53 protein-coding genes (1 of these 53 running past the window's edge) are annotated in these 55,637 nt (G+C 72.4%); 30 read left to right on the top strand and 23 right to left on the bottom strand.

Features of this window, described 5'->3' with window-relative positions; translation table 11 throughout:
• The 4 genes from Q0817_RS13820 to Q0817_RS13805 all read left to right on the top strand — a co-directional run.
• A protein-coding gene (locus Q0817_RS13820) for an MFS transporter (protein ID WP_298589229.1) crosses the window boundary here: on the top strand, positions 1-849 show its 3' portion. It extends 477 nt beyond the left edge of the window; 849 of the gene's 1,326 nt are visible here — the last part of the coding sequence; the start codon falls outside the window, past its left edge; its stop codon occupies positions 847-849.
• Between the two features lie 418 nt (positions 850-1,267).
• Positions 1,268-1,798, top strand: a complete 531-nt coding sequence (locus Q0817_RS13815) for an SRPBCC family protein (protein WP_298589227.1) — start codon at positions 1,268-1,270, stop codon at positions 1,796-1,798.
• A gap of 116 nt (positions 1,799-1,914) precedes the next feature.
• Positions 1,915-2,535: a superoxide dismutase gene (locus Q0817_RS13810; RefSeq protein WP_298589224.1), complete on the top strand. Its 621-nt coding sequence runs from the start codon at positions 1,915-1,917 to the stop codon at positions 2,533-2,535.
• Between the two features lie 204 nt (positions 2,536-2,739).
• Positions 2,740-3,921 carry an NADP-dependent malic enzyme gene (locus Q0817_RS13805; RefSeq protein ID WP_298589221.1) on the top strand — a complete coding sequence of 394 codons (1,182 nt, stop codon included), beginning with the start codon at positions 2,740-2,742 and terminating at the stop codon, positions 3,919-3,921.
• 100 nt (positions 3,922-4,021) lie between these two features.
• Here Q0817_RS13805 and Q0817_RS13800 read toward each other — a convergent pair whose 3' ends face one another.
• From Q0817_RS13800 to Q0817_RS13785, 4 genes are all read right to left on the bottom strand, one after another.
• Positions 4,022-4,498, bottom strand: a complete 477-nt coding sequence (locus Q0817_RS13800; RefSeq protein WP_298589218.1) for a MaoC family dehydratase — start codon at positions 4,496-4,498, stop codon at positions 4,022-4,024.
• 65 nt (positions 4,499-4,563) lie between these two features.
• The gene (locus Q0817_RS13795) at positions 4,564-5,760 is read right to left on the bottom strand and encodes an acyl-CoA dehydrogenase family protein (RefSeq protein WP_298589215.1); all 1,197 of its coding nucleotides are present in this window, start codon (positions 5,758-5,760) and stop codon (positions 4,564-4,566) included.
• A complete protein-coding gene (locus Q0817_RS13790; RefSeq protein ID WP_298589212.1) occupies positions 5,757-6,650 on the bottom strand; it encodes an amidohydrolase family protein in 894 nt (297 codons plus the stop codon). Before Q0817_RS13790 ends, Q0817_RS13795 begins: the two co-directional genes overlap by 4 nt.
• Before the next feature lie 11 nt (positions 6,651-6,661).
• A complete protein-coding gene (locus tag Q0817_RS13785; protein ID WP_298589209.1) occupies positions 6,662-7,633 on the bottom strand; it encodes an SDR family NAD(P)-dependent oxidoreductase in 972 nt (323 codons plus the stop codon).
• A 196-nt stretch (positions 7,634-7,829) separates the two neighbouring features.
• On the opposite strand from Q0817_RS13785, the gene Q0817_RS13780 reads away from it, so the two are divergent.
• Positions 7,830-8,288, top strand: a complete 459-nt coding sequence (locus Q0817_RS13780; protein ID WP_298589206.1) for a MarR family winged helix-turn-helix transcriptional regulator — start codon at positions 7,830-7,832, stop codon at positions 8,286-8,288.
• Positions 8,289-8,362: 74 nt separating this feature from the next.
• Here Q0817_RS13780 and Q0817_RS13775 read toward each other — a convergent pair whose 3' ends face one another.
• Positions 8,363-9,700: an MFS transporter gene (locus tag Q0817_RS13775; RefSeq protein ID WP_298589203.1), complete on the bottom strand. Its 1,338-nt coding sequence runs from the start codon at positions 9,698-9,700 to the stop codon at positions 8,363-8,365.
• Positions 9,701-10,007: 307 nt separating this feature from the next.
• On the opposite strand from Q0817_RS13775, the gene menE reads away from it, so the two are divergent.
• The 3 genes from menE (at position 10,008) to Q0817_RS13760 (ending at position 12,949) form a co-directional block, all read left to right on the top strand.
• Positions 10,008-11,525, top strand: coding sequence for an o-succinylbenzoate--CoA ligase (menE, locus tag Q0817_RS13770; protein WP_298589200.1), 1,518 nt, complete (start codon positions 10,008-10,010; stop codon positions 11,523-11,525).
• Positions 11,526-11,659: 134 nt separating this feature from the next.
• Complete coding sequence (locus Q0817_RS13765) at positions 11,660-12,262, top strand: hypothetical protein (RefSeq protein ID WP_298589197.1); 603 nt, start codon at positions 11,660-11,662, stop codon at positions 12,260-12,262.
• A 159-nt stretch (positions 12,263-12,421) separates the two neighbouring features.
• Positions 12,422-12,949: a hypothetical protein gene (locus Q0817_RS13760; protein ID WP_298589194.1), complete on the top strand. Its 528-nt coding sequence runs from the start codon at positions 12,422-12,424 to the stop codon at positions 12,947-12,949.
• A gap of 6 nt (positions 12,950-12,955) precedes the next feature.
• Here the strand turns inward: Q0817_RS13760 and Q0817_RS13755 are convergent, their stop codons facing one another.
• Genes Q0817_RS13755 through Q0817_RS13735 form a run of 5 tightly spaced genes read right to left on the bottom strand, consistent with a single transcriptional unit; the run spans position 12,956 to position 18,996 of the window.
• Positions 12,956-14,125, bottom strand: coding sequence for a cysteine desulfurase family protein (locus Q0817_RS13755; protein ID WP_298589275.1), 1,170 nt, complete (start codon positions 14,123-14,125; stop codon positions 12,956-12,958).
• Between the two features lie 2 nt (positions 14,126-14,127).
• The gene (nadC, locus tag Q0817_RS13750; protein ID WP_298589192.1) at positions 14,128-15,075 is read right to left on the bottom strand and encodes a carboxylating nicotinate-nucleotide diphosphorylase; all 948 of its coding nucleotides are present in this window, start codon (positions 15,073-15,075) and stop codon (positions 14,128-14,130) included.
• Positions 15,069-17,003 (bottom strand): L-aspartate oxidase, encoded by a 1,935-nt coding sequence (locus Q0817_RS13745; RefSeq protein WP_298589189.1) that lies wholly within the window; start codon positions 17,001-17,003, stop codon positions 15,069-15,071. The genes nadC and Q0817_RS13745 overlap by 7 nt, the downstream gene beginning before the upstream one ends.
• Positions 17,000-18,295, bottom strand: coding sequence for a quinolinate synthase NadA (gene nadA / locus Q0817_RS13740; protein WP_298589186.1), 1,296 nt, complete (start codon positions 18,293-18,295; stop codon positions 17,000-17,002). The genes Q0817_RS13745 and nadA overlap by 4 nt, the downstream gene beginning before the upstream one ends.
• Positions 18,292-18,996 carry an NrtR DNA-binding winged helix domain-containing protein gene (locus tag Q0817_RS13735; protein WP_298589183.1) on the bottom strand — a complete coding sequence of 235 codons (705 nt, stop codon included), beginning with the start codon at positions 18,994-18,996 and terminating at the stop codon, positions 18,292-18,294. The genes nadA and Q0817_RS13735 overlap by 4 nt, the downstream gene beginning before the upstream one ends.
• Before the next feature lie 224 nt (positions 18,997-19,220).
• On the opposite strand from Q0817_RS13735, the gene Q0817_RS13730 reads away from it, so the two are divergent.
• The 7 genes from Q0817_RS13730 to Q0817_RS13700 all read left to right on the top strand — a co-directional run bounded on the left by Q0817_RS13730 (position 19,221) and on the right by Q0817_RS13700 (position 25,971).
• Positions 19,221-19,874 carry a DUF6318 family protein gene (locus Q0817_RS13730; protein WP_298589180.1) on the top strand — a complete coding sequence of 218 codons (654 nt, stop codon included), beginning with the start codon at positions 19,221-19,223 and terminating at the stop codon, positions 19,872-19,874.
• A gap of 230 nt (positions 19,875-20,104) precedes the next feature.
• Positions 20,105-20,944, top strand: coding sequence for a PKD domain-containing protein (locus tag Q0817_RS13725; RefSeq protein ID WP_298589177.1), 840 nt, complete (start codon positions 20,105-20,107; stop codon positions 20,942-20,944).
• A gap of 129 nt (positions 20,945-21,073) precedes the next feature.
• On the top strand, positions 21,074-21,463 hold the full coding sequence (locus Q0817_RS13720) for a hypothetical protein (RefSeq protein ID WP_298589174.1): 390 nt from the start codon (positions 21,074-21,076) through the stop codon (positions 21,461-21,463).
• 20 nt (positions 21,464-21,483) lie between these two features.
• Positions 21,484-22,872 carry a M4 family metallopeptidase gene (locus Q0817_RS13715; RefSeq protein WP_298589172.1) on the top strand — a complete coding sequence of 463 codons (1,389 nt, stop codon included), beginning with the start codon at positions 21,484-21,486 and terminating at the stop codon, positions 22,870-22,872.
• Positions 22,873-22,948: 76 nt separating this feature from the next.
• On the top strand, positions 22,949-23,281 hold the full coding sequence (locus Q0817_RS13710) for a protealysin inhibitor emfourin (RefSeq protein WP_298589169.1): 333 nt from the start codon (positions 22,949-22,951) through the stop codon (positions 23,279-23,281).
• A gap of 165 nt (positions 23,282-23,446) precedes the next feature.
• Positions 23,447-25,171 carry an aryl-sulfate sulfotransferase gene (locus Q0817_RS13705; RefSeq protein WP_298589166.1) on the top strand — a complete coding sequence of 575 codons (1,725 nt, stop codon included), beginning with the start codon at positions 23,447-23,449 and terminating at the stop codon, positions 25,169-25,171.
• A gap of 341 nt (positions 25,172-25,512) precedes the next feature.
• Positions 25,513-25,971: a VOC family protein gene (locus Q0817_RS13700; protein WP_298589141.1), complete on the top strand. Its 459-nt coding sequence runs from the start codon at positions 25,513-25,515 to the stop codon at positions 25,969-25,971.
• 13 nt (positions 25,972-25,984) lie between these two features.
• Here the strand turns inward: Q0817_RS13700 and Q0817_RS13695 are convergent, their stop codons facing one another.
• Positions 25,985-26,509, bottom strand: coding sequence for a glyoxalase/bleomycin resistance/extradiol dioxygenase family protein (locus Q0817_RS13695; RefSeq protein WP_298589139.1), 525 nt, complete (start codon positions 26,507-26,509; stop codon positions 25,985-25,987).
• A 90-nt stretch (positions 26,510-26,599) separates the two neighbouring features.
• On the opposite strand from Q0817_RS13695, the gene Q0817_RS13690 reads away from it, so the two are divergent.
• Positions 26,600-27,520 (top strand): helix-turn-helix domain-containing protein, encoded by a 921-nt coding sequence (locus Q0817_RS13690; protein WP_298589137.1) that lies wholly within the window; start codon positions 26,600-26,602, stop codon positions 27,518-27,520.
• Positions 27,521-27,545: 25 nt separating this feature from the next.
• On the opposite strand, the gene Q0817_RS13685 is transcribed toward Q0817_RS13690, so the two are convergent.
• Entirely contained in the window at positions 27,546-27,908 is a 363-nt protein-coding gene (locus Q0817_RS13685; protein WP_298589135.1) for a rhodanese-like domain-containing protein, read from the bottom strand.
• A 243-nt stretch (positions 27,909-28,151) separates the two neighbouring features.
• Between Q0817_RS13685 and Q0817_RS13680 the strand changes: the two genes are divergently transcribed.
• From Q0817_RS13680 to Q0817_RS13655, 6 genes are all read left to right on the top strand, one after another.
• Complete coding sequence (locus Q0817_RS13680) at positions 28,152-29,270, top strand: alkene reductase (protein ID WP_298589133.1); 1,119 nt, start codon at positions 28,152-28,154, stop codon at positions 29,268-29,270.
• A 106-nt stretch (positions 29,271-29,376) separates the two neighbouring features.
• On the top strand, positions 29,377-31,323 hold the full coding sequence (locus tag Q0817_RS13675) for an HNH endonuclease signature motif containing protein (RefSeq protein ID WP_298589130.1): 1,947 nt from the start codon (positions 29,377-29,379) through the stop codon (positions 31,321-31,323).
• Between the two features lie 85 nt (positions 31,324-31,408).
• The gene (locus tag Q0817_RS13670) at positions 31,409-31,660 is read left to right on the top strand and encodes a DUF3253 domain-containing protein (protein WP_298589127.1); all 252 of its coding nucleotides are present in this window, start codon (positions 31,409-31,411) and stop codon (positions 31,658-31,660) included.
• A 33-nt stretch (positions 31,661-31,693) separates the two neighbouring features.
• Positions 31,694-32,422, top strand: a complete 729-nt coding sequence (locus tag Q0817_RS13665) for a hypothetical protein (protein ID WP_298589115.1) — start codon at positions 31,694-31,696, stop codon at positions 32,420-32,422.
• Positions 32,423-32,431: 9 nt separating this feature from the next.
• Complete coding sequence (locus Q0817_RS13660; protein ID WP_298589113.1) at positions 32,432-32,947, top strand: methylated-DNA--[protein]-cysteine S-methyltransferase; 516 nt, start codon at positions 32,432-32,434, stop codon at positions 32,945-32,947.
• A gap of 34 nt (positions 32,948-32,981) precedes the next feature.
• On the top strand, positions 32,982-33,332 hold the full coding sequence (locus Q0817_RS13655; RefSeq protein ID WP_298589112.1) for a cupin: 351 nt from the start codon (positions 32,982-32,984) through the stop codon (positions 33,330-33,332).
• Positions 33,333-33,371: 39 nt separating this feature from the next.
• Here the strand turns inward: Q0817_RS13655 and Q0817_RS13650 are convergent, their stop codons facing one another.
• Positions 33,372-34,439 (bottom strand): spore photoproduct lyase family protein, encoded by a 1,068-nt coding sequence (locus Q0817_RS13650; RefSeq protein WP_298589111.1) that lies wholly within the window; start codon positions 34,437-34,439, stop codon positions 33,372-33,374.
• Positions 34,440-34,602: 163 nt separating this feature from the next.
• Between Q0817_RS13650 and Q0817_RS13645 the strand changes: the two genes are divergently transcribed.
• On the top strand, positions 34,603-36,102 hold the full coding sequence (locus Q0817_RS13645; protein WP_298589109.1) for an FAD-dependent oxidoreductase: 1,500 nt from the start codon (positions 34,603-34,605) through the stop codon (positions 36,100-36,102).
• 75 nt (positions 36,103-36,177) lie between these two features.
• Here the strand turns inward: Q0817_RS13645 and Q0817_RS13640 are convergent, their stop codons facing one another.
• Entirely contained in the window at positions 36,178-36,405 is a 228-nt protein-coding gene (locus Q0817_RS13640; protein ID WP_298589108.1) for a hypothetical protein, read from the bottom strand.
• Between the two features lie 357 nt (positions 36,406-36,762).
• Between Q0817_RS13640 and Q0817_RS13635 the strand changes: the two genes are divergently transcribed.
• Positions 36,763-37,671: a PIG-L deacetylase family protein gene (locus tag Q0817_RS13635; RefSeq protein WP_298589106.1), complete on the top strand. Its 909-nt coding sequence runs from the start codon at positions 36,763-36,765 to the stop codon at positions 37,669-37,671.
• A gap of 259 nt (positions 37,672-37,930) precedes the next feature.
• On the opposite strand, the gene Q0817_RS13630 is transcribed toward Q0817_RS13635, so the two are convergent.
• The 6 genes from Q0817_RS13630 to Q0817_RS13605 form a co-directional block, all read right to left on the bottom strand.
• The gene (locus tag Q0817_RS13630) at positions 37,931-39,286 is read right to left on the bottom strand and encodes a glucose-6-phosphate dehydrogenase (protein WP_298589104.1); all 1,356 of its coding nucleotides are present in this window, start codon (positions 39,284-39,286) and stop codon (positions 37,931-37,933) included.
• Positions 39,287-39,314: 28 nt separating this feature from the next.
• Complete coding sequence (locus Q0817_RS13625; RefSeq protein WP_298589102.1) at positions 39,315-40,862, bottom strand: AMP-binding protein; 1,548 nt, start codon at positions 40,860-40,862, stop codon at positions 39,315-39,317.
• 64 nt (positions 40,863-40,926) lie between these two features.
• Entirely contained in the window at positions 40,927-41,379 is a 453-nt protein-coding gene (locus Q0817_RS13620; RefSeq protein ID WP_298589100.1) for a MaoC family dehydratase, read from the bottom strand.
• A 34-nt stretch (positions 41,380-41,413) separates the two neighbouring features.
• Positions 41,414-42,172 carry a 3-oxoacyl-ACP reductase FabG gene (gene fabG / locus Q0817_RS13615; RefSeq protein WP_298589099.1) on the bottom strand — a complete coding sequence of 253 codons (759 nt, stop codon included), beginning with the start codon at positions 42,170-42,172 and terminating at the stop codon, positions 41,414-41,416.
• A 173-nt stretch (positions 42,173-42,345) separates the two neighbouring features.
• Complete coding sequence (locus Q0817_RS13610; protein ID WP_298589098.1) at positions 42,346-43,560, bottom strand: acetyl-CoA C-acetyltransferase; 1,215 nt, start codon at positions 43,558-43,560, stop codon at positions 42,346-42,348.
• A gap of 62 nt (positions 43,561-43,622) precedes the next feature.
• Positions 43,623-44,837 (bottom strand): acyl-CoA dehydrogenase family protein, encoded by a 1,215-nt coding sequence (locus tag Q0817_RS13605; RefSeq protein ID WP_298589097.1) that lies wholly within the window; start codon positions 44,835-44,837, stop codon positions 43,623-43,625.
• Positions 44,838-44,989: 152 nt separating this feature from the next.
• Between Q0817_RS13605 and Q0817_RS13600 the strand changes: the two genes are divergently transcribed.
• The 3 genes from Q0817_RS13600 to Q0817_RS13590 all read left to right on the top strand — a co-directional run bounded on the left by Q0817_RS13600 (position 44,990) and on the right by Q0817_RS13590 (position 49,146).
• Positions 44,990-46,261, top strand: a complete 1,272-nt coding sequence (locus Q0817_RS13600; RefSeq protein WP_298589096.1) for a CdaR family transcriptional regulator — start codon at positions 44,990-44,992, stop codon at positions 46,259-46,261.
• The gene (locus tag Q0817_RS13595; protein WP_298589095.1) at positions 46,258-48,201 is read left to right on the top strand and encodes a glycoside hydrolase family 15 protein; all 1,944 of its coding nucleotides are present in this window, start codon (positions 46,258-46,260) and stop codon (positions 48,199-48,201) included. Before Q0817_RS13600 ends, Q0817_RS13595 begins: the two co-directional genes overlap by 4 nt.
• A 66-nt stretch (positions 48,202-48,267) precedes the next feature.
• Entirely contained in the window at positions 48,268-49,146 is an 879-nt protein-coding gene (locus Q0817_RS13590; protein WP_298589094.1) for a fructosamine kinase family protein, read from the top strand.
• On the opposite strand, the gene Q0817_RS13585 is transcribed toward Q0817_RS13590, so the two are convergent.
• Complete coding sequence (locus Q0817_RS13585) at positions 49,101-49,988, bottom strand: tryptophan-rich sensory protein (RefSeq protein ID WP_298589089.1); 888 nt, start codon at positions 49,986-49,988, stop codon at positions 49,101-49,103. The genes Q0817_RS13590 and Q0817_RS13585 overlap by 46 nt on opposite strands.
• A 191-nt stretch (positions 49,989-50,179) precedes the next feature.
• On the opposite strand from Q0817_RS13585, the gene Q0817_RS13580 reads away from it, so the two are divergent.
• The gene (locus Q0817_RS13580) at positions 50,180-51,463 is read left to right on the top strand and encodes a saccharopine dehydrogenase NADP-binding domain-containing protein (protein WP_298589086.1); all 1,284 of its coding nucleotides are present in this window, start codon (positions 50,180-50,182) and stop codon (positions 51,461-51,463) included.
• Between the two features lie 78 nt (positions 51,464-51,541).
• On the opposite strand, the gene Q0817_RS13575 is transcribed toward Q0817_RS13580, so the two are convergent.
• Entirely contained in the window at positions 51,542-52,717 is a 1,176-nt protein-coding gene (locus Q0817_RS13575) for a zinc-dependent alcohol dehydrogenase (protein WP_298589083.1), read from the bottom strand.
• A gap of 73 nt (positions 52,718-52,790) precedes the next feature.
• On the bottom strand, positions 52,791-53,648 hold the full coding sequence (locus Q0817_RS13570) for a hypothetical protein (protein WP_298589080.1): 858 nt from the start codon (positions 53,646-53,648) through the stop codon (positions 52,791-52,793).
• A 203-nt stretch (positions 53,649-53,851) separates the two neighbouring features.
• Between Q0817_RS13570 and Q0817_RS13565 the strand changes: the two genes are divergently transcribed.
• On the top strand, positions 53,852-54,052 hold the full coding sequence (locus Q0817_RS13565; protein ID WP_298589077.1) for a hypothetical protein: 201 nt from the start codon (positions 53,852-53,854) through the stop codon (positions 54,050-54,052).
• Between the two features lie 3 nt (positions 54,053-54,055).
• Entirely contained in the window at positions 54,056-55,636 is a 1,581-nt protein-coding gene (locus Q0817_RS13560) for an APC family permease (RefSeq protein WP_298589074.1), read from the top strand.
• Position 55,637 lies beyond the last annotated feature (1 nt).

Raw genomic sequence — 55,637 nt, 5'->3', positions numbered from 1 at the left:
CTGCTCGGCTGGCGCACGGCCGTCCTGGTGGCCGTGGGGGCGGTGCTGCTCCTGCTCGTGCACGGCTGGTGGACGGTCCCGGACAACTCCTCCGGCGCTCCGGCGGGGCACCCGCCCCGGGCGACGCACCGGTCCGGGGTGACACCACCGCCCAGGACCGGGGCGACACCACCGCACCGGTCCTGGGCGGCCCTCCGGTCCCGGGCCGCCCGCCGCTCCCGGAGGGCGCAGACGCCCTCGTCCCGGACGGCGCGCGCCGCCGCACGGCCGCCGATGCCCGGCGTGGTCCGCGCGTACGCCGCGGCCGCGGCCCTGACCGGCCTGGGGGCGCAGGCCGCCAACGTCTACCTGCCGCTCTACGCCCACCGGGACCTGGACCTCGACGTCGTCGCCGCCGGGGCCACCGTGTCCGTCTCCGCGCTCGTGGGCATCGCCTCCCGGGTGCTGTGGGCGCGCGTGATGGACCGTCCGCACGCGGACGGGTTCGTCCTGCTGGCCGGCATGGCCCTGGGGGCGGCCGCGAGCGCCGTGCTGCTGATCCTGGCACCCCTGCACCCCGGCCTCGCGTGGGCGGTGTGGCCGGCGGCCGTCCTGCACGGCGGCGCGGCGCTCGCGGTGAGCGTGGTGGTGATGTCCGGGGCGATGCGCGCCGTGCCCGCCGAACGGGTGGGAGCCTCCACCGGCGTGGTGACGATGGGTCTGTACGGCGGGTTCTGCGCCGGTCCGCTCGTCCTCGGCGGTCTGCTCCAGCTCACGGGCTCCTTCGCGGTGGGCTGGGCCGTGGTGCTCGTCTGCTACCTGGCCTGCGCGGTGCTCGCCGTCCTCGTGCGCTCGCGCGCGAGCCGCTAGGTCGTCCCCCGTCCGGGGGTGCTCCCGTCCGGACGCCGGCCGGTGCCGTCCCCGTCCGGACGGTCCGGGGCGCCCTGTGCGACGCTCCGTGACGTCCGGTTCCGGTCTTCTCAACAGCTTCTCCACAGGCGTTGTCCACAGCGTGGATAACTTCCATCCATGGAATTACGGTGCCGTGCTCTCCGTCGACCCCGCGCTCACCTGCAACGGCGCGGTCCTCGGAGGGCGGGGCGTACAGGTGTTCGAGCTGTGCACACGCTCCTCCACACCTGTGGACAACTTTCTCCACCCCCTGTGCACTCGGAGCGGGGAGTGGCGCGGGGGACCGTCGCTAGAGTAGTTGTGTGCACATGCGAATTTCTTCAGTCCGTGCGCGGCACCCGTCTGTCACGAACCCGACCGGGGAGCGGGGGCCACGATGCTGAAGGGCGCCACGACGTTCCGGCTGGTGGACACCGCGGTGGTCGCGGCGGGTCCGCCGCTGGTGGAGCGGTTCCTGCTCGACCCCGGCTGCCTGCGCCGCTGGAACCCGATCCCGGAGCGGAACTACCAGGTCAGCACGGCGGTGCTGCAGCTCGGCACGTCGATCGAGTCCACCGTCCGCGTGGGCCCGCTCCGCTTCGCTTTCGTGAACATCGTCTCCGACCACGTCCCGGGCCGGCGCCTGGGGATGCGCACCACCAAGGGACTGGTGGACCTGCTGGTGACCATCACGTGGGAGCAGGTGGAGGGCGGCACCCGGATCGAGAAGGTCGTGGACGGGCGGTTCACGGAGTCGAAGGCCTGGATCTGGCACCTGCTCGAACCAGCCGCCCGCCGGAGCGCCCGGAACGCCCTGGAGACGCTCAAGCGGATGATCGAGACGGGCGACTACGAGTTCACGGTCCCGTCCCAGCTCACGCCCGACCCGCCCCGCTGCCCGCTCGAGAGGCCGCCGGACTTCTTCTGAGCTCCCGGCCGGCCCGCCCGGCGGCGCACCGTACGCTGGTGGCGGAACCTCCTTGACCCCCGCGCGCGCGCGGGACGAGGGTGGAACCACACGACAGCTATCGAAAGGATTCTCCTATGGCCGAGAAGTACACCCTTCCCGATCTCCCCTACGACTACGCGGCGCTCGAGCCCCACATCTCCGCGAAGATCATGGAGCTGCACCACGACAAGCACCACGCCACCTACGTGGCCGGGGCCAACACCGCCCTGGAGAAGATGGCGGAGGCCCGCGCGAACGGTGACGGCGCCGCCGCGGCCAAGCTGTCCAAGGACCTGCAGTTCAACCTCGGTGGGCACGTGAACCACTCGGTGTTCTGGCAGAACCTCTCCCCGGAGGGCGGCGACAAGCCGACCGGTGAGCTCGCCGCGGCGATCGAGGACCACTTCGGGTCCTTCGACGCCTTCCGCGACCACTTCACCGCCGCGGCCACCACGATCCAGGGCTCCGGCTGGGCGATCCTGGCCTACGAGCCCGTCGGCGGCAACCTGGTCATCGAGCAGATGTACGACCAGCAGAACGGCGTGCCGGTCGCCACGATCCCGCTGCTCCAGCTGGACATGTGGGAGCACGCGTTCTACCTCGACTACCAGAACGTCAAGGCGGACTACGTCAAGGCCTTCTGGAACATCGTGAACTGGGCCGACGTGCAGGAGCGCTTCGAGAAGGCGCGCACCGGGGGCCGGTCCATCATCTGATCCCCACCCCGCACCGTCGTCCGCCGCGCGCGGCCGACCCGCGAGCAGAGCCCCCGGACCGCACGGTCCGGGGGCTCTGTGCCGTCCGGGACCGGGCGGGCCGGGGTGCGCGGGCGGCACCCGTGCGGGGACGGGGAGCCGGGGCGTGGGGCACAATGGCCGGGACCCTGTTCGCACTCAACGACGAGAGCACGAGGAACGCGCATGAGCGACGAGAACGTCCGGTCCGGCCCGATCACGCACGAGGAGATCTTCCGCTCCCACGAGGGCGGCAAGCTCTCCGTGGTCTCGAAGTCGCCCCTGAAGACCCGCCGTGACCTGTCCATCGCCTACACCCCCGGGGTCGCCGAGGTCTCCCGCGCGGTGGCCGCCGATCCCGCCATGGCACGCACCCACACCTGGGCCGGCCGGCTCGTGGCCGTGGTCTCCGACGGCTCGGCCGTGCTCGGGCTCGGGGACATCGGCCCGGCCGCGTCCCTGCCGGTGATGGAGGGCAAGGCGGCCCTGTTCAAAACCTTCGCGGACCTGGACTCGATCCCGATCGTGCTCGACACCCAGGACGTCGACGAGATCGTGCGCACCGTCACGCTGCTGCGCCCGACCTTCGGGGCGGTGAACCTCGAGGACATCTCCGCCCCGCGCTGCTTCGAGATCGAGCAGCGGCTGATCGAGGAGCTGGACATCCCGGTGATGCACGACGACCAGCACGGCACCGCCGTCGTCGTCCTCGCCGCCCTGCTCAACGCCGCGACCCTGGTGGGCAAGGACCTGGCGGGGCTCAAGGTCGTGATCGCGGGCGCGGGTGCGGCCGGGATCGCGATCACCGAGATCCTGCTGGCGCAGGGCATCACCGACGTGGTGCTGATGGACTCGCGCGGGATCGTCTCCCGGGAGCGGGACGACCTCAACGCGATCAAGGCCGGCTACGCCGCGCGCACCAACCCGCGCGGGCTCATCGGAGGTGCGAAGGACGCGCTCGAGGGCGCGGACGTGTTCGTGGGCGTCTCGGGCGGCACGGTCCCCGAGGAGTTCCTCACCGAACTCGCCGAGGACGCGATCGTGTTCGCCCTGGCCAACCCGGACCCGGAGATCATGCCCGACGTCGCCGCGAAGCACGCCTCCGTGGTGGCCACCGGGCGCAGCGACTTCCCGAACCAGATCAACAACGTGCTGGCCTTCCCGGGGATCTTCCGCGGGGCCCTGGACGCCGGGGCACGGCGGATCACACCCGTCATGAAGCTGGCGGCCGCCCGGGCGATCGCGCAGATCGCCGCCGAGGACGGACTGCGTCCGGACCACATCGTGCCGTCGGCCCTGGACCCGCGGGTCGCCCCCGCCGTGGCGCAGGCCGTGGCGGCGTGCGTGCAGGAGACCACGGCCGTCTGACCCCGTCCGACCCCGTCGGCACCGGCGGATCCGTGAGGGCCCGGGCGACCACGGAAGAACGTGGTCACCCGGGCCCTCACGGCTCAGGGCTCCGGTGCGCTCAGGCGTAGAACCGGTTGAGGAAGGTGGCGACCACGGCGGGACGCTCCTCGCCCTCGATCTCGATCGTGCCGTCGGCCACCAGGTGCAGGCCGTTGCCCTTGACCTCCTGCACGTCGGTGATGGTCACGGTCATGCGGATGCGCGAGCCGACCTTGACCGGGGAGGTGAAGCGGACCTTGTCGAGGCCGTAGTTGACCTTGGTCTTCACGCCCGTGACGTCGAAGAGCTCGGACCACATCGGGATGAGCAGGGACAGGGTCAGGAAGCCGTGGGCGATCGGGGCGCCGAAGGGTCCCTCCTGGGCGCGCTCGGGGTCCACGTGGATCCACTGGTGGTCGTCGGTGGCGTCGGCGAACGTGTTCACCTGGTCCTGGGTGATCTCCCGCCAGGCGGAGTGCCCGAGGTTCTTCCCGACGAGGCTCTTGACCTCGTCGAAGGCGACGACGGTCTGGGGCTGGGTCTGTGCTTCGGTCATGGCGTGTCCTCCGTGGTGGTGTCCGTGGTGTCCGTGGTGTCCGTGGTGGTGTGGTGCCGGGCGGCTCAGGCGAACGCGCTCCGGCCGGTGAGCGACCGGCCGACCACGAGCGCGTTGATCTCGTGGGTGCCCTCGTAGGAGTAGACGGCCTCGGCGTCGGCGTGGAAGCGGGCGACGTCGTGGGCCAGGGTGATGCCGTTGCCGCCGACGAGCTCGCGGGCCAGCGCCACGGTCTCGCGCATGTGCAGGCTGATCCACATCTTCGCCAGGGCGGAGTCCTCGTCCCGGTAGACGCCCTCCTGCTGCCGCTCGGCGAGTCCGGCGACCATGGTCAGGGACGCGGTGACGTTGCCGAGCATCCGGGCCAGCTTCTCCTGGACGAGCTGGAAGCTGCCGATCGGGCGGCCGAACTGCTCGCGCTCCCGCACGTAGCGCAGCGCGGCCTCGTAGGCGCCGGCCTGGATGCCGGTGGCGATCCAGGCGACGTCGGAGCGCATGGCACGCAGCATCGCGGCGACGTCCTGGAACGAGTTCACGTTCCCGAGGCGCATGGACTCAGGCACCCGCGCGCCGTCGAGGTGGATGTCGGCGTTCTGCATCATCCGCAGGGACGTCTTGCCGGTGATCTTCTCCAGCCGCACGCCGGGGGCCTGGCGGTCCACGAGGAAGCCCTTGACCTGTCCGTCGGCCTCGTCGCGGGCGAACACGGCGAGGAGGTCCGCGGTGAAGGCGCCGCCGATCCAGCGCTTGGCGCCGTGCAGCACCCACTCGTCGCCCTCGCGCCGGGCCGTGGTGGCCAGCCCGCCGGCGATGTCGGAGCCGTGCTCGGGCTCGGTCAGGCAGAACACCCCGGTCATTTCGAAGGAGGTGATCCTCGGGTCCCACTGCGCGAACTGTTCCGGGGTGCCGCCCACGCGGCAGGCCGTGCGGAACAGTCCGGCCTGGGCGGTGTAGAACGTGGCGATCGAGGCGTCGGTGCGGGCCAGCTCGAAGATCCGGAACCCGTGGTACAGGGACCGGGGCTGCTCGCCGCCGGCGGTGAGCTCGGGCGGGGTCATGAGGTCGAGGCCGTGCAGGGAGGGGGCGACCTGGTAGGGGAACTCCCCGGCCTCCCAGTACTCGGCCAGCAGCGGCCGCACCTCGTCCTCGAGCACCCGGCGCAGCCGGCGCAGGGGCGCCTTCTCGGCCTCGGTCAGCTTCTCCTCGATCCCGTACGGGTCGCAGCCGGGGTAGAGGCGGGTCTGCTCGAGCTGCGCGCTCATGCCCGCGCCTCGTCCAGGCCGAGCAGGCGCACGGCGTTGTCCTTGAGGATCTTGGGGCGGACCTCGTCGCTGAAGGACTGCTGCTCGAAGGCGCCGAGCCACTTCTGCGGGGTGATCAGCGGGTAGTCGGTGCCGAAGAGGACCTTGTCCTGGAGCATCCGGTTGGAGGCCTTCACCAGCGACTCGGGGAAGTACTTGGGCGACCAGCCCGAGAGGTCGATCCACACGTTGGCCTTGTGCGTGGCGATGGAGTTGGCCTCCTCCTGCCACGGCACCGAGGGGTGGGCCATGATGACCTGGAGCTCGGGGAAGTCCGCGGCCACCGCGTCCAGCAGCAGCGGGTTGGAGTAGCCCAGCTTGATGCCGAAGCCGCCGGGGAGCCCCGCGCCCATGCCGTTCTGGCCGGTGTGGAACAGGGCCGGCACGCCCAGGGCCTGGATCGCCTCGTAGAGCGGGTAGAACCGCTCGTCGGAGGGGTCGAAGCCCTGCAGGGACGGGTGGAACTTGAAGCCCTTGACGCCGTGCTCCTCGACGAGCTTCTTGGCCCGCTCGACCGCGGCGGAGCCCTGGAGCGGGTCCACGGAGCCGAAGGGGATCAGCACGTCGTTGTTGCGGGCCGCGCCCTCGGCGATCTCCTCGATGGAGTTCGGCTCGTGGCCCAGCGCCGTGGTCGCGTCGACGGTGAAGACCACCGCCGCCATGTTCCACTGCCGGTAGCGCTCGGCGATGGTGTCCAGGGACGGGGACCGGTCCTCGGACTTGAAGTACTTGGTCGAGGCCTCGGTGAGGGCCGAGGGCAGGGACGGGTGCCCGTGGTCGGAGCACTCGATGTGCACGTGCATGTCGATCGCGTCCAGGGACGCGAGGTCGAGACCGTATTCGTAGCGCATGGTGACGACTCCTAGGACTGCTGGGTCGCGGACTCGGGCTTCAGCTCCTCCGGCAGCGGCGGCATCGTCTCGCCGACCGGCTGGGAATTGTCCTCGATCAGCGCGGGGAACTGCTCGCGCAGGGCCTCGAAGGTCCAGCCGCCGTCGCGGTACTCGGTGACCACGGGACGGGGGTGGCTGAAGACCTGGAGGCGGTCGCCGCCGGCGCCGATGGCCTGGCCGGTGACCCCGGCGGCGTCGTCGGAGGCGAGCCAGGCGATCAGACCGGCGACGTCGGCGGCGTTGCCGAAGCCGAGGTCCTTGCGGAAGAAGTCCGGCATGGGCTCGCCGCGGCGGTCCGCCTCGACGGCGGCGCGGAAGAAGGGGATGGTCTCGGTCATGGCGGTGGCGGCCACGGGGATGACGGCGTTGGCGGTGACGCCGGCCTTCTTCATCTCCAGGGCCCAGGTGCGGACCATGCCCACGATCCCGGCCTTGGCGGCGGCGTAGTTGGTCTGGCCGAAGTTGCCGTACTGGCCGGTGGGGGAGCCGATGGTGATGATCCGCCCGGGGACCCCGTTCTCCTTGAAGTACCGGTAGGCCTCGCGGGCGCAGGTGAAGGTGCCGCGCAGGTGGACCTGGATGACGAGGTCGAAGTCCTCGTCGGTCATCTTCAGCAGGGACTTGTCGCGCAGCACGCCGGCGTTGGTGACGAGGATGTCGAGGCGCCCGAAGGCCTCCACGGCGCCGTTCACGAGCGCGGTGGCGGTCTCGGTGGAACCCACGGGTGCGACGACGGCGACGGCCTGTCCGCCCGTCTCGGTGATGGAGGCGACGGCCTTCTCGGCGGTGGCCTGGTCGACGTCGTTGATCACGACGGCGGCGCCCTGGCGGGCGAGCTCCTGGGCGTAGGCCAGGCCCAGGCCCTGGCCGGAGCCGGTGACGACGGCGACCTTGCCGGCGAGAGGGGCGGTGCTCGGGGAGGTGGTGCTGTCCTGTGCCATGGAGTGGCTCCTTCGCTCTGGATCGTGGCGGTGGATCTTCGCTCGTGGATCGGCGGACGGGGTGACGCCCGTCACTGCTTCCGGGTTCGGTCCCATTCCACCGCTATTCGTTGAAAATGTCAATGGTTAAGAAACTCCATCTATGCTGGGTGCACGGATTCCGTAGACTGGGGTCCCCGGCCCCAGGAGAGACGCTATGACCACGCCCACCGACCCGTCCGCCGGTCTCGAGCGCCTCCTCGAGGCCGAGCTGACGACGGAGCCGGTCTTCCTGATGGCCCGTGCTGCCTCGACGGGCTCCTCAGCGGCCAACAAGAAGCTCGCGCAGCTCGAGCTGAAGGTGCGCCACTACTCGGTCCTGGCGCTGGCCTGCGGCGAGGAGCGGCTGACGCAGCGCGAGCTCAGCCAGTTCCTGGTGCTGGACCCCAGCCAGATCGTGGCCATCCTCGACGACCTGGAGCGGCGCGGGGCGGTGGAGCGCCGGACCGATCCGAGGGACCGCCGCTCGAAGATCATCGCGCCCACCGCGGCCGGGCGGAAGCTGTACGCCCAGGCCAGGACCCTGGTGGAGAACTCCACCGCGGAGTCGCTCTCCCCGCTCTCCCCGGCGGAGCGCGACGAGCTGTCCCGGCTGCTGAAGAAGGTGGCCTTCTGACCGCGCAGACCCCGCAGACCGCGGCCCCCGCCTGATCGATCGGGCGGGGGCCGCGGTGCGTGCGGTGGCGCGGGTCAGTGCTCGTGGGTCTCCAGGTCGAAGTCCTTGGACTCGCGGGTGAGCAGGATGAACACCGCGCTGACCACGGCCATCCCGGCCAGGTACCAGACCACGGGGGCGATGGCCTGCCCGGAGGACGCGTAGATCGAGGCGAGGATCGTCGGGGTGAAGCCGGCCCCGATCAGGGTGGCGAACTGGTAGCCCAGCGAGGCGCCGGTGTAGCGCGACGACGTGCCGAACTGCTCGGAGATGAAGGCCGCCAGCGGTCCGTAGATCGCGGCGTGGCAGGCCAGCCCGATGGTGAAGGTCGCGAAGATCAGCAGCACGTTGCCGGTGGCCAGCCACGAGAACATCGGGAAGATGAGGGCGATGAACAGCACCAGCCCCACGACCATGACCGGGCGCCGGCCCAGCTGGTCGGACAGGCGTCCCATGCCGACCACGAAGAACACGCTGAGCACCGAGGCGAGGGCGAAGGCGTAGAGGACCGGCTGCCGGTCGGCGCCGCGCTCGACCGCGTAGGCCACCGCGAAGGTGGCCAGGAAGACCTGCAGGGCGAATCCGGAGGCCCCCGCCAGCATCGTGTAGATCAGGGCGCGGGGACGGCGCAGCACCTCGACGATGGGCACCTTGCGCTTGACGGCCGGGCCCTCCGCGGCCTCCTTGGCCAGGGCGGCCTGGAAGATGGGGCTCTCGGACACCTGGGAGCGCACGAAGACGCCCACGGCCAGCAGTAGGACGGAGAGCAGGAACGGGACGCGCCAGCCCCACGAGAGGAACTGCTCCTCCGGCATGGCGGCGAACAGGCCCAGGACGAAGGTGCCCAGTGCGGCACCGGTCGGGGCGCCGGCGTTGGTGAAGGACGCGGCGAATCCGCGCCGGCCCTTGGCGGAGTGCTCCAGGGCCATCAGTGCGGCCCCGCCCCACTCGCCGCCCACGGCGATGCCCTGGCACACCCGCAGGAGGATCAGGATGACCGCTCCCCAGGAGCCGATGACGGCGGCGCTGGGGATGAGGCCGATGAGCGTCGAGGCGATGCCCATGATCAGCATCGAGATGATGAGCATCTTCTTGCGGCCCAGGCGGTCGCCGAAGTGGCCGAAGACCGCCCCGCCCAGCGGGCGGGCCAGGTAGCCGGCGGCGAAGGTGCCGTACGCGGCGATCGTGCCGGCCAGCGGATCGAGGTCGGTGAAGAACACGTAGGGGAAGACCAGGGCGGAGGCCGAGGCGTACAGCAGGAAGTCGTAGAACTCGATGGTGGAGCCGAGGTAGCTCGAGAAGATGACCTTGCGCGCCTCTTTGTTCCTGGCGCGGGCGTCCAGGGACGCCAGGGTGTCGGGTGCTGCTGACATGGCGGTTCCTTGCTCTGGGGCGGAAAGAGTGGGCGCGGCACCGGGGTCGGGCACCGGTGCGGCGAGCAGGTCGGCCCCGGTCCCCGGGGGCCTCCCGGCGGTCGTGCGGACCGGCTCGCGGTGGACCCATTGGAACAGCAATCTATTGAAAGTGTCAACCATTGAGAAGATGACCTAAATCGGGAGGTGTCGCAGGATCCGGCCGCCCGGAGGTCTGGACAATGTGATCCAGCTCTCTCTACGCTGGAGGGCAAATAGTGGAAGTTTTCAACTATTGGCTTTGACGACTGTTTGAGGAGACGATCGCATGCGCAATCAGGGACTGGGATCCTGGCTCGTCCGGAGGCTCGAGAAGTCGGGCCCCAAGGTGGCGGTGGTCCACGGCGAGCGCACGCTGACCTACCGGGAGCTGCACGACCGGTCCCGGCGCCTGGCGACGGCCCTCTCCGGCCAGGGCGTGGGGCCCGGGGACCGGGTGGCCTTCCTCGGGGAGAACAGCCCGGCCTTCCTCGAGACGATGTTCGCGGCGGGAGCGCTCGGCGCGGTGCTCGTCCCCCTCAACACGCGTCTGGCCGTCCCGGAGATCCGCTACCAGCTCGAGGACGCGGACGTCTCGGCGCTGATCCACGACGACGCCCTGACGGGCCTGGCCGCACCGGCCGCCCGGGAGCTGACGGACGTGGTCCGGTGGGTCGTGGCCGAGGAGGACGCGGACGGGGTCCCAGCCCTCGAGACGGTGATCGCGGCGGCCGAGCCCTGGACGGAGGACGTCCCGGTGGAGCTGGACGACCTCGCCGTGATCCTCTACACCTCCGGGACCACCGGCCGGCCCAAGGGCGCCTGCCTGACCCACGGCAACTTCACCTGGAACTGCGTCAACGTCCTGGTGGACTACGACGTGGCGGCCGACGACGTCGCGCTGATGATCTCCCCGATGTTCCACGTTGCCTCGCTCGGGATGGGGGTGCTGCCGACCCTGCTCAAGGGCGCCACGCTGGTGCTCGAGTCCAAGTTCGTGCCCGGCCGGGTGCTGGAGCTCATCGAGGCCCACCGCGTCACCTGGCTGTCGGGGGTGCCGACCACCTACCAGCTGCTGTGCGAGCACCCGGACTGGGACGCCACGGACCTGTCCTCGCTGCGCAAGCTCACCTGCGGCGGCTCGGCGGTGCCCATGCGGGTCCTGGAGGCCTACGAGAGCCGGGGGTTGGCCTTCACCGCCAGCTACGGCATGACGGAGACCTCCCCGGGCGCCACCAACCTGCCCGCGGCGAAGTCCCGCGAGAAGGCGGGCTCCTCCGGGCTGCCGCACTTCTTCTCCGACGTGCGGATCGTGGACGCGGCGGGGGAGCCCGCGGGGCCCGGCGAGGCGGGGGAGATCCTGCTCTCGGGGCCCAACGTCATCCGGCAGTACTGGAACCGCCCCGACGCGGCCGGGTCCTTCGAGGGGGAGTGGTTCCACTCCGGGGACCTGGGCTACCTCGACGAGGACGGCTACCTGTTCGTCTCGGACCGGATCAAGGACATGATCATCTCCGGCGGGGAGAACATCTATCCGGCGGAGGTCGAGGCGGCCATCCTCGAGCTGCCGGAGGTGGCCGCTGTGGCGGTCATCGGCGTGCCCGACGAGAAGTGGGGCGAGGTGCCGCACGCCGTCGTCGTCCCCCGGGAGGGCCGGGAGCTCACCGCCGGAACGATCCAGGAGCACCTGGCCGGGCGGCTCGCCCGCTACAAGGTGCCCAAGACGCTGAGCCTCGTGGAGGAGATGCCGCGGACCGCGTCCGGCAAGATCCGCAAGAACGTCCTGCGCGAGCAGGCCGCCGGCTGAGCCGCTCTCCCGGGCGCACCTCGGGCGGCCGCCGTGCCGTCGCGCTGGACGCATCCACTGATCTTCATTAGCCTCCCCACCACGGCCTGACGGCCGGACTCCTGTCGGGGGACAGGAGGGACTGGGGGGACGGAGTGAAGAAGAGACTGCTGGCCTGCGTGGTGGCCGCCGCCACGGCCGCTTCCATCGGGCTGAGCGTGCCGGCTACGGCGGCCGTGACGCTGCGCGCCGACGGTACGGGCTCCGTGGGCCGGGAGGACGTCCTGCGGGCCGTGGGCTGGACCAACGACCGGCTGCAGACCTCCGCCGCGGAGCTGGACCTCGTCGCGGAGACGGTCACCGTGGCCACGGCCTCGTGGGAGTGCGTGCAGGAGTCCACCGGCGCCGTGACCGTCCAGGAACGGCGGACGACGACGACGGCCCGGGCGGACCTGCTCGCCGCCGTGCAGCGCAGCTCCGTGACGGGTGCCGTCACGGGCTTCGAGCTGCAGGGCTTCGCCGAGGACGCCGTGTCCGTCGCCGTGGTCGAGGGCCCGGAGCTCGACGCCTGCCCCGCCGACGGCGGCTCGAACGCCACCGAGAACGCGAACAAGAACGAGAACGCGAACGAGGCCGGGGCCTGGTCCCGGGTGCCGCGGTCCACCGAGCGGGCGCAGGCGCACGAGGGGCCCGCTCTCGAGCTCGTCCACGAGGGCGTGGCGCACCGGGTGCCCACCGAGCGGGACACCGCGGCCTGAGCGCCGGCGCTCCACGGTGCGGCATGTGTCGTCGCAGGTCGGACGGGGGTCACAGAAAGGTCACGCCGCTGGATCCGCCCCCCGCGCCTGCATTAGCGTTCGGAAAAACGGCCCAGGAGCTCCTCTCCGGTGCCGGGGGACAGGGGAATGGGGAAGCACATGCAGAAGTTGATCGTGGTCCTGGCGGCTCTCGCGGCGGCGGGGGTGTCGATCGGGCTGACGGCGCCCTCCTGGGCGGCCACGCAGCTGCACGAGGACGGCACCGGCTTCGTGACCGGCGCCGACGCCATGACCGCGCTCGGCTGGGACGACGCGACGCTGCAGGCGAACGCGGCCTCGCTCGAGTTCGTGGCCGAGACCGCGTCGGTGACCACGTTCTCGTGGGAATGCGTCAACCCGGAGGGCACCGAGGTGCTGTCACAGCGCACGGATCTGGTGGTCACCGAGACCCGGGGGATCGCGAGCGCGCCGAGCACCCTGTGGTGGGGGACCGTCGTCGGCTTCCGGCTACAGGGCTTCGACGGCCTGGGCGCCTCGAGCGCGGTCCCCGAGGGGCCCGCGCCCCACTCCTGCCCCGATCCCTCGTGGAGCCTGGTGCCGGAGAGCACACGGACCGTGGAGGAGAAGGGCGAACCGGTCCTGGCGGTCGTGCACGGCGGGGTGCAGCACCCGGTGCCGGCCGGCTGAGCCCGCTCAGCCGCGCGGGGCGCTCAGGCGTTCGAGGACGTCCCTGACCGCCGCCACGATCCCGTCCACCTGCTCCGGGGTCACCGCGGCGGACAGCGTGAACCGGACCGCGGTGGTGGCGACCTCGGCCGGGAGCCCCATGGCGGTCAGCACGTGGGAGGGCTCGGTGTCCCCGGCCGAGCAGGCCGAGCCCGAGGAGACGAGCAGCCCGCGCGCCTCCAGGTCCACCAGGACCGTCTCGCCGTTGACGCCCGGGAAGCAGAAGGAGGCGTTGCCGGGCAGCCGCGCCGCCGGCCGCTCCCGCGGGTCGGGGCCGGTCAGCACCGCCGAGGGGACCGCGGACAGGACCCCGGTGATCAGCCGGTCCCGCAGTCCGGCGAGCCGCACCGACCGGTCCGGGCGCTCCTCGGCGGCGAGCCGCAGGGCCGTGGCGAAGCCCACGGCGCCGGCCACGTCCGAGGTCCCGGAGCGCCGGCCGCGCTCGTGCCCGCCGCCGCTCAGCAGCGGGCGCAGGGGGGTCCCTCGGCGCAGGAAGAGCACGCCCACGCCCTTGGGTCCCCCGATCTTGTGCCCGGCGAGGCTCAGCGCCGCCACGTGGAGCGCTTGTACGTCCAGTTCCAGCGCCCCGGCCGCCTGGACCGCATCCGTATGGAACGGGACGTCCCGCGCCCGAGCCACCGCAGCCAGTTCGGCGATCGCCTGGACCGCACCCGTCTCGTTGTTCGCATGCATCACGGATACCACTGCCGTGTCCGCACGAACAGCCCTCGCCAGGGAGGAGGGGTCCACGAGTCCCTCGGAGGACACGCCCAGCTCCGTGAGCTCGAAGCCGTCCCAGCGGGCCAGGTCCCGCGCCGAGCCGAGCACGGCGTGGTGCTCGACCGCGCTCGTCACCACGTGCGTGCGCGCGGGGTCCCGGTCCCGGCGCCCCAGGGCGATGCCCTTGACGGCCAGGTTGTCCGCCTCGGTCCCGCCGGACGTGAACACGACCTCGGCGGGCCGGCAGTTCAGCACCTGCGCGACCGTCCCGCGGGCCTGGTCGAGACCGGCCAGTGCCCGCCGGCCCGCCTCGTGGTGGCTCGAGGCGTTGCCGAACTCCTGGGTGAGGTAGGGCCACATGGCCTCCAGGACCTCCCGCCGGACGGGGGTGGTCGCGGCCGAGTCGAGGTACAGCATCGTCATCCCGTCCCGGTGCCGTGGCCGCTGCCGAGCCCACTGCCGAGCCCGCTGCCGAGGCCGATGTCGAGGCCGAGGTCCAGGTTCCGGGCGGAGTGGGTGAGCGCGCCCACCGAGATGACGTCCACCCCGGTGGCCGCGATGTCCCCGACGCTCTCCAGGCTCACGCCGCCGGAGGCCTCGACGGTCGCCCGGCCGTCGATGATCGCCACTCCGGTCACGAGGTCGTCCACCGAGAAGTTGTCCAGCAGGATCGTGTCCGCGCCGCCGGCCAAGACCGCCTCGATCTGGTCGAGGCGGTCCACCTCCACCTCGAGGTGCATCGTGTGGGGGAGACGACGGCGCAGCTGCCGCAGGGCGCCGGCCAGGTCGGTGCCGTCGGCCGTGAGCAGGGCCAGGTGGTTGTCCTTGGCCATCACGGCGTCCGAGAGGGAGTGCCGGTGGTTGTGCCCGCCCCCGCTGAGCACGGCGTGCTTCTCGAGCGCCCGCAGCCCCGGGGTGGTCTTGCGCGTGTCGGCCACCCGGGTCCGGGTGATCGTGCCGGGCGGCAGGTTCGCGGCCCGCTCCACGCGGGCGACTGTCTCCTCGACGGCGGCGACGTAGCGGGCGGTCAGCGTGGCGATCCCGCACATCCGCTGGGTGAGGTTCAGGGCCACGCGCTCGCCGGTCAGCACGGCCCGGGCGGGACCGATCACCACGGCCAGGGTGTCCCCGGCCGCAAAGCGGTCGCCGTCGGCGGAGACCAGCTCGACGGCCACGGCGGGGTCCGCGGCGGCGAACGTCGCGGCGAAGACCTGCCCGCCGGAGAAGACGCCGGCCTCGCGCGCCACGAGCTCGGCGCGGGCGGCGGCGCCCGCGGGGATGAGGTGCTCGGAGGTGATGTCGCCCCAGGGGGCGTCCTCGGCGAGCCCCCGCTCCACGACCTCGGTAATGGCGGCTCGGGTCAGCATGCGGGGGTCCTCTCCGGGATGTCGAATATGTCAAGACGGGTATATCCCCTGGTCAATGAGGGTTTGTCGAGCGCGACCGGGGGTGGGTCCAGGCGCCAGAACGTGCGCCGCGCGCGGGCGGGATCGGACGCCGGGAAGTCCTCCCGGTAGTGGGCACCCCGGGACTCGGTGCGGTGCAGGGCCGCCGCGGCCACGGCGCGGCCCACGGTCAGCAGGTTCCGGTCCTCGACCGCGCGGCGGGAGAGACCGGTGGGTGGGCGGAAGCCGGCCAGCCGCCGGGCCAGCGCCTCGAGCCGCGAACGGTCGCGCAGGACGCCGGCGCCGGCCCACATGGCGTCCTGGAACTGCTCGCGGTCGAACGGCTCGGTGTTCCCGTCGGCCGGCACGGCACTCCCGTCGCGCCGCTCGGTGTCCCCGTCGACCGGCAGAGCCTTTCCGTTGACCGGCAGAGCCTCTCCGTCGACCGGCTCGGTGTCCTTGTCGAACAGCACGGTGTCCTTGTCGACCGGCACGGTGTCCCTGTCGACCGGCGCAGCGCTCCGCGACCGGGCGGCCGCGATCCCGGAACGACCGGCCGCCGGCAGGATCTCGGCGCGGCCGGGCAGGACGAGGCGCGCCGGGGCGTCGTCGTCCGCTGGGCCGGTCCCCAGTGCGTCCGTGCGCAGCGCGTCCGCCTGCAGTGCGCCGGCCACGCGGGCCCCGAAGACGGCACCCTCGAGCAGCGAGTTGGAGGCGAGCCGGTTGGCGCCGTGCACGCCCGTGGCCGCGCACTCGCCCACGGCGTAGAGCCCCGGGACGGTGGTGCGGCCGAGTCCGTCGGTGGCGACCCCGCCCATGAGGTAGTGGGCCGCCGGGGTGACCGGGACCGGTTCGCGGGACCAGTCGACGCCGTGCGCCCGCAGGGCGGCGTCGATCGTGGGGAAGCGCCGGGCGAGGAACTCTGCGGTCGTGCCGGCCCCATGCAGGCCGGGGCCGGACGGAGCCAACCCGGTGCAGTCGAGCAGGACCGGCCGGCCGCCCTGGGCCAGGGACCGGCGGACGTTCTCGCGGGCCACGACGTCGCGGGGCGCGAGCTCCGCGCGCGGGTGCACGTCCTCGAGGTAGCGCCGGCCCGTGGCGTCCCGCAGCACGGCGCCCTCGCCGCGGACGGCCTCCGAGACCAGGAAGCAGCCCGGGGCGGCCAGCGCCGTCGGGTGGAACTGCACGAACTCGAGGTCCGCCACGGCGGCGCCGGCCCGCAGGGCCGCGGCGACGCCGTCGCCGGTGGCCACGGCCGGGTTGGTGGTGTGCGGATAGAGCTGCCCGGCCCCGCCCGTGGCGAGCACCACGGCGTCGGCGGTCAGCTCGTGCAGCCGGTCCCCGGGGCCCGTCAGGACGAGGGCCCCGGCCGCACGGCCGCCGGGGCCGAGTACGAGGTCGACCAGCATGGTGTGCCGCAGGATCTGCAGGCGCCCGGACGTCTCGGCCGCCAGCGCGGCGGCCAGGAGGGCGCGCTGGATCTCGTGGCCGGTCGCGTCGCCGCCGGCGTGCAGGATCCGGGGCACGGAGTGGGCGCCCTCGAGGCCCTCGAGCCAGGGGGAGTCCGTTCCGGCCTCGCGGTCGAAGCCGACACCGCACGCCACGAGCTCGTCGATCGCGGCCGCCGAGTCGCGCACGAGGACGCGCACGGCGTCGTCGTCGCACGTCCCCGCCCCGGCGGCGACGGTGTCCTGGACGTGGAGCTCCTCGGAGTCGCGGGGCTGGCCGGCGGGGAGCGCGGCCGTCATGGCCGCGATCCCGCCCTGCGCGCGGGCCGTGCTGGTCTCGTCGAGGGCGCCCTTGCTCAGCAGCGTCACGTCGAGCCCGTGGCGGACGGCGCCCAGGGCCGCGGTGAGACCGGCGATGCCGGAGCCCACCACGAGCACGCGCGGTGCCGGGTGCGTGCTCACCGCGGCAGCGCCGCCAGCATCCGCTCGAGCGCCACCTCGGCGTCCCGGGCGGTCGTGGGGTCCACGGTGATCTGGTTGATCACGCGCCCGGCCACGAGCTCCTCGAGCACCCACGCGAGGTAGCCGGGGTGGATCCGGTACATCGTGGAGCACGGGCAGATCACCGGGTCGAGGCAGAAAATCGTGTGCTCGGGGTGCTGGTCGGCGAGCCGGTTGACCATGTTGATCTCGGTGCCGATCGCGAAGGTGCTGCCGGGCTCGGCGGCCTCGATGGCCTTGCGGATGTAGTCGGTGGAGCCGTTCTCGTCGGCGGCGTCGACCACGGGCATGGGGCACTCGGGGTGCACGATCACCCGCACCCCGGGGTGCTCGGCGCGAGCCTTGTCGATCTGGGCCACGGTGAAGCGGCGGTGCACGGAGCAGAAGCCGTGCCAGAGGATCACCTGGGCGTCCTGCAGGTCCTGCGCGGTGTTCCCGCCGAGGTCCTGGCGCGGGTTCCACATCGGCATCTGCTCGAGGGGGATCCCCATGGCCTTGGCGGTGTTGCGGCCCAGGTGCTGGTCCGGGAAGAACAGCACCCGCTGGCCGCGCTCGAACGCCCACTCCAGGACGGTCGCGGCGTTGGAGGAGGTGCACACGATGCCCCCGTGCCGGCCGCAGAACGCCTTGAGCGCCGCGGAGGAGTTCATGTAGGTCACCGGGACGACCGTCTGGCGGCCGTCCGCCGTCGTCTCCCCGAGGACGTCCATGAGCTGCTCCCAGGCCTCCTCGACGGAGTCCTCGTCGGCCATGTCCGCCATGGAGCAGCCGGCGGCGAGGTTGGGCAGGATCACGGACTGGTGGTCGCCGGAGAGGATGTCGGCGGTCTCGGCCATGAAGTGCACGCCGCAGAACACGATGGCCTCGGCCTCCGGCTTGCTCCTGGCGGCGCGGGCGAGCTGGAAGGAGTCGCCGAGGAAGTCGGCGTGCTTCACGATCTCGTCCCGCTGGTAGAAGTGGCCGAGCACCACCGCGCGCTCGCCCAGGGTCTCCTTGGCGGCGGTGATCCGCCGGTCGAGCTCCTCGGCGGAGGCGTGCTGGTACTCCTCGGGGATGACGGGCTGGGCGGGGGCGCCGGTGGGCACCACGTCGGCCTCGGAGGCGCCGGGGCCGTAGCCGGCGGCGACGGTGGGCGCGAAGTCCCACGGGTTCGCGGCGAGGTCGGTGCTGCAGGTGCTGGTGGCCGGGGCGGTGCCCGGAAGCTCGGCCGGCTTCTCGGCCAGCAGGTCGATGCGGGTGGCGACGGAGGTCATGTCTGCTCCTGGGTGGTGCGGCCGGCCGGGGTGCGGTCGGCGAGGTCGAGGTCGGTGTCGTAGCGGTAGAGCCGGGGCGGGCGGTGTCGGGTGCCCTCCAGGCGGGTGCCGGTGTCGAGGACGGCGCCGGAGGCGAGCACCTGGCGCCGGAAGTTGGCCGGATCCAGGGGGGTGCCGAGGATCGCCTCGTGCACCTCCCGCAGTGCGGCGAGGGTGAAGGTCTCGCCGAGGAAGGAGTGCGCCACGCGGCTGTAGGTGATCTTGTTGCGCAGCCGGTAGAGGGCGTAGTCCACGATGTCGGTGTGGTCGAACGCCAGGGGCGGCAGCTCGGTGGTGCGCATCCACGTGACGTTGAGGTCGGCGTGGAGGTCGGAGGCCTGGTCGGCGCGGATCGAGGCCCAGTAGACGATCGACACGACGCGCTCCTCGGCGTTCGCCGAGCGGGTCAGGCCGCCGAAGGCGTAGAGCTGCTCGAGGTAGCCGGGCTGCAGGCCGGTGGTGAGCTGCAGCGAGCGGGCGGCGGAGGCCTCGAGGTCCTCGTGCGGCTGGAGCGGCCCCCCGGGCAGGGCCCACATCCCCCGGAAGGGGTCGCGGATGCGCCGGACGAGGGGCAGCCAGAGCTCCTTGCGGCCGTCGGGGCCGGTGTCCCGGGCGGCGAAGATGACGGTCGACACGGCCAGCGCCACGGTCTGCGGGGTCATCGTCACCTCCTTCACGACCAGTACCTTCAGGTTGCAGTGACTATAACACTGTTCAAGTCAGTGTGACATTAACGAATTCGTGACGAGGGTGCTGCTGACCTGGCCCCATGAAAACGCGTATTTTCCGGTGTCCACAGGGGTTGCTCCCGCACAGCGGAGGGCACTTACCATCTGACCCATCCAGCCGGCCCGTCCGGCCGTGGCAGAGCGAAGCGGGGAACTTCATGGTCCGGTCCAACCCAGTCGGCACGGCGGTCGGGGGGCTCGTGCTGGCGGCACTGCTCCTCACGGGGTGCGGCAGCGACGACGACGGCGCCGCGGCGTCACCTTCCAGCGCCACCCCGTCGGTCTCGGCGGACTCGGCGACCTCGGCGGCGCCCAGCCCTGAGGGCACTCCCGCCGACTACGTGCCGGCCTCGCTCGCGGGCCCTGCACAGAACGTGCCGAAGCCCGTGATGCCGGAGCTGGCGCGGGAGGAGTCCCGGGAGGGGGCGCAGGCTTTCCTCGACTACTGGTCCGACGCCATGTGGTACGCCTACCAGACCGGCGACACCTCGTATGCGCGGGAAATCACAAGCGATGCATGTGAAGCATGCATGGACGAACTAGACGAGTTGGGTGCCGTCTATGAGGAGGGAAGCTGGGCAATTGGTGGCCGAGAGTCAGTTGAAATCAGTCAGGCGGAACTTTTCAGGGCCGCGGACGGCATATACAAACCCGTGGTCGTCTACAAGCGAGAATCAGGGCAATTGGTAAGCGATGCCGAAATCGAGGTGGATGCACCGGGAGAGCCGGGCGATAAATCCATACTTTATATGGATTTCGCAGACGGCAGTTGGATTTATATCACCCTCGCCCCGATCCCAGGCGGACAGTAATGAATGCCTCCCGTACCGTAGTGCTGCTGTCCATATTGCTAATTCTTCCACCTTCCATTGCGAGCCACGCAGCGGAAGAGGACGAGAGTAGCTCCAGCCAAAAACTTTTCAGGAAGAATGAGCTACAAAAAAGCGAATCCTACACTTTTGATTCATATGCGGATGGCGAAAAGGTGAAAATATCGGTCGACGTACGCAGAGAAAACGAACGGAATGACCTGAAAAATTTCGTGTCTGGTAAGCACGAGGCGGCCACACCCGTCGACTACGACCCGGACGAGGACCCCGTCTTCCAGAAAGCCCTCCGCCAGTACCTGAACGACCAGGGGATCGACCGGCCGTTCAACCCGGACACCATCGCGCAGTCGAAGCAGCAGACGTTCGGTCTGCAGAACCCCTGCACCAACCGGACCGGCGACATCCTGGAGGACTGCCTGGCCGAACGGGACTGCACCACGGCCGACGGTGGGGAGGGCGTCTACATGAACGTCGTCGTCCGGCAGGGGGACGGTCCCAGCACGCCGTGGGGCGAGCCCATGTGTGTCTCGGTGGCCGAGGCGGAGGGCGGCGAGGAGGTCGTCGAGCTGCCGACCTTCACCCTGCAGGACTTCAAGACGCTCGCCGTCGCGCCCGCGGCCAGTGCCGTCCAGCCCGCACCCGACACGCTGCGGGGCATGCACACCAACGTCTGGGCGGAGGCGCGGCCCCAGCAGTTCAGCACCGAGCTGGGCGGGTTCCCCGTGCAGGTGCGCGCCGTCCCGGTCCGGTACGCGTGGGACTACGGCGACGGGACCGCGCTCGGACCCACCGAGCTCAGCGGCGCCCCGCTCGCGGAGGGAGCGTGGGACGTGGAGACCGACACCAGCCACGTCTACACCGAGACCGGTGACTACGCCGTCTCGCTCACCACCTGGTTCTCCGGCGAGTACTCCGTCGCGGGCGGTCCGTGGCTGCCCGTGGCGGGGCTCAACGACGTGGCGAGCGCGCCGGTGCCGATCAGCGTCTGGCGCTCCACGGTGCGCAACTACGCGGACGACTGCCTGGAGAATCCGCAAGGCGTCGGCTGCTGATTTCCGCTCCGACCGGTACACCGTCGGATTGTGGTGGGATGATCGATGCACATGGTTCCCCGGTCCCCGGAGAACCCGGTCAACGGTCCCGCCGGTGCTCGCGCGCCGGTCGAGGAAAGGGGCGGAACAGTGACGATCTCCGGTCCGTGGGTGCTCCACTTCAGCTGGGGCTGCACCGACGACTACGGCCGGGTGAGCCTGGCGTTCAACCCGGACGGCACCTTCTCGGGCGGCGGCTTCTCCGGCGCCTGGCGGCAGCACGACGGCACGCTGCTGCTCCGTTTCGCCGACGGCCCCGCGCAGTACGGCGGCACGATCACCGGAAGTGCGGGGGCGGGGGCGATGTCCTCCTTCGACGGCACGCCGGGCGGCTGCTGGTACCTGACCAGGCAGGGGGCCACCGGCGAGCCGGAACCCGCGGACAGCAGCGCCGGACAACCGGCCGACGTCGCCGGGCGGCGGCGGGACTCCGCGGGAACGGCGCCCGGTGAGCTGGACGCCGCGGGCAACCGGATCTGATGCGGACAGGTGGGGAGACGATGAGCATGGAGCACGGACACAGGCCCGAGCGCAGGCCCGGGCACGGACCGTTCTGCGGCGTGATCCCGCCGTACGTGCACGAGCAGATGGCGGTGCACGGGGACGAGCAGACCCGCAGGAACGCCCTCGCCGCACTCGCCGTGGACACCACGGTCCGGGCGGAACGTCTGATCGCGGATCTGACCGCCCGATCCGTCGCGATGCAGGCGACCGCCCACCGGGAGCGCAGGGTGCACTCGGCGGGCAACACCGCCGAGCTGCCGGGGACGCTCGTGCGCTCCGAGGGGGACCCCGCCAGCGGCGATCCCGCCGTGGACGAGGCGTACGACGGGCTGGGCTCCACGTTCGACCTCCTGCAGGACGTCTTCGGGCGCAACTCCCTCGACGACGCCGGCATGCCCCTGCTCGGCACGGTGCACTACCAGAACAAGTACAACAACGCGGCGTGGGACGGCCGGCAGATGATCTTCGGGGACGGCGACGGCCAGTACTTCAACCGCTTCACCGCCTCCGTGGACGTCATCGGGCACGAGCTCGCGCACGGCATCACCACGCACGAGTCCGATCTCCTGTACATGTACCAGTCCGGAGCGCTCAACGAGCACTTCTCCGACGTCATCGGGGCCATGGTCGCGCAGTACGTGGCCGAGCCCCGGCAGACGGCGGCGAACGCCGACTGGATCATCGGCGCCGGCCTCTTCACGAGCGCCGTCGACGGCGTCGGCCTCCGGTCGATGAAGGCACCCGGCACCGCGTTCGACGACGACGTGCTCGGCAAGGACCCTCAGCCGGACCACATGTCCCGCTTCGTGCACACCCTGGACGACAACGGTGGGGTGCACATCAACTCCGGCATCCCGAACCGGGCCTTCCACCTCGCGGCGATCGGGCTGGGCGGCTACAGCTGGGACCGGGCCGGCAAGATCTGGTATGCCGCGATGCGGGACCCCGAGCTGCGGCGCCTGCGGTGGACCGCGCAGTTCAAGGACTTCGCGGGGCTCACGATCAAGCACGCCGCCGCCCTGTTCGGGCCGGCGGAGCAGGCCGTGGTGGCGGACGCGTGGCAGCAGGTGGGGGTCACCCCCGAGGCGGCCCGGGCCGTGAGCGCCCTCGTGGACGAATGGGTGCTCCACTACAGCTGGGGCTGCACGGACCCCTACGCGCAGACGAGCCTCATGTTCCACGACGACGGGTCGTTCACCGGTGAGCTGTCCGGCAGGTGGCACCAGCAGGACGGCACCCTGCTCCTGTCCTTCGACGCCGGTTCGGCCCGCTACGCCGGCACGCTCGCGGGCGACGTCGCCACGGGTGCCATGTCCACCTTCGAGGGAGCGGACGGGTGCTGGCGCCTGACCAGGAAGGGCGCCACGGGTATAGTCGGGAACTGATTCCCCACCGGCCCCGCCGGTCCTCGCGCGGGACCGGCCCGGGCCATCCGCGTCCTACGGAGGGACGGTGCCGTTCATGGCGAGAGTCAGCTACCGCCTCGAGGGAGGCATTGCGTACTTCCCCGGGCTGGCCGTGGAGAGAAGCTTCGAGACGGAGTCCCTGCCCCGGGCGCAGCAGGACGCGCTCCTCGACCTCTTCGAGACCGTCCGTGCGCACCGGCTGGAGTCGACCGCCCCGACGACCCGCGGTGGGACGGCCGACCAGCAGTCCTACGTGATCGAGGTCCAGGAGAGCTCCGGTGTCCGGCGCCTCGTGGTGAGCGAGTTCGACCAGGACCCGGCGGCGCAGGAGCTCGTGGCGCGGCTGCGCGACTGCGCCGACCAGTGCGAGCCCGGCGGAGGACAGTGAGGCGGATCCGGGCCCGCCGGAGGTCATCCGGGGTCACGCCGCGCCGCCGACCCGCCTCCGGGGTGGGACGTTAGCCTCCGCAAATGCATCGCCCCTTATCAGAGGGGGATCGGGTGGTTACACTCGGCCGGACTTGACCGCCGCGCCCACCGCCAGGAGTCCGAGATGTCGAAGAGATCGCGCGCTCGTTCCGTCACCCTTCTCACGGCGGCCGCCCTGGTCGTGTCGGGGGCCCCGGCTCTCGCGGCCCCGCCGCCGAGGATCCTGCAGCAGCCTGATGCGCCTCCGCTCGTGCCCGCCGCCGACGAGCTGGTCGCCACGGCCGAGACCTACCCGGAGGCGGACGCGAACCTCTACACCGTCTCGGTGGCCCGCAACGGCGTGCCCGTGGAGCCCCGTGGCTTCGCCCTGGACGTGCAGCAAGTGGTCGACGCCGCGCTGGACGACCTGCAGACCCTGGGCTCGGCCCCGGACGACCCCCTGCTCGTGCTCAACCCCTACGGCACCAACACCACGGGCGTCTACGCCCAGTTCGGGACCCAGGGCGACGGCACCCTGACCTACACCGTGAGCTCTCCCGGCACCGAGGACTTCACGCGCGTCGCCGCGGACCACGACCCGAACGCCGCGTCGTTCGAGGGGCAGCTCATCGGGGTGGTGCCGGGGGTCGAGAACACCGTGACCACCACCTGGCAGCCCGACGACGGCGAACCCGTGGAGTTCTCGTTCACCATGACCGCTCCGCCGAGCGCGTCGGGCGACCGCACGACTCTCGACCGCACCGTGGTGGGGAACGCCGAGGAGCTCACCGATGGGCTGTTCGCGGTGATGGGGCTGAGGCGCCACATCGACTACACCCTGCTCTACGACAACGCGGGGGTGCTGCGCGCCGAGTTCGACCTCGACGGCTACCGCACGGATCGGCTGGAGTTCTACGGCGACACCATGGTGACCACCGTCGGGACGGACAAGGTCGCCCGGATCGACGGCCTCGGCCGGGTCGTGGCCACGCACGTCTTGGCGGGCTTCGAGATGCACCACGACTTCGACATCACCGACGACGGCAAGCTAGTGATCCTGGCGACGGAGACCGCCAAGGGCAGCGTGGAGGACGTCCTGGTGTCCCTGGACCTGGAGACCGGGACCTACGGGAAGACGGTCGACTTCACGCAGCTCCTCGCCGGCTACAAGTCCCGCACCCAGCCCTACGGCCCGGGGCCCTACGGTCCGGGCGAGGTGGACGACTGGCTGCACCTGAACTCGGTCGACTGGTCCCCGGACGGGGACTCCGTGATCGTCAGCGCGCGCGAGAACTCCGCGATCCTGAAGGTCGACGACGTCCACGGGAACCCCTCGGTCGACTACATCATCGGTCAGCGGGAGGTTTGGGCCGGCACCGACGCCGAGGGCCTGCTCCTCGAGAAGGCGGGGGACTTCCCCGACACCGGCGGACAGCACTCGGTGGTGCGCCACGACGACGAGACGCTGGCGGACGGCCAGTACTACCTCACGATGTTCGACAACTCGTTCTGGAGGATGAACAGCCGCCCGGACTACACGGGTCCCGTGCCCGCGGGGACCTCCCCGGTGGCCACGGCGGATCCCTCCCTCCGCTCGGAGTACCGGAAGTATCTCGTCGATGAGAACGCCGGGACCTACAGCGCGGTCGAGACCGTCCCCGTCCCCTACTCCGCGATCGTCAGCAACGTGCAGGACCTCGGCGGCCCGCTCGTGATCAACAGCGGCCAGGCCCTGACGTTCGCCGAGTACGACGCCCAGCGCGAGGTTGTCGCCCGCTACGACTACGCCCTCGAGGGGGCGACCGAGAACGACTTCGCCTACCGGGTGCTCAAGTACGAGTTCGAGGATTTCTGGTTCGCCGAGTCCTGAGCCGGCGCGCCCACGACGGCGGAGACGGGCCGCGGGACCGGCGGCACCACGCAGGAGTCCTGCTTCAGCTCGTGTTCAGCGGGAGCTGGTTGGCTGAGTGGTGCGAGGGGATCCCCGGGACACAGGGAGAAGCTGACGGTCCCGGTCGCGAGGTGGAGAGCCGCGACCGGGACCCGTCCCGGAGGCCGGGCCCTGCGCGCGTCCGAGGAGTTCGCGTGCGGGGTCCGGATCCTCGCCCGCAGGGGTGGAGCCCCGTAGAGTGCGTGTCCTGCCGTGCGCACCGGGGGCAGGCACTGCCCCCGGTGCGCACGGCAGGACATCCCGCTCGTAGCGCCACCCCGATGACACCGGAGAACACTGTGCCCATCAGCGCCACCGATTACGCCCACGTTCGGCTCACGGTCACCGACATCGACCGGTCCCGCGCCTTCTACGACGCCGTCTTCGGCTTCCCGGTCGCCTTCGAGGCTCCGCCAGCGGACGCCGACCAGGAGACGAAGGACCAGCTGTCCTTCCTCTTCGGCGGCGTCATCTACCAGTTCGGCGGTGGCCTGCTGGGCCTCCGGCCGGTGGCGCCGGACGGGGACCGGCACGACGAGGACCGGGTGGGGCTGGACCACTTGTGCTTCACCGTGGCGTCGCAGGCCGACCTCCAGGACGCCGTCGTCGTCCTGGACGACCTGGGGATCGCCCACGAGGGGATCAAGGACATCGGCGTCGGACACATCCTGGAGTTCCGCGACCCGGACGACATCGCCCTGGAGCTCCTCGCCCCGGCCGCCGGCCCCCAGGACGCCTGAGCCGCGCGGCGCCTCACCCCTGCCTCATGGACTCCGCCCACTCGGCAACACGGGCGGTGCTCTGCTCCTCGGTGAGGTCCTCGACCCGGGTCATGACCGACCAGCGGACGCCGAACGGGTCGCGGATGCTGCCGTAGCGGTCGCCGGAGACGAACGTGCTCACGGGCTCGCGGACCGTGGCGCCCGCGGCGACGGCGCGCGCCACCGCGTCGTCGACATCCGGGACGTAGAGACCCAGGGAGTAGCAGTCGTCGTCGCCCGCAGGCGGTGCCACGAGGTGAAAGGCGGGATTGACCTCGCCCAGCTGGAGCCGTCCGTCGCCGAGGTCGAGGGTCGCGTGCACGACGACGGGCGCCCCGTCCGGCCCGGGCATGTCGGTGCGGTCGACGAGGACGGCGCCGAAGGTGCGGGTGTAGAAGTCGATCGCCGCGGCCGCGTCGACCACCGCGATGAAGGGGGTCAGGGACGTGAACCCGTGGGGCGTGCCGTCGGTGGTGTGGGCTCCGGTGACCCCGCGGGGGTTCTGCTCTGTGCTCATGCCCCGAGCCTAGGGAGCGGGCCAAGGCCGGTCTTGAAGATTTCCGCCACCCTCGGCTGGTTACGCTCGTGCGCTGATTACGCTCGTGCCATGAGCGAGCCGCCCACCACGCGGGGCCACCTCACCCCGGGACCGCACGCCGCGGTCGTGCGCCTTCCTGCGCCCGACGACGTCGCCCACCTCGTCCGGCAGCTGTGGATCCCGGAGTGGGACCTGCCGGCGGGGGAGCGGGTCGAGCAGCTGGTGCTGGGCTATCCGGCGAGCAACGTGGTGGTCGAGCCGGACGGTGTGGCGCTGCACGGGCCCACGAGCCGTGCGTCCACCCGGGTCCTCACGGGCCGGGGCTGGGCGGTCGGCGCGCTGCTGCGACCGGCAGGGGTCCTGCTGTTCACGGAGCGCCCGGCGGATCTGCTCGACGGGTCGGCGCCCCTCCTCGCCCCCGGGCTGCGCTCGGCCGTCGCGGAGGCCATGACGGGGGCCGAGCCGGCCAGCCGGCACGCTCGGACGGCGGATCTGCTCGACGGGGCGGGACCTCCACCTGCACCCGGACCACGCTCGTCCGTCGCGGGGGCCGTGACGGGGGCCGAGCCGGCCGGTCGGCACGCGCGGGCGGCCGCCCTGCTCGTGGACCACGTCCGGGTGCTGGCGGCGGCGGTGCCCCCGGCGGCGGCGCGGGACGGTGCCGTGGCCAACCGCATGGTCGATCTCCTCGAGGCGGGCGGACCCGTGCGGAGCCCGGCCGATCTCGCCCGGCAGCTGCACGTGTCCGAGCGCTCGCTGCAGCGACTCGCGGCCCGGTTCGTGGGGATGCCGCCGCAGCTGCTGCTCCGCCGTCGTCGGCTCCAGGAGGCGGCCGAACGGATGCGCGCGGAACCGGACGCGGACCTGGGGGCGCTCGCCGCGGAGCTGGGCTTCGCGGACCAGTCCCACCTCACCCGGGAGTTCCGCGCGGTGCTGGGCGCCACCCCGCGAGGCTACGGCCGCGCGCGGGCCGGCCGGGCGGACGGGTGAGGAGCCCGGGGACTCCGGCTGCGGCTCAGGTGATGGTGCCGGGCCGGCCGTTCTTGGCCACCACGCGCTCACCGGCGCGCTGCCAGGCGGTCATGCCGCCGCGGAGGCTGGCCACCTGGTAGCCGGCCTCCGTCAGCTGCCGGGCGGCGTTCGCCGACCGGGCGCCGGAGCGGCAGACCGTCACGACCTGCCGGTCCTTGGAGAGCTCGCGCTGACGGGTGGCGATGGCGTCCAGAGGGATGTGCCGGGCAGCCGGGGCGTGGCCCGCGCGGTACTCCTGGGCCGTGCGGACGTCGACGAGCACGGCACCGCTGTCCAGCAGCTCCCGGGCGCGGGCCACGTCCACGGTCTCGTAGGTGCTGCCGAAGAGTCGGCCGAGAAAGCCCATGGCTCACTTCTCCTTGGTGGTGGTCGAGGGGTCGGCGCCGGGTCGGGCGGGCGTCCCGCCCGGTCCGGGCACGGTGGCGCTGTTCCTCATGGGGTGTCCTTCTGTTCGCTCCGACACGGTCGGGGTACGTGGCGCCAATGATACCCCGGGGGGTATGGATTGTGCCAACTGTGAGGAACGAGACAGCAGGGCCGCAAATAACTCCGAGGGATCTTCCGTTGACACGGAAGAACCAGTTCCCTGATGAAAGGTCTCCTTGTGCAGCCCTCCACCTCGTCCTCCCCCTCCACCTTGTCCACACCCTTCGCCCTCGGCTCCCTCGAGCTGCCGAACCGTCTCGTCATGGCGCCGCTCACCCGGATGCGCTCCGGCCGTGACGGCGTCCCCGGCGAGCTCAACGTGGAGCACTATGCCCAGCGCGCCTCGATGGGACTCATCGTCACCGAGGGCACGTACCCCGACGTGGCGGGGCAGGGCTTCGCCTACCAGCCCGGCATCGAGACGCCGGAACAGGTCGAGGGCTGGCGCCGTGTGGCCGAGAGCGTCCACGCCGCCGACGGCCGGCTGTTCATGCAGGTCATGCACGCCGGGCGCGTCACGCACCCGGACATCAACGGCGGTTCCCAGCCGGTGGCCCCGAGCGCTGTCGCGATCGAGGGCAGGACGCACACCTACCAAGGCAAGGCCGACTACCCCGTCCCGCACGCCCTGACCGCCGAGGAGCTGCCGGCCGTGGCGGAGTCCTTCGTCCGCGCGTCGCGCAACGCGATCGAGGCGGGCATGGACGGCGTGGAGATCCACGGCGCCAACGGCTACCTGCTGCACGAGTTCCTCGCGCCCGGAGCCAACCAGCGGACCGACGAGTACGGCGGCTCCCCCGAGAACCGTGCCCGCTTCGTGATCGAGGTGGTGCGGGCCGTGGCCGAGGCCGTCGGCGCGGAGAAGGTCGGCCTGCGGATCTCGCCCGAGCACAACGTCCAGGACGCCTGGGAGACGGACCACGAGGACGTCCGGGCCACGTACGCCGCTCTCATCGACGGCGTCGAGGACCTCGGCCTCGCCTACCTCTCCGTCCTGCACAAGGAGCCGGAGGGGGAGTTCGTGCAGGGACTGCGCTCCCGCTTCGGCGGTCCCTTCCTTGCCAACAGCGGCTTCAGCGACGTCCCGACCACCCGCGAGGAGAGCGTTCGGCTGATCGAGGAGGGCGTGGCGGACGGTGTCGTCGTCGGACGCCCGGCGATCGCGAACCCGGACCTGGTGCGACGCTGGGCCGAGGGCCTGCCGGAGAACGTGCCGGATCCGAGGACCTTCTACACGCAGAGCGCCGAGGGCTACACGGACTACCCGTTCGCGCAGGCCTGAGCGCTTCCCCTGCGTCCCGTCCGGCCGTGCCGGGCGGGACGCGAACACCTCTGGCCGTGGTCCAGGTCACGTCTTAGCGTGTCGGAGCCGGTTGGGACCATGAACCATGGCCGCCACCGCTGTTCCGCCGCGAAGCCTGGAGGACGCCCTCCGGGAGGAGACGGACCTGGCCGAGATCGGCGAGGAGTTCTCCGACGGCGTCCGGGCACTGGTCGAGGAGTCCTGCGCGGAGGCCCGGGCGGCGGGGCGCCAGTACCGGCTGCTCCACCGGCTCTGGCAGCTCCAGGAGGAGGCCCGGGAGCAGCGCTGGATGGTGGAGGCGCTCTGGATGCGTCCCGGGGCGGACCGGCTGGGCCCGTACTCCCTCGAGCCCGACGAGCAGACGGTGCGGGACGTGGCCGACGAGATCGGCCCGGCCCTCCGGCTTCCCGCGGGCACCGCGCTGCGCCGTGTCGAGGACGCCGTGCTGCTCGCCGAGTCCTTGCCGGAGGTCCTGGAGTCGCTGGAGCAGGGCCTGATGGGCGCCCGGCAGGCGGGCGTGCTCATCGAGCTGTGGCGCGAGCTCGTCTGGGACGCCGGCAGTCTCCCGCCGGAGCTGCAGGCGCCGGTCGAGGGCGTCCGCCGGATCGTCGACGAGCTGCTCCTGCGGGCGCCGGACAGCACCGTGGCCCAGCTGCGCGCTCTGGCACGTCGACGCCGCGCTGGTCTGCTCCGGGAGACCGAGGAACAGCGCCACCGGCTGGCGCTGCAGGACCGTCGCGTGTGGGTCGAACCCCGGGAGGACGGCATGGCACAGCTGTGCGCCCTCTTGGACGCAGCCACCGCGCACGCCATCCAGGACCGCCTCGACACGCTGGTCGATCGTGCTGCCCCCGCAGCCCCGGCCCATGCCCCCGCGGTCCCGGCCGGAGTCTGTGCAGCGCAGGCTCTGACCTCGGCGTCGCCCGCCGCGTCGCCGGCGCCGTCGGAGGCGGCGGACGACGGGCCGTCCGATCTCGCCACCGGTTCTCCGGAGCACCGCACGGCGCCCCAGCTGCGGGCCGACGTGCTGGCGGACCTCCTGCTCGACGGCGAGCCCGCCGATCTGCCGGATCATCTGCGCGGCATCCGCGGGCACGTGACGGTCACCGTGCCCGCTCTCGCACTCCTCCGGAACCCGGCGGAGGTGCTCACCGGCTCTCCCGAGGGCCCGCCGTGGACCTCCCGCTGTGCGGAGCTGGAGGGCTACGGGCCCATCCCGGTCAGCCTGGCCGAGCGGATCGCGGCTCGAGCGCCGTCCTGGTCCCGGATCCTCACCCACCCCGTCACCGGAACCGTCCTGGACCGGGACCGAAGCACGTATGCCGTGCCCGCGGACCTCAAGCACCGCCTGCGGGCCCGGGACGGCACGTGCCGCTTCCCGGGCTGCCGGCGTCGGGCGTCGCGCTGCGACCTCGACCACACCATCGCCTGGGCCGACGGCGGCCGGACCTCGGCGGACAACCTCGCGCACCTGTGCCGGCACCATCATCTCCTCAAGCACCGGGACGGCCCGCTGGGCCGGTGGCGGGTGGAGCACGTGGCGCCCGAGCGCCTGGAGCCGGGGCACCCGCAGCCCGCGCACCCCGAGTACGGACACCTGGAACCCGGGCGCGTGGAGTCCGGGTGCGTGGAGCCCGGCCGTCCGGGCCCGGGGGTCCTGCGACCGGGGCGCGCGAATCCTGTCGCCGAGGAATCCGGAGGGGCGAGGTCGCTGCACCAGCACGGCGTGCTGGAATGGACCTCTCCCGCAGGGCAGGTCCATCGGACCTATCCGGAGGAGCACCGTGACACGGCTACGGACCCCCGTCTGCGCCGTGCTCCGCACCTTGCTCCGTACCCCGCTCCAGACACCGCTCCGCACCGTTCTCCGGACTGCGTAGCGTACGGTGTCGCGGACCCCGCGCCGGACCCCGCTCCGGACCCCGCTCCGGACCCCGCTCCGGACCCCGCTCCGGACCCCGCTCCGGACCCCGTTCCGGACTCCGCACCCCGGCCTCGCTCCGGTCCGGCCGCTGACCCGCCGCCGTTCTGACATCCTGGAGTCGGACCCGGCACGGATCGAGCGCAACCCTGATCGGACGCGCCTTGGGCCGGACCCGCACGGAGAGGAGCCGCCCGTGACCACCCCGTCGCCCGCCGAGATGCGCTCGGTGCTGCTCGACCTGGTCCAGCGCCGCGGGCCCGAGAAGACCGTCTGCCCCTCCGAGGCCGCCCGCGCTCTGGCCCCGGACGGCTGGCGGGACCTGATGGAGGACGTGCGTCAGGAGGCCTACCGGTTGGCCGACGAGGGGCTCGTGGACATCACCCAGCAGGGCCGCACGGTCGACGGCCGGACGGCAAGAGGGCCGATCCGTGTCCGACTCCGCTGAGCGGGACACGAGCCCCCGGGTAGCGTGTGGGACATGACGACCGCACCCATCAGCACCCTGCTCGGGTCCGCTGCCCGCGCGCCGTTCTTCCTGCTCAAGCAGTTCCGGGCCCACCGGCCCATCCACTCGGAGGGTGTCGGCCTCGAAGGCGTCCTGACCCGGACCGGTGGCGGCAGCAGCGGCATCCACTGGATCGACGAGGCCGGTGAGGACCCCGTGCGGGCCCGTTTCTCCCGCTCCTTCGGCTTCCCCCAAGGGTGGCCCGACATCCTGGGCCTCGCCCTGCGCTGTCCCGTGCCGCCCTCCGGGCAGATGGAGGGGCGCAGCGGCGGCCGCGCCGACATCCTCCTCGCGACCGCCGGCAGCGGGCGGTTGTCCCGCTTCGTCCCGACCTTCCACCGGTACGTGCCGGACGGTGCGTTCGCCTCCTTCATGCCCTACCGCGGCCTCGGCGGCCCCGTGCTGGTCGCCGCGCACCCCGAGCCGCGGGCGGAGCGCCTGCCGGCCCGCTCCGACCGCTTCCGGGCAGCGGTCGCCGCCGAGCCGTGGGTCCTCGGCCTGCACTGGGCCACACCCCTCGGGCCGTGGCAGCGCTTCGGGACGGTCGAGCTCGCTCCTGGCGCGCCGTTCGGGGACGACGAACGCTTCGACCCCCTGCTCAACGTCCCCACGGGCGCGGAGAACTACGGGTGGACGTACCGGTTGCGGGAGCCGTCCTACACCCTGGCCCGCACTCCGCGGGAGCAGCTGCACCGGGCGTAGAATCGGCCCATGGGACTGAGACTGGGCCCGGCACCCACCACCGCGACCGTCCGTCGTCACGCCGTCGTGGAGTCGCCCATCGGCCCGCTGGCTCTCGTCGAGGAGGCCGGGGCGCTCGTGGCGCTCTCGGTGGAGGGAGCACGCCAGGGTCCGGTCCCCACCTCCTTCGGAGCACGCGACGACAGCCTGCTCCCGCACGTCCGCGAACAGCTCGGCGAGTACTTCGCGGGTCGGCTGCAGGAGTTCGACGCCGACGTCGTGCTCCACGGGACGCCGTTCCAGGTGCGCGTGTGGCACGCCCTCGCGCAGATCCCCTACGGCACGACCGGCACCTACGGGCAGGTCGCCCGCACGATCGGGGTGCCCCGGGCCGCCCAGGCGGTCGGCGCCGCCAACGGCCGCAACCCCGTCAGCCTGCTGGTCCCGTGCCACCGGATCATCGGCGCCGACGGGCGGCTCACCGGCTACGCCGGCGGCATGGAACGCAAGGAGTACCTGCTGCGCCTCGAGGGCGCGCTGCTCTGAACCCCGCACCGCCGACGCTCCACCAGGAGGACCCATGACCCGCCTCGACGACCTCGCCACCGTCAATCTCGAGAAGGCGCGCGCGTCGGGAACCGGGCGCAGCGCGGAGCTCGTGGTCCACGACGGCGTGCTGCGGCAGACGGTGATGGCCCTGTGCGCCGGCAAGGAGCTCGCCGAGCACGTCTCCCCGCCCGCCGCCACCCTCCAGTTGCTCCACGGCCGGGTCCGGGTGCTCAAGCGCGGTCAGCTCGCCGAGGAGCTCACCGCCGGCGAGCTGCTGTCCCTCACCGACTCCCGCCACTCGGTGGAGGCGCTGGAGGACTCGGTGTTCCTGCTGACCACGGTCTCCCGGCCGTCGGACGGCTACGACCCCCGGGTGGCATGACTCTGGAGCGCCGGCCCGGGAAGCGGGCTGGGCACCGCATCAGAACGCGTAGCGGACGGCGCAGTACGGCAGCTTCTCGTGCAGCAGGTCCAGGAACTGCTCCAGGTACCGCTGCTTGTCCCGGAACCGGTACCGCACGTTCAGGGCCCCGTTCTGGGAGCGCTTGGTCTCCTGGAGATCCGGGCGCCACAGCACCTCCTCGGCCTTGGGGTGCCACTGCGTGTTCACCTCGTGGAGCTGCTCGTTGTGGGTCAGGAAGATGACCTCCGAGGCCAGCTGCTCCTTGGCCGCCGTGCTCAGGCCGTCGTCGAGTTGGTCGAACAGCTCGGCCCAGTCCGCCAGCCAGGTGTCCGTGACGATCACCGGCGAGAAGTTCACGTGCACCTCGTACCCGGCCGCCACGAACTCGTCGACGGCGGCGATCCGCTCCGGCACCGGGGTGGTCCGGATGTCCGTCAGCTTGGCCAGGTGCGCCGGCATCAGCGAGAACCGCACCCGCGTCCGTCCCTGCGGGTCCCAGTCCAGCAGGTCCCGGTTGACGTACTTCGTGGCGAAGGACGCCTTGGCCGTGGGATGGCGGCGGAACAGGTCCACGAGGTCGTGCACGTTCTCGCTGAGCAGCGCGTCCACCGAGCAGTCACTGTTCTCCCCGAGGTCGTAGACCCACGCGTCCGGATCGCACTGGTTGGGCTCCGGCTTGGTGCCCTGGCGGCGGATGTGCCGGTCCAGGTAGCCGGTGATCTGCTCGATGTTGGCGAAGACCGTCACCGGGTTGCTGTAGCCCTTCCGGCGGGGCACGTAGCAGTAGGCGCACGCCATGGCGCACCCGTTCGCCGTGGACGGCGCGATGAAGTCCGCCGACCGGCCGTTGGGGCGCGCCGCCAGCGACTTCTTGACCCCCAGGACCAGCGCCTCGCGCTTGATCCGCACCCACCGCCGGGCGTTGGTCTCGTCCCCGTGCAGCTCCGGGATCTGCCAGTGGCTCGGCACCTCCACCAGGGTGGCGTCCGGCCACCGCTCGAGGACCTCGCGCCCCCGGGGCAGCTCGGCGGCGGCCGGCTCGTAGTAGATGCGGGTGATGTCGACCATGGACGGTTCCGGGGGCATGGCGACGAGTCTAGGAACCGCCTCCGACAGCCGGCTCGCGGAGTCCTCCCGGTCAAGCCCCCGGAAATGGACAGTGGACTTCGCACCTGACGGCCGGGAGGATGGCATCACGGTCCGACCACGACGACCACTCCGGCAGCAGCGACCCCGAGGGAGTTCCTCCATGAGATCCGTATGGCTCGACACGTACGAGGTGCCGTCCACCGCGACGGACCAGTTCGTCCCGGGGGCGCACTACGACACCGTCGTCGCGGGTGCCGGGCTGACCGGACTGACCACCGCGGTGCTGCTCGCCCGTGCGGGCCAGCGGGTCGCCGTGCTCGAGGCCCGCACCGTGGGGGCCGTCACCACGGGCAACACGACGGCGAAGCTGTCCCTGCTGCAGGGCACCACGCTCTCCCAGATCCACCGGCACCAGTCGGACAAGGTGCTGCGCGCCTACGTGGACGGGAACCGCGAGGGCATGGACTGGCTGGTCCGGTTCCTCGAGGAGCGAGGGGTCCCGTTCCAGCGCCGCGCCGCCTACACCTACGCCACGACCTCCAAGGGCGCTTCCACCCTGCGCAAGGAGCTCGAGGCCGCCCGTGTCGCCGGTCTGCACGTGAACTGGACCCGGGACACCGGCCTCCCCTACAAGGTCTCCGGTGCCATCACGATGCCGGAGCAGGTCCAGTTCCACCCCATGGAAGTGCTCGGCGCCCTCGCCGCCGAGCTGCGGGAGCTCGGCGGGACGCTCGTGGAGGGCGTTCGGATCACCGGCGCCGGCGTCCGCTCGCCCCTGACCGTGCAGACCTCACAGGGATCGGTGCGCGCCGACCGGCTCGTGCTCGCCACGGGCACCCCGGTCCTGGACCGCGGCGGGTACTTCGCGAAGCTCTCCCCGAACCGCTCCTACGCCATGACCTACCGGGTCCCCGGGGCGCCGGGGTCCATCCCGGAGGGCATGTACATCACCGCCGACAGCCCCACCCGCACGCTGCGCACCGTCCCGGTCGGCGGGGAGGAGCTGCTGCTGGTGGGCGGCAACGACCACGTGGTGGGACGCTCGGCCTCCCAGCAGGTCGCCGTGGACGACCTCGAGTCCTGGACGCAGCGCTGGTTCCCCGGGGCCGAGCGCACCCACGCGTGGGCGGCGCAGGACTACCAGTCGATCAACCTCATTCCTTTCATCGGCACGCTGCCCCGCGGCGGCGGCCACATCTACCTCGCCACCGGCTACAACAAGTGGGGGATGAGCAACGCCGTCGCCGCCGCGATCGCGCTGAACGCCGAGATCCTCGGCGGCAGCGTGCCGTGGGCCGAGACGCTGGGCCGGCGCGTGACCTCGCCGTCGGACATCCTCACCGCCCTTCGTGTGAACGCCGGCGTGGGCCTCAACGCACCCAAGGACTGGCTCAAGGCCGAGCTCAAGGAGCTGCCGGGCGGGGCGCCCGCGGAGGGGCAGGGCGTCGTCGGCCGCGAGCACGGCCGCCCCGTGGCCGTGTCCACCGTCGAGGGCACCACCTGCAAGGTCTCCGGTGTCTGCACGCACCTCGGCGGTGTGCTGCGCTGGAACGACGCCGAGCGCTCGTGGGACTGCCCTCTGCACGGATCCCGGTTCGCCGCGGACGGCTCCCTGCTCGAGGGTCCCGCCGTGAAGGACCTGCCCCGGCCCGGGCACTGATCCGCCCCCGGACGTGACGGCGGTCCGCCTCCCCTGCGGGAGGCGGACCGCCGTGGTGCTGAGGGTGCCCGGTGACTACTTCTTCTTGCCGCCGGTCGTCTCCTCGAGCTTCAGGGCGACGCCGAGGGCGAAGAAGGTCGGGGCCCACTCGCCCACGAACAGACCCCAGCGGTCGGCCTGGGCCTTGTCCTTGGACTTGCCGAGGTCGATCGCCCAGGAGGCGAAGGACAGGCCGATGGACACGAAGCCCGCCGTGTAGGCGTGCTCGCTGCGGATGCCGAAGTCCTGGAGCGTGCTGAGCATGGGACAACCTCTTTCGTTAGCTCGTTCGGATGTGGTGCTCGAAGCCCCAGTCTCACACGATCCACACGAACAGAAAAGCAGGCTGACTAAAAAATCAGGGGAGTTCGCCGACAGCGGCCCGGAGACCTCCTCCGTCCCCGCCGGGCAGGAGGGCGTGCCTGTGGGCGGATGTGGGGTCGCCCGAACGCCCATTAACAGATGCAAAAAGCTGTTTCCTCATGCAAACTGATCCATACCCGTTCCTTCGGTGGCCACCACCGCGGACGGGCGGACGTCGAACCGGTCGGGGGGCCGGTGGCGTCCGCGACCCGGAGCGAAGGAGCATCCGGGCCGGGCCGATCTTCTCTGGGGGGAAACATGCTGCCATCCGTCGTGGGTGCTCTGCTGAGCACCGTCGTCCTCGTCTACGTCCTGTCGAACGCCGCCTACACGCGACACAAGCGGTTCATCGCCGGCGCCAGGACGCTGCGCCGGGCCATCGTCATCGTCTACTCGGTGCTGCTGCTGCTCAACCTGTGGTGCGCCACCATCATGCCCGTGACCCTGGTCTGCGACGCGATCGCGGTGGCGACCCTGGTCGCCACCGGAACCTTCGGCTTCGTCATCGCCGAGCGGCGGATCCCCGCCACCACCGTGGTCGAGCGCCGGAGGGTGCTGGCCGTGGGGGCGCACCCGGACGACCTCGAGCTCGCCTGCGGGGCGACCCTGGCCAAGCTGGTGGACACCGGTCACGAGGTCCGCGGCCTGGTCATGAGCTCCGGCGAGGTCGGCGGCAACGCGGGGCTGCGTCCGGCCGAGGCCCAGCGCGGGGCCTCGTTCCTGGGGCTCTCGGGGCTGCGGGTGCACGACTTCCCGGACACGAAGCTCGAGACCGTCAGCAACGACATGGTCCGGGCCATCGAGGCCGCGATCCGGGAGTTCGAGCCGGACGTGATCTTCACCCACTCCGCCCACGACCAGCACCAGGACCACTACGCGGTGCACCAGGCCACCCTGCGCGCGGCGAGGGCCCACCACTCGATCCTGTGCTTCGAGTCCCCGTCGGTGACCCGCGACTTCGACCCGTCCGTGTTCGTGGACATCGACGGCTACGTGGACGTCAAGGTCGAGGCCGTGCTCTCGCACCGGGACCAGGCCGGCAAGCCGTACATGACCCCCGGGCGGGTCCGCGGGATGGCGGCCTTCCGCGGGGCGCAGGCGAAGAACACCAACGCGGAGGCCTTCGAGCCGGTCCGCCTGCTCGGCTCCGCGATCGGCGACCTCTGACCCCTGGGGGGCCGGGACGACCCCGCGGTCAGCCCGGCCCCCCGCCGGATCTCGGCGGGGGAGCCGGGCGGGATCTCGACGGGGATCCGGGCAGGGAGCTCCGGCGGGGGCCCGGGCGGAGCGCTCGGCAGGGGGGCGCGGGCGGGAGCTCGCCGGGGATCCGGGCGGAGCGCTCGGCGGGGGCCCGGGCGCGGAGCCCGACGGGGATCCCGACGACGGCGCGCTGCGGCGCCGGCCGCGCTCCGGCCGGCGCCACCCCTCAGACCGGGCCGGAGCTGCCGGCCGGGTACTCGAGCAGCGGGACCCGGCCGTCCTCGAAGGCGGCCAGCACCTCCTCGACGATGCGCCACCCCTGCTCCGCCGCGTCCCCGCGGACACTGAAGGTGTGGTCGCCCTCCAGGATGCCCCGCAGCACGCTGCCGTAGGCGGTCAGGCCCGGCCGGGCCATCCCGGACGAGAGCGTCACCCGCGTCATCCCGCGGGAGTCGAAGGGGCCGCCCACGTTCAGCTCCAGGCTCAGCTGCTCCTCCTCGAGGCCCATCCGCAGGACGTTCGGCGCGACGTCCCCGGAGCGGGGCAGCTGCTCGTAGTCGTGCGGCGGACGGCGGAACGTGACGGCGATCTCCTGGCGGGGGTTGCCCACCGCCTTGCCCGAGCGCAGCGTGACCGGCACGCCGTTCCAGCGCCACGTGTCGACCTCGAGGACCACCTGCGCGAACGTCTCCGTCCCGCGCTCCGGGTCCACCCCCTCCTCGGCCGTGTAGTCGGGCAGGGCACGGCCCTCCACGCTGCCGGCGGTGTAGCGGCCCCGGGTCGCGGCCCTCTCGACGTCGCCCTCCCAGAGCTTCGCGGCCCGCAGCACGTGGCTGGTGAGGGTGGGGATCTCCACCTGGTCGAACGAGGACGGCGGTTCCATCATGACCAGGGCCATGACCTGCAGCAGGTGGGACTGGACCATGTCCCGCAGCGCCCCCGTGGCGTCGTAGAACCCCGCGCGGCCCTCGAGGCCCAGGGTCTCGTCGAAGACGATCTCCACGGACTCGACGTGCTCCCGGCTCATGAGCGGCTCCAGCAGCCGGTTGGCGAAGCGCAGCCCCACGAAGTTGAGCACCGCCGGCATGCCCAGGAAGTGGTCCACCCGGAAGGTCCGCTCCTCCGGGACGAGCCGGCCCACGAGCCGGTTCAGCTCCCCGGCGGTCTCCGTGTCGGAGCCGATCGGCTTCTCGAGGGCCAGGACCAGGTCCTCCGGCAGCTCCAGCCCGGCCATGACCTCGCACGCCTTCGCGGTGACCGCAGGGGGCAGGGCGAAGTACAGGCACACGGGGCCCTCCACGGCGTCGAGCAGGCGCTCGAGGTCCCCGGCGTCGGTGACGTCGCCCGCCACGTAGCGGGCGCTCTCCCGCGTGTGCGCGGCGGCGGGTCCGGACGCGCCGACGGAGTCGAAGGCCTCCGCCACGACCTGTTCCCAGCCCTCCGCGGGCTCGCGCGAGGAGCCGACGACGTCGATCCGCAGCTCCGGTGCGGAGCTCAGGAGCGTGCCCAGGCCCGGTAGGAGCAGGCGGGACGTGAGGTCGCCGGTGGCGCCGAGGATGATCAGGGTCCTGATGCTCGTCATGTCAGCACGGTACCCCGGGACCGGGCGCTCAGACCTGCTGCGTGGTCCCGGCGGTGACGTCCCGCGCGATCTCCCGCTTGAGGATCTTGCCAGTGGCCGTCTTCGGCAGGTCCCCGACGACGTGCACCTCCCGTGGGTACTTGTAGGCGGCGAGGGAGCGCTTCGCGTGCTCGACGATCTCCTCGGAGGTCACGCTCGTGCCCGGCCGGGCGCTGATCACCGCCACGATCTCCTGACCGTGCCGGGGGTGGGGCCTGCCGACGACCGCGACCTCCGAGACGGCGGGGTGCGCGGCGATGACCTCCTCGACCTCGCGGGGGTAGACGTTGTACCCGCCGCGGATGATGAGCTCCTTCTTGCGGTCGACGACGAAGACGAAGCCGTCCTCGTCCATCCAGCCCATGTCCCCGGTCCGCAGCCAGCCATCACGCAGAGCGGCGGCCGTGGCCACCGGATCCCGGTAGTAGCCCTTCATGATCGTCGGACCGCGGTAGAGCAGCTCGCCCACGTGCTCCGGACCCCGCGGCAGCACCTCGTCGTCGGCGCCCACGACACGGCACTCGGTGCCCCACAGGGGTCTGCCGATCGACAGCGGCCTGCGCTCCTCCCGGGAGACGTTGACCGAGACGGAGCTCGTGGACTCCGACAGGCCGTAGCCCTCGAGCACCGTCGCGTTCGGGAACTCCGCCTCGAAACGGTGCAGCGTCTCGCCCGGCAGCGCGGCGCCGCCCGAGGTGACGCGCTCCACGCTGGACAGGTCCCGCCCGGCGGTGCCGGCCTCGAGCATGGCGATCAGCATGGTGGGCACGGCGGAGAAGCGCACCACCCGGTGCTGCTCGATGAGGTCCATGGCCGCGGCCGGGGCGAAGCGGGGGAGCAGGACCATGGGAACGCCGAAGCGCACCGCGATGTTGAGCACGCTCGTGAGCCCGTACACGTGGAAGAACGGCAGGATGGCCAGCGTCGTGTCGTCGGGGCCGATCCCCACGCGCTCGGTCGACGCGGTCGAGTTCATGTAGATCCCGAAGTGGGTGAGCTCGGCGCCCTTGGGGGTGCCGGTGGTCCCGCTCGTGTAGATGATCACCGCGGTGTCGTCCGCGTTCGTCGTCGCCGCCTCCACGGGGGCGCGGGGGGCGAGGAGCTCGGCGAAGTCGGCGGTGCCCTCGGGCCGCGACCTCGACCCGGTGTCGACCACGTACACCGCGACGTCGCCGGTCTCGCGGGCCGCCTCGAGGGCCTCAACCGCCACCAGGTCTGTGGTCACGAGCAGCCGGCAGTCCGAGTTCCTCAGCTGGAAGGCCATCTCCCGCGCGGTCAGCAGCGGGTTCATGGGCACCATGACGTAGCCGGCGCGGACGAGGCCGTAGTAGGCGAAGAGGAACTGCGGGACGTTCGGGAGCTGGACGCCGATCGTGGCGCCGGGTTCCAGGCCGAGGGCCCGGAGGTTCGCGGCCACGAGGTCCGCCGCGGCGTCGACCTCCCGGAAGGTCCAGCGCCGCTCCCCGAGCACCATGCAGGTCCTCCCGGGGGAGGTCGCGGCCGTCTCGCGCAGCATCACGGACAGGTTGAAGCTCATGGATCTCTCCTTCTCGGGCGCTCGCCGGCGGGGCGATCTCCCGGCGTTCTGGGGGCGGACCGGCTCAGCTGCGCAGCAACGAGACGATCTCGGCGACGCAGGCGGGCTTGTCGCTGTCCTCGACCTCGACCGTGACCCGGACGGTGGACTGCGCTCCCTGCGGGCCCCGTTCGAGCTCGATCAGCTCCGCGCCGGCCCGGACCCGGCAGCCGACCGGCACCGGGCGGGGGAAGCGGACCTTGTTGGAGCCGTAGTTGACGACCATCGACAGGCCCTCGACGCGGTAGACCTCCCGCAGCAGAGCGGGGAGCAGCGAGAGGGTGAGGAATCCGTGCGCGATGGGTCCCCCGAAGGGACCGGACCGCGCGCGCTCCGGGTCCGTGTGGATCCACTGGTGGTCGTCGGTGGCCTCGGCGAAGAGGTCCACCTGCTCCTGCGTGACCGTCCGCCACTCGCTGTGGCCGAGGTGCGCGCCCAGCGCCCCGGCGTAGTCGTCGATCCCGGTGAAGTTCTGCATCGTGGTGTCTCCTGCGGTCGGAAGGGAAGGGGGGTCAGGCGCGGGGGCCGCCGGCGACGTAGAGCACCTGGCCGGAGACGAACGACGCGTCCTCGCGCACGAAGAAGGACGCCGCCGCGGCGATGTCCTCCGGCGTGCCCGTCCGGGCGACGGGGATCTGCCGGGCGGCGTTCTCCACGAACTGTTCGTAGCCCACGCCCATGCGCTCGGCGGTCGCCCGCGTCATCGCGGTCTCGATGAGCCCCGGCGCGATGGCGTTGACCGTGACGCCGAACTTCCCGAGCTCGATCGCCAGGGTCTTCGTGAAGCCCTGGATCCCGGCCTTGGCGGCGGCGTAGTTGGCCTGGCCGCGGTTGCCCAGGGCCGAGGTGGAGGAGATGTTCACGATCCGGCCCCAGCCCTGCTCGGTCATGTGCGCCTGCACGGCGCGGGACATGAGGAAGTGGCCGCGCAGGTGCACGTTCATCACGGTGTCCCAGTCGTCGGCGCTCATCCGGAACAGCAGGTTGTCCCGCAGCACGCCGGCGTTGTTGACGAGGACGGTGGGCGGGCCCAGCTCGGCGGCCACGGAGTCGACGAGCTCGGTGACGGAGGTCTCGTCGGCGACGTCCGCGGCGTAGGCCCGGGCCGTTCCCCCGGCCGAGCGGATCGCGCCGACGACGTCGGAGCACGCGTCCGCGGAGAGGTCGACGGCCGCGACGGCCATCCCGTCGGCGGCGAGCCGCTGAGCGAGCGCGGCACCGATGCCGCGGGCCGCGCCGGTGACGACGGCGGTGCGCTGGTTCGTGGTCATGGTTCCTCCGGTGGGTCAGGTGGGTCAGGTGGGTCGAGGTGCGTCACGTGGGGCGAGGTGGTCGAGCGGGTGCGGTGCTGTCAGAGCGGGCCGGTGAGCCCGGACCTGCCGTCGAGCACGAGGGAGCGGCCCGTGATCCAGGAGGCGTCGGCCGCGGTGGCCTGCGGTGTCGTTCACGAGAGCCGTTCCACGATCATGGCCATGCCCTGACCGCCGCCCACGCACATCGTCTCCAGACCGATCTGCTTGTCGTGCTGTCGCAGGGAGTTCAGCAGCGTGGCCGTGATCCGGGCGCCGGTCATGCCCCACGGGTGGCCGAGCGCGATGGCCCCGCCGTTGACGTTGAGCCTGTCCTCCGGGACGCCGAGATCCTCGGCGGACGGCAGCACCTGGGCCGCGAAGGCCTCGTTGAGCTCGACGAGGTCCACGTCGCCGATGCTCATCCCGGCCCGGGCGAGCGCCTGCCGGGACGCCTCGACGGGGCCCATGCCCATGATCTCGGGCGAGAGCGCGGTCAGCCCGGTCGAGACGATGCGGGCGAGCGGGGTGAGCCCGAGCTCCTTCGCCCGGGTGTCGCTCATGACCACGAGCGCGGCGGCGCCGTCGTTCATGGGGCACGCGTTGCCGGCGGTGACCGTGCCGTCGGGGCGGAACACCGGGCTCAGCTGGGAGACCGCCTCGAGGGTGGTGCCGGCCCGGGGGCTGTCGTCCTGCGTCACGCGCGTGCCGTCCGGCAGCGTGAGGGGGGCGATCTCCCGGTCCCAGAACCCGGAGTCCCGGGCCTGCTCCGCGCGGTTCTGCGAGCGCACCGCGTAGGCGTCCTGCGCCTGCCGGGACACGCCGCGCAGCTGCGCCACGTTCTCCGCGGTCTGGCCCATGGCGATGTAGATGTCCGGGACCCCGCCGTCGGCGCGGGGGTCCTGCCAGGTCCCGGCTCCGCCCGCCGCCCGGCGGGCGGAGCGCTCCCAGGCCTCCCGGAAGTACGGGTTGCGCGTGTCCTCGTCCGAGCGGCCCCGGCCGAGGCGGCTCGTGGCCTCCACCCCGGCCGAGACGAACACGTCCCCCTCGCCGGCCCGGATGGCGTGCATCGCCATCCGGGTGGTCTGCAGGCTGGAGGAGCAGAAGCGGGTGATCGTGGTCCCCGGGACGTCGTCGAGGCCGGCGCGGACGGCCACGACGCGGCCGAGGTTCTGGCCGGACTCCGCCTCGGGGACCCCGCAGCCCAGGATCAGGTCGTCGATCTCCGAGGGGTCCAGCGCGGGGACCTCGGCCAGGGCCGCGCGGACCATCTGGGCCGCCATGTCGTCGGCGCGCATCTCGCGCAGGGAGCCCTTCCGGGCGCGGCCGATGGGGGAGCGGACGGCGGAGACGATGACAGCTTCGGGCATGGTGTTCCTTCCGGTGGTGGCGGGTGCGGGTGCGGGTGCGGGTGCGGTGCTGGTGCGGCTGATCAGGCGAAGGCCGAGACGCCGGTGATCGCCCGGCCGACGATGAGGGACTGCATGGAGTCGGTGCCCTCGTACGTGTAGACCACCTCCATGTCGGTGAGGTGGCGCGCGACCTCGTTCTCGAGCAGGAGCCCGTTGCCGCCCAGGATGTCGCGGGCGGTCGAGACCACCCAGCGGGCCTTCTTCGCCGCGGTGAGCTTGGCGAGGGAGGCCATGGGGCCCGTGAGGGCGCCCTCGTCCTGGAGCTCGACGAGCCGGAAGCAGATCAGCTTGATCGCAGTGGTCTCGGCGAGCATGTTCGCGAGGTTGTTCTGCACGAGCTGGTAGCTGCCGATCGTCCGCCCGAACTGCAGGCGCTCGCCCGCGTACCGGACGGCGATCTCGTAGGCGGCGACGGCGTGTCCGAGCGCCTCCCACGCCACGCCGCCGCGGGTGGCGTTGAGGACCTTGTTGACGTCCTTGAAGGAGTCGCAGTGCTGGAGACGGTTCGCCTCGGGGATGCGCAGGCCCTCGATGACGATGTCCGGCTGCAGGATCGCGCGCTTGCCGATCTTGCCGGTGATCACCGTGGGCCGGAACCCGGCGGGGAACTCCTCGTCCGGCTCGCGCTCCAGGACGAAGGCCTTCACCTGGCCGTCCTCGGCGTCCCGGGCGTAGACGACCACCACGTGGGCGTAGGAGGCGTTGCCGATCCACCGCTTCGCGCCGTCGAGCACCCAGGTGTCCCCCTCGCGGCGGGCGGTCGTCTCGAGGGCCACGGAGTCGGAGCCGTGGTTCGGCTCGGTGAGCGCGAACGCCCCGATCCGCTCGAACCGGGCCATGGCCGGCAGCCACCGCTGCTTCTGCTCCTCGGAGCCCATGGCGTTGATCGAGCCCATGGCCAGGCCGGAGTGCACCCCGAAGAAGGTGTTGATCGAGCCGTCGCCGCGGGCCAGTTCCAGCGAGACCTGGGCGCCGGCCATCCGGCTCATCCCCGGGCAGCCGTGGCCCTGGATGACCGTGCCGGCCACACCGAGCTCCGCGAGCTTCGGGACCAGCTCGAAAGGGAACTCCGCCCGCTCCCAGTAGTCGTTGATGACGGGCCGGACCTCCTCGTCGACGAAGGCGCGGACCTTGTCGCGGATCGCGACCTCCTCCGCGGTGAGGCGGGCGTCGAGCCGGTAGATGTCGTGATCCTCCAGCACGGAGGACCGGGGGGCGGTGGCGGTCTGGGTCATGGGGTGCTCCTGGGATCGGGCGGGCATCATCGCTCAGAGCCCCATCCTGTGCCTCGGATCACAGCGGGTACATGGGCACGGCGCACAAGAATCGTTGTGCAACGGGCGCCGTGCCGTGGTCCGGACTGTGCACTGCGTGCGATCGTAGAGCGATGGAGCACAGCGAGGCACACGGTCCGGCGCAGCGGGGCGGGCAGGACCGGCTGCGCCGCGCCTGGACGGGGATGCTGGAGGACGTCGACCGGATCGCCGACGGGATCACCGCCGTGCTGCTCGCCAAGAGCCCGGCCGGTGGCGGCTGGTCCACCCCGGAGCTGCAGGCGCTGCTGCGCCGGAGCACCCGGGAGCACGTCGGCCGAGGTCTGCGCACCCTCGCCGGACGCGCGGACGATGACGGAGGCGTGGCCCGTGCGGTCGACGTCTGGCGTGCCACGGGAATCGAGCGGGCCCGTCAGGGCGTCCCGCTGGAGGCGGTGCTGTCCGCCTACACCACCGGCAACCTGCTGCTCTGGGAAGCGATGACCGACCGGGTGCGCGACGGCCGGGCGGAGATCACCGCCGAGGAGCTCGTCGCCGCCGGCCACCGGCTGTGGCACGACCTCGGCGTGCAGAGCGAGGTCATGAGCGAGGCCTACCGGCGCGAGACCTCGCGGCGGGAGCTTCGGGACCTGCGCCGGCAGGAGAACTACCTGGCGGGGCTGCTCGAGGGCCGGGCCGCCGATCCGGAGTTCGCCGGACAGGCCGAGCAGATCCTCGGGATCCGCGCCGACGCCTCGGTCGCCTGCGTCGTCGCTGTGATGGAGGACCCGCACAGCGAGCCTCTGCACCACCCGGAGGACCGGGTCGAGCGGATGGGCGGGACCTCCCGGTGGGGCGTGCGGGACGGCGCGCTCTACGGAGTGGTCGCCATGCAGGGCGCCGACGAGGCGTGGTTGAGCGACCTGCTGCGCCCTGCCGTCGAGGGCCGGGTGGGTGTCGCCCTGGCCAGGCAGGGCATGGCGGACACCGCGACCGCCTTCCGACTGGCCGCCCGGGCCGCCGCCACCCTGCCGGCCGGGACGCGGCAGCTCGTGTGGGCCTCGGCCCGCCTGCCGGAGCTGCTGCTCGAGACCGGCCCGGAGGTGGGCTCGATGATCGTCGAGCACGTCCTGTCCCCCGTCCTCGCCCTGCCGGCCCACCAGCGCACCACGCTGCTGGACACGCTGCGGGCGCTGCTGCGGCACAGCGGTTCGGCGACGTCAGCGGCCGAGGAGCTGTTCTGCCACCGCAACACCGTGATCTACCGCAGTCGCCGGCTCGTGGAACTGACCGGGTGCAGTCCGCAGGAACCGCGCGGCCGGCTGCTGCTCGAACTCGCCGTCCTCGCCCACGATCTGGCCGTGTCCGCGGGCCGGACGGCACCGGCTGGTTCAATGGGGGGATGAGCGACGACGCGATCCGGCCCCCGTCCACCCCCCTGGAGGACTACGCGCTGCTGTCCGACCTGCACACCGGGCCTCTCGTGTCCCGGGACGGCAGCGTCGACTGGCTGTGCTTCCCCCGCTTCGACTCGCCGTCCGTCTTCGCGGCCCTGCTGGGCGCGCCGGAGGACGGGCGCTGGAAGCTCTCCGCCGTCGACGGCGAGGTCACCTCGCGCCGCTACCTCCCCCGCACCTTCGTGCTCGAGACGACGTGGCGCACCCCCACCGGGACCGTCGTGGTGACCGACTTCCTGCCCCCGGTGGCGGCCCGGGACGACCACCCGGACCACGCCGACCTCGTCCGGCGGGTCGAGTGCGTCTCGGGGACGGTCGAGGTGGAGCACGACCTGCGGATCCGCTTCGACTACGGGCGCGCCCTGCCCTGGACACGGCGGGTCGACGTCGACGGCGACGGCACGTGCGGGCAGCTCTCCATCGCGGGTCCGGACGCCCTGCTCCTGACGGGGCCGATCCTGCACCCCGAGGACTTCCCGCGCGTCGACCCGCTCGAGGACGCCGGCCCGGAGGAGCCGGGGCGCTCCGATGAGGAGGAGGGCGCTGTCGCCGACCGGCTCGGCGGACGCTTCGCGCTCTCGGCGGGGGAGTCCCTCGACTGGGTGCTGACCTGGTACGAGTCCCACCACGACCTGCCCACCCCCGTGGACCCCGCCGTCGCCCTCGACCGGGCGGTGTCCTTCTGGACCGAGTGGTCCTCCCACGTGAGCACCCACAAGCGCCACGAGCAGGCGGTCCTGCGCTCGCTGCTCGTGCTCAGGGCCCTCACCCACCGCGGCACCGGAGGGATCGTCGCGGCCCCCACCACCTCGCTGCCCGAAGAGTTCGGGGGCAGTCGCAACTGGGACTACCGCTACACCTGGCTCCGGGACGCCGCCCTGACCATCGAGGTGCTCGTCGCCCACGACTTCACCGACGGCGCCCTGCACTGGCGCAACTGGCTGCTGCGGGCCGTGGCCGGGGACCCCGGCCAGATCCAGATCATGTACGGCCTGGCGGGGGAGCGCCGGCTGCCCGAGAGCGAGCTGGGCCACCTCGGCGGGTACGAGGACTCGACCCCCGTGCGGATCGGCAACGGCGCCGTGGGCCAGTACCAGGCGGACGTCGTCGGGGAGGTCATGCTCGCGCTCGCCGCCCTCCGGGACGCCGGCGTGGCGGAGGACCGGTGGTCGTGGGGACTGCAGAAGAACCTGCTGCTCTTCTGCGAGCGCAACTTCGACCGGGCCGGCCACGGGATCTGGGAGATGCGCGGGCCCTCGGCGTTCTTCGTGCACGGGCGCGCCATGATGTGGGCGGCCTTCGACCAGGGCGTGCGCGCCGTCGAGGAGCACGGGCTCTCCGGTCCGGTGCAGCGGTGGCGGGACCTGCGGGACCGGCTGTGCGCCGAGATCATGGAGCACGGCTTCGACGCGGAGCTGAACACGTTCACGCAGACGTACGAGAACTCCGAGGTGGACGCCTCGCTGCTGCAGCTGCCGCACACGGGCTTCGTTGCCTACGACGACCCGCGGATGCTCGGCACCGTGGCCCGGATCGAGCGGGACCTGCGGGGCGCGCACGGGCTGGTGCACCGCTACCGGACCGCCTCCGGCCTGGACGGTCTCGAGGGGGACGAGTACCCGTTCCTCATCTGCACGTTCTGGCTCGTGGAGCAGTACGCCCGCAGCGGCCGGATGGACGACGCCGGTGAGCTCCTGGAGCAGCTCGTCGGCTACGCCAACGACCTCGGCCTCTACGCGGAGGAGTACGATCCCGCCGGCGGGCGGCTCGCCGGGAACTTTCCGCAGGCGTTCAGCCACCTCGGGTTCATCCGCGCCGTCGACGCCGTGGTGCGGGGGCGCGCGCGGGCCGACGTCGAGGCCGGCGCCCGAGCCCGTGCCGAGGAGTAGCGCGGAGCAGCACGGAGCAGCAGAGCGGAACAGCAGAGCGGAGCAGCGAGAAGGAGAAGGGACGGCATGAGCACCTCCGACCGGGCGGCCGACCTGCCGCAGGACCTCACCGACGGCCTCGGCGTGGAACGGGCCACCCCTCTCGGTGGCGGCGACACCGCGTCGGCCTTCCTGGAGACCGCGCAGGGATCCCTGTTCGTGAAGACGATGGCGGACCCGCCCGCCGGGATGATGGCGGCGGAGGTCGCCGGCCTGCACGCCCTGCGGGAGCACGCCCCGCAGTTCCTCGGGGTGCCGGAGGTCCTGCGGTGGACGGAGGACGGCATCGTCCTGGAGTGGATCGAGGAGGCCCCGGGCCGGCGTCCGCCGGGGACCGAGGAGGAGTGCGGGCGCGGGCTCGCGGCGCTGCACCGTGCGCAGGGCGGGGCCTTCGGGGGGCTGGACCCCGAGCTGCCCGGGAGGATCGGGTCCTTCGCGGTGGACCTGTCCCCGACCCAGGACTGGGCGGCGTTCCTGCTCGACCGGCGGATCCGTCCGCTCCTGCGGGACGCGGTCGAGTCCGGCCGGATCGACCCCCGCGCCGCTGACCTGCTCGAGGAGCTCGCCCCGCGGGCCCAGGAGCTCGCCGGGCCGCCGGAGCCGCCCACCCTCGTGCACGGCGACCTGTGGGCCGGGAACCGGCTCGTGGACGCCGCCGGGCGGAACTGGCTGATCGACCCGTCGGCGTACTGGGGACACCGCGAGGTCGACATCGCGATGATGCTGCTCTTCGGCGGCTTCGGCGAGGAGTGCCTGGCCGCCTACGACGCCGAGCACCCGCTCGCGCCCGGCTGGCAGGACCGCGTGCCGTGGTACCAGCTGCCGCCGCTGCTCGTGCACGCCGTCCGATTCGGCGGCGGCTACGGGGACGCGGCCGTGCGGGCGCTCCGGCGGCTGCGCGGCTGATCGGCCGCGGGCAGATCGGCGCCGGCGCGCCGGCGGAAGGACGCCGTGGCCAGCACCACCAGGATGGCCGCCGCGGCCGCGCCCCAGGCCAGGAGCATGGACCGCGGCTCGTCCGTGGCCCGGCCGACCGCGATCCAGGACAGCCCCCACGCGGAGGCGGCCGCCACGGCCCAGCGGCCGCCGACCCGCCGCTGGACGGCCGCGACGACCGCGGCGAGCACGAGCACGACGACGACGCCGATCCACTCGGCGCCCCGTCCCTCCTGCGGCACGCCCGACGCCACGAGGGCGGCCGCCACGTTGGCCGCCGTCGCCACGGACACCCAGCCCAGGTACAGCCCGAAGGTGCCGTCCACCACGACGAGGTCCAGCGGGCCGCGCCGGCCCGGAACGCGCGTCAGGCGGTCCACCAGCAGACCCAGGACCAGGACCAGGGCGACGATGACCCCGACGCTGGCCCAGATCCAGCCCTGCTGCGTGACCAGCAGCCAGCCGGCGTTGAGGAGCATGGACGCCGCCGCGAGCCAGCCCGTGGCCCGGGCCCGGGGGTCGGTGGTCCGCGACGGCAGCCACTGCCAGACGGTGTAGGCGAACAGCCCCAGGTAGATCACCGACCAGATCGAGAACGCCGTGCCGGCCGGTGCGAGCAGCGTGGCGTCCGCGGAGAGGCTGCCGCCGGAGGACTCCTCGACCCGGGTGCCGAAGATGCCGATCCCCACGAGGGTGCCCAGGAGGCACGCGATCTCGCTGACGGTGACCACGACCTGACGGACGCGGTCCGCGGTGGTGGGCCGGGGATCGGTGCGGCGGGCGCCGGCGGGGGAGGAAGGAGAGGCGGTCACGGCGGGGCCTTTCTCGAGTGCCACGGGACGAAGGGCTCGGGGCGAGGAGGTCGGTCGAGGAGCCCGGGTCGCGGACGCGGGTCCTCGACCACCACGGTAGGCCCCGGACCTGACCGCCACCAGGGGCGGTGCGGTGTCCAGGGCGTCCCCGGTCCCGGCCGGCGGACCGACCGGTCCCCTAGAGTGGCCGGATGGAACCCCATCGGAACTCCCGGCCCGTCGTGGGCCTCCTGGGCGCCACCGGCATCACCGGGCGCGTGGCGCTGGCCCATCTCCTGGCGCGGGCGCCCGAGGCGGGAGCGGACGTCGTCGTCGGCGCCCGGGACCCCGAGCGCGTGCGCGCCCTGTGCGCCGAACGGGACCTCCCCGTCCCCGAGGTCGTGCACGCCGACATCGCGGACCCCGAGTCCCTGCGCGCGTTCGTCCGCCGGGTCGACGTGCTCGTCGACCTCGCCGGGCCCTACACGCGGCTGGCGCCCCCGGTGCTCGCCGCGTGCCTCGCGGAGGGCACCCACTACGTCGACGTGACGGGCGAGGCCCAGCTGGTCCACCGGACGGACCGGGACCTGCACGAGACGGCGCGGGCCGCCGGGGTCGCCCTGGTGCACACGGCGGGCTTCGAGGCCCTGCCCGCCGACGTCCTCGTCGACGCCGCCCGCCGGCACGCCGCCGCCCGGGGCGAGACCCTGCGCACCGCGGACCTCGTGACCTCCGTGCGCACCCCGCCGGGAGCCGGCTTCTCGGAGTCGGTCTCGGGCGGGACCGTGCAGAGCCTCGTCGAGGTGCTGCGGGACCCCGATCCCGCGCGCACCGGGGACGTCGCCGCCCGGCTGCCGGACCCCGCGCCGGGCAGCGGGACCGCCGCGGATCCCGACGCCGTCCGCGCCTTCAGCCCGCTGCGCCTGCGCGCCCGGACCGCCGAGGGCCGGGTGCTCGCGCCCATGAGCCCGCTCGCGGCGATCAACCCCCCGGTGGTGCACCGCACCCAGGCCCTCAGCCCCGTTCCGGGGGCCGCCGCCCACCCCGTGGCCTTCCGCGAGGCCATGGCCGTGGGCCGCTCGGGCGGGCTCCGAGGAGCCGGGCGCTTCGTCGCGGCGGAGGCGGTGGCCGTCTTCCAGGCGCTCGCCGGGCTCGCCGCCGGTCTGCCGCACCCGGTGCGCGCGCGGCTCGCCGGCGTCCTGGCGCGGGTCCTGCCGCAGGTCGGGACGGGGCCGGTGGGCGACGTGCGCACCGGCTGGTCGTGGACGACCCGCGGCGCGTTCACCACCCACGAGGGGAGCAGCTTCCCCGCCGTGCTGGAGGCGCAGGGCAACCCCGGCTACGGCACCACCCCGTGGCTGATCACGGAGCTCGCCCTGCGCATGGCGGTGCACGGCGTCCCGGACGCCGCCCTCGGCTCGTCCACGCCCGCCCTGGCCCTGGACGGCGATCTCGACGCCCTGCGCCCGGCGCGGGTGCACATCACGGTCGGCTGAGCGCGGTCGGCCGAGCGCGCGCCGGCCCCCGTCCCTCTCGAGGGGCGGGGGCCGGCGGCACGTCCGCGGTGGGCGGGGCTACGGCTTGAGCACCACCTTGATGCAGCCGTCCTCCTTCTTCTGGAACTTCTCGTACATCTCCGGCGCCTGCGCCAGCGGCACCTGGTGGGTCGCCAGGTCGAGGACGCCCAGCGGGTCCGACGGGTCGTCCACGAGCGGGAGCAGGTCATCGATCCAGCGCTTCACGTTGCACTGGCCCATGCGCATCTGGAGCTGCTTGTCGAACATCGTCAGCAGCGGCAGCGGGCTCTTGGTGCCGCCGTACACGCCGCTGAGCGAGATCGTGCCGCCGCGCCGGACGGCGTCGATGGCGGTGTGAACGGCGTCGAGCTTGTCCACCCCGGCCGTCTCCATCGCCTTGCGGCCCAGCGGGGACGGCAGCAGCCCCACCGCCGCGTGGGCCAGCCCGGCCACGGGGGAGCCGTGCGCCTCCATCCCGACCGCGTCCACCACGGAGTCCGGGCCGCGGCCGTCCGTGAGGTCCTTCAGCCGCTCCGCCACCTCGCCCGAGGAGTCCAGCGTCTCGATGCCGTGGCGCTCGGCCATGGCCCGGCGCTCGGCGACCGGGTCCACCGCGAACACGCGGTAGCCCAGGTGCCGGCCGATCCGGGCGGACATCTGGCCGATCGGTCCCAGGCCCAGCACGGCCAGGGAGCCGCCCTCCGGGGGCGCGGCGTACTTCACGGCCTGCCACGCGGTGGGCACCACGTCGGAGAGGTACAGGTACCGCTCGTCCTCACCGGTCTCGGGGACCTTGATGGGTCCGTAGTCGGCGTGCGGCACCCGCAGGTACTCCGCCTGCCCGCCCGGCACTGAACCGTACATGCGGGAGTAGCCGTAGATGGCGCACCCGCTGTTGTACTCCCGGACCTGGGTGGTCTCGCACTGCGACTGCAGCCCCTGATTGCACATGAAGCAGCGCCCGCAGGAGATGTTGAACGGGATCACCACACGGTCCCCGGCCTTGATGTTCGTGACGGTCGAGCCGACCTCCTCCACGATGCCCATCGGTTCGTGGCCGACGACGTCGCCCTTGTCCATGAACGGGCCCAGCACCTCGTACAGGTGCAGGTCCGACCCGCAGATCCCGCTCGAGGTGATCCGGACGATCGCGTCCGTGGGCTCCTGGATCTGCGGATCCGGGACCTCCTCGACGCTCACCGAGCGCTTTCCCTGCCATGTCAGAGCCTTCATCGATCCTCCATTCCCAGCGCTGTCCGCTCCGGACCGGATGGACAGCCTGCTGATCTGTTCGGTCGGGCCCAGCCTACTCGGCGTTCTCGCGGCCCGCATAGTGCCCGGTCCCTGAGCCGGACCGGGAACCGGTCCCGGATCCGGAGTCGGCTTCGGACCTCGACCCGCACCCGGCCCCGGACTCGGATTCGGACCCGGCCCCGGACTCGGATTCAGACCCGGAGTCGGTCCCGGCGCCGGCCGCGGCCTCGCCCCGGAGGAAGTACGCCCCGACCGAGCCGGCCAGGGTGGCGAAGACCGCCACCGAGTAGAGCGCCAGCACCACCTCCAGCACCCGGGGGAAGCCGCCCTGCGCCCCGAGCTCCCGGCCCGTGACGGTGGACATCGCCGCGTCGGAGAGCGCCGGGCCGTACTCCGCGTAGTGGCCGAGGACGTACAGCAGCTGGCTCGAGACCAGCACGACGACGCCGGTGACCGCCGCGAGCCAGCCGATCCGGCTGGACAGCAGCTTCCCCGCCGAGCGCGAGCCGCGCACCCCGGCCGAGAGCACGCTCCCCGCCCGCGTCAGCCGGGTGAGCCGGAGCAGCCGGGCGGCCTGCAGGGCGCGGACGAAGCGCAGGAAGGGCAGCAGCAGGAACAGCACCTGCCACCAGTTGCGCTTCCAGAACCGGGCGGAGAACCGGGCGACGTACGCCCGGAGCAGGAACTCGCCGACGAACACGGCCCAGAAGAGCCAGCCGACCACGTTGAGGAGAGCTGCGAGCCCGGGGTCCTCGGCCAGCAGCTGGCCCAGCACCACGAACAGGAACAGGACGCCCAGCACGCCCATCGGCCGGTCGAGCCGGCGCGCGAGCCCCTCCGCCAGTCCGAGCTGCTCCGCCTCGTCGACCGGCCGCCGGTCCGCGTGCCGGGCGTCGTCGTTGCGCTCCACTGCTGTCCTCTCCGTCGCACCGGCCTTCTCCTGGGCCCACGGTAGGCCACGGCGCCCGGGGCGCGGCCCCTTGACCGCCCGCGCACGCCCGTTGACGGCGCGTGCAGTGAACCGGCCGAGCCCCTGCGGAGGGGTGTGTCCGGGCTCACACTGATCGTGTTCCCACCCGGGGTCGCATCCGTTCCCGCCGAAGGAGTACCACCGTGCAGCAGACCGCTCTCACCACCTCGCCCTCCGAGCTCGGGGGTGTCCACCCGCCCGACACGCTCACCGCCGCCGGCCGGTGCTGCGACACCGAGGTCGGCCGCTCCGCACCGGCGCCCGCCACGGGGGGCGCCCACGCCGGCCCGGACCGCGATCACGGCGGCGTCCGTCCCGCCCACGACTGCACCTGCGAGGGCTGAACCGTGAGCACCGAAGCCAACCGCCGCAGCCGGCCCGCCGAGCACGGCCACCTCACCGAGAGCACGGGCCTGGAGCGCCGGACGCTGACCGTCCCCTCGCTGGTCTTCCTCATCATCGCGGCCTCCGCGCCGCTCACGGTCCTCGCCGGCGGCGTGCCGTCCACGTTCGCCGTGACGGGCCTGCTGGGAGTGCCCCTGGGCTTCCTCGTCCTCGGGGTGATCCTCGCCCTGTTCGCCGTGGGCTACGGGGCGATGTCCTCGCGGATCACCAACGCCGGCGCCTTCTACGCCTACGTGGCCGACGGGCTCGGCGCCCGGCAGGGCATCGGGGCCTCCTGGCTCGCCCTCATCAGCTACAACGCGATGCAGATCGGGCTCTACGGGATCTTCGGCTTCGTCCTGTCCTCCTTCCTGGAGGCGCGCCTGGGCCTCGCGGTGCCGTGGTGGGCGGCGGCCTTCGCCGGGCTCGTCCTCGTGGGACTGCTGGGCGTCAGCCGGGTCGACCTCTCCGCGAAGGTCATCGCGGTCCTGGTCACCCTGGAGTTCCTCGTGGTGATCGTGGTCGACGTGGTCTCCCTGGGCGTGGCCCCCGAGGGCCTCAGCACCCAGCCCCTGATGCCCTCCGAGTTCTTCACCTACGGGATCGGCGCCGTGCTGTCCTTCGGCATCGCCGCGTTCATGGGCTTCGAGTCCGCCGCGATCTACAGCGAGGAGGCCAAGGACCCGGCGCGTGCCGTCCCCCGGGCCACGTTCACGGCGGTGGCGATCATCTCGGTGTTCTACGCCGTCTCCGCGTGGGCCCTGGCCGTGGGGGTCGGCCCGAGCGGGATCGTGGCCGCCTCCCAGGAGTTCGGGCCGGACCTCGTGTTCGTGTTCCTGGGCGAGCACGGCGGGGTGCTGCTGGCGGACATCGCCCAGGTCCTGTTCATCACCAGCCTGCTCGCCGCGCTCATCGCCTTCCACAACGCGGTGGCCCGGTACTTCTTCTCGCTGGGCCGCGAGAGCGTGCTCCCGCGGTGGCTGGGTGCCGTCGGGCGGCGCAACCATGCCCCGGTGGCGGGCTCGCTCACGCAGAGCGCGCTCGCCGTGGTGCTCGTGACGGTCTTCGCGATCGCCGGACAGGGCTCCGAGCTCGGTCCGCTCTTCCCGGTGCTGACCCTGTTCACCTGGCTGGTCAACGCGGGCGCCTTCGGGCTGATCTTCCTGCTGGCCATCACCTCCCTGGCGGTCATCGGGCACTTCCGGCGGGATCCGGACGGGCAGTCCGCCTGGGTGCGCTGGATCGCCCCCGGGCTGTCCGCGGTGGGACTGGGCGCGGTCTTCCTGCTGGTCCTGGTGAACTTCGACGTCCTCATCGGGGCCGAGGGGCCCAGCCTCCTGGCCGTCGTCATGCCGGCGATCATCCTGGCGGCAGGGCTCGCCGGGCTGCTCTGGGGCGAGCTCCTCCGCCGCCGCCGGCCCGAGGTGTTCGCCGGGGTCGGCTCGGGCCGCGCCGTGGCGGGCGGTGGGTCCGTGGCGGCGCCGGACGCCGCGGAGGCGCCCGAGGCGCCCGAGGCCGCCGGCGTGGCCGGGGACGTGCGGTGAC

The sequence above is a fragment of the uncultured Kocuria sp. genome (genome assembly GCF_947500125.1).
Lineage (GTDB): Bacteria > Actinomycetota > Actinomycetes > Actinomycetales > Micrococcaceae > Kocuria.
Note: the sequence above shows the minus strand (reverse complement) of the source record. Positions and strands in the feature narration are given on the sequence as shown.

Excerpts from the sequence above, each read along its gene's own strand:
- Q0817_RS13815 (WP_298589227.1), top strand. The coding sequence starts at position 1,268 with ATGCTGAAGGGCGCCACGACGTTCCGGCTGGTGGACACCGCGGTGGTC.
- Q0817_RS13810 (WP_298589224.1), top strand. The coding sequence starts at position 1,915 with ATGGCCGAGAAGTACACCCTTCCCGATCTCCCCTACGACTACGCGGCG.
- Q0817_RS13805 (WP_298589221.1), top strand. The coding sequence starts at position 2,740 with ATGAGCGACGAGAACGTCCGGTCCGGCCCGATCACGCACGAGGAGATC.
- Q0817_RS13800 (WP_298589218.1), bottom strand. The coding sequence starts at position 4,498 with ATGACCGAAGCACAGACCCAGCCCCAGACCGTCGTCGCCTTCGACGAG.
- Q0817_RS13795 (WP_298589215.1), bottom strand. The coding sequence starts at position 5,760 with ATGAGCGCGCAGCTCGAGCAGACCCGCCTCTACCCCGGCTGCGACCCG.
- Q0817_RS13790 (WP_298589212.1), bottom strand. The coding sequence starts at position 6,650 with ATGCGCTACGAATACGGTCTCGACCTCGCGTCCCTGGACGCGATCGAC.
- Q0817_RS13785 (WP_298589209.1), bottom strand. The coding sequence starts at position 7,633 with ATGGCACAGGACAGCACCACCTCCCCGAGCACCGCCCCTCTCGCCGGC.
- Q0817_RS13780 (WP_298589206.1), top strand. The coding sequence starts at position 7,830 with ATGACCACGCCCACCGACCCGTCCGCCGGTCTCGAGCGCCTCCTCGAG.
- Q0817_RS13775 (WP_298589203.1), bottom strand. The coding sequence starts at position 9,700 with ATGTCAGCAGCACCCGACACCCTGGCGTCCCTGGACGCCCGCGCCAGG.
- menE (WP_298589200.1), top strand. The coding sequence starts at position 10,008 with ATGCGCAATCAGGGACTGGGATCCTGGCTCGTCCGGAGGCTCGAGAAG.
- Q0817_RS13760 (WP_298589194.1), top strand. The coding sequence starts at position 12,422 with ATGCAGAAGTTGATCGTGGTCCTGGCGGCTCTCGCGGCGGCGGGGGTG.
- Q0817_RS13755 (WP_298589275.1), bottom strand. The coding sequence starts at position 14,125 with ATGCTGTACCTCGACTCGGCCGCGACCACCCCCGTCCGGCGGGAGGTC.
- nadC (WP_298589192.1), bottom strand. The coding sequence starts at position 15,075 with ATGCTGACCCGAGCCGCCATTACCGAGGTCGTGGAGCGGGGGCTCGCC.
- nadA (WP_298589186.1), bottom strand. The coding sequence starts at position 18,295 with ATGACCTCCGTCGCCACCCGCATCGACCTGCTGGCCGAGAAGCCGGCC.
- Q0817_RS13735 (WP_298589183.1), bottom strand. The coding sequence starts at position 18,996 with ATGACCCCGCAGACCGTGGCGCTGGCCGTGTCGACCGTCATCTTCGCC.
- Q0817_RS13730 (WP_298589180.1), top strand. The coding sequence starts at position 19,221 with ATGGTCCGGTCCAACCCAGTCGGCACGGCGGTCGGGGGGCTCGTGCTG.
- Q0817_RS13715 (WP_298589172.1), top strand. The coding sequence starts at position 21,484 with ATGAGCATGGAGCACGGACACAGGCCCGAGCGCAGGCCCGGGCACGGA.
- Q0817_RS13710 (WP_298589169.1), top strand. The coding sequence starts at position 22,949 with ATGGCGAGAGTCAGCTACCGCCTCGAGGGAGGCATTGCGTACTTCCCC.
- Q0817_RS13705 (WP_298589166.1), top strand. The coding sequence starts at position 23,447 with ATGTCGAAGAGATCGCGCGCTCGTTCCGTCACCCTTCTCACGGCGGCC.
- Q0817_RS13700 (WP_298589141.1), top strand. The coding sequence starts at position 25,513 with ATGACACCGGAGAACACTGTGCCCATCAGCGCCACCGATTACGCCCAC.
- Q0817_RS13695 (WP_298589139.1), bottom strand. The coding sequence starts at position 26,509 with ATGAGCACAGAGCAGAACCCCCGCGGGGTCACCGGAGCCCACACCACC.
- Q0817_RS13690 (WP_298589137.1), top strand. The coding sequence starts at position 26,600 with ATGAGCGAGCCGCCCACCACGCGGGGCCACCTCACCCCGGGACCGCAC.
- Q0817_RS13685 (WP_298589135.1), bottom strand. The coding sequence starts at position 27,908 with ATGGGCTTTCTCGGCCGACTCTTCGGCAGCACCTACGAGACCGTGGAC.
- Q0817_RS13680 (WP_298589133.1), top strand. The coding sequence starts at position 28,152 with ATGAAAGGTCTCCTTGTGCAGCCCTCCACCTCGTCCTCCCCCTCCACC.
- Q0817_RS13675 (WP_298589130.1), top strand. The coding sequence starts at position 29,377 with ATGGCCGCCACCGCTGTTCCGCCGCGAAGCCTGGAGGACGCCCTCCGG.
- Q0817_RS13665 (WP_298589115.1), top strand. The coding sequence starts at position 31,694 with ATGACGACCGCACCCATCAGCACCCTGCTCGGGTCCGCTGCCCGCGCG.
- Q0817_RS13660 (WP_298589113.1), top strand. The coding sequence starts at position 32,432 with ATGGGACTGAGACTGGGCCCGGCACCCACCACCGCGACCGTCCGTCGT.
- Q0817_RS13655 (WP_298589112.1), top strand. The coding sequence starts at position 32,982 with ATGACCCGCCTCGACGACCTCGCCACCGTCAATCTCGAGAAGGCGCGC.
- Q0817_RS13650 (WP_298589111.1), bottom strand. The coding sequence starts at position 34,439 with ATGCCCCCGGAACCGTCCATGGTCGACATCACCCGCATCTACTACGAG.
- Q0817_RS13645 (WP_298589109.1), top strand. The coding sequence starts at position 34,603 with ATGAGATCCGTATGGCTCGACACGTACGAGGTGCCGTCCACCGCGACG.
- Q0817_RS13640 (WP_298589108.1), bottom strand. The coding sequence starts at position 36,405 with ATGCTCAGCACGCTCCAGGACTTCGGCATCCGCAGCGAGCACGCCTAC.
- Q0817_RS13635 (WP_298589106.1), top strand. The coding sequence starts at position 36,763 with ATGCTGCCATCCGTCGTGGGTGCTCTGCTGAGCACCGTCGTCCTCGTC.
- Q0817_RS13630 (WP_298589104.1), bottom strand. The coding sequence starts at position 39,286 with ATGACGAGCATCAGGACCCTGATCATCCTCGGCGCCACCGGCGACCTC.
- Q0817_RS13625 (WP_298589102.1), bottom strand. The coding sequence starts at position 40,862 with ATGAGCTTCAACCTGTCCGTGATGCTGCGCGAGACGGCCGCGACCTCC.
- Q0817_RS13620 (WP_298589100.1), bottom strand. The coding sequence starts at position 41,379 with ATGCAGAACTTCACCGGGATCGACGACTACGCCGGGGCGCTGGGCGCG.
- fabG (WP_298589099.1), bottom strand. The coding sequence starts at position 42,172 with ATGACCACGAACCAGCGCACCGCCGTCGTCACCGGCGCGGCCCGCGGC.
- Q0817_RS13610 (WP_298589098.1), bottom strand. The coding sequence starts at position 43,560 with ATGCCCGAAGCTGTCATCGTCTCCGCCGTCCGCTCCCCCATCGGCCGC.
- Q0817_RS13605 (WP_298589097.1), bottom strand. The coding sequence starts at position 44,837 with ATGACCCAGACCGCCACCGCCCCCCGGTCCTCCGTGCTGGAGGATCAC.
- Q0817_RS13600 (WP_298589096.1), top strand. The coding sequence starts at position 44,990 with ATGGAGCACAGCGAGGCACACGGTCCGGCGCAGCGGGGCGGGCAGGAC.
- Q0817_RS13595 (WP_298589095.1), top strand. The coding sequence starts at position 46,258 with ATGAGCGACGACGCGATCCGGCCCCCGTCCACCCCCCTGGAGGACTAC.
- Q0817_RS13590 (WP_298589094.1), top strand. The coding sequence starts at position 48,268 with ATGAGCACCTCCGACCGGGCGGCCGACCTGCCGCAGGACCTCACCGAC.
- Q0817_RS13580 (WP_298589086.1), top strand. The coding sequence starts at position 50,180 with ATGGAACCCCATCGGAACTCCCGGCCCGTCGTGGGCCTCCTGGGCGCC.
- Q0817_RS13575 (WP_298589083.1), bottom strand. The coding sequence starts at position 52,717 with ATGAAGGCTCTGACATGGCAGGGAAAGCGCTCGGTGAGCGTCGAGGAG.